Consider the following 54,843-nt stretch of genomic DNA (forward strand, 5'->3'; position numbering starts at 1 on the left):
CGGGCAGCCCGCCAATTCGTCCGCCGACTCGACGAAAACGGGTTGTTGACCCAGGTCGCCACGGTACGCGCCGAACTGTATGGCTCGCTTGGCGCAACCGGACGTGGCCACGGTTCGGACAAGGCGGTGATCCTCGGCCTGCTGGGCGAGCGGCCCGATCAGGTCGATACCAGCCAGATTCCCGCCATGCTGGCCAAGGTACGCGAAAGTGGCCGCCTGTCCCTGAGCGGGCGTCATGAAATCACTTTCATCGAGTCCGAACATCTGGTGCTGCACAAGCGTAAATCATTGCCGTTCCACCCCAACGGCATGATCTTCGCGGCTCTTGACGCGGCCGGAAACGAAATCGACCGCCGCGCCTACTTCTCGGTCGGTGGCGGCTTTGTGGTCGATGAGGCGGCGACCGATGCCGATCCGGTGCGGCCCGATGCCACCGAAGTCCGTTATCCCTTCTCCAACGCCGCCGAGCTGCTGGGCCAGTGCCAGCGCTACGACAAGTCGATCAGCCAGGTGATGCTGGAAAACGAGCTGTCCTGGCGGCCCGAGGCGGAAACCCGGGCCGGTCTGCTGGAAATCTGGCAGGTGATGCAAGATTGCGTGCAGGCCGGTTGCCGCAACGAAGGCATCCTGCCCGGCGGCATGAAGGTCAAGCGCCGGGCGGCGGATATGTACCGTCAACTGTCGAGCCGCCCCGAGGCCGCCTTGCGCGATCCGCTTACCGTGCTCGACTGGGTCAATCTGTATGCGCTGGCGGTCAATGAGGAAAATGCCGCCGGCGGCCGGGTGGTGACGGCGCCGACCAACGGGGCGGCCGGCATCGTGCCGGCGGTGCTGCACTACTACGCCCGTTTTATTCCGGGCGCGACCGAAGACGGGGTGGTGCGCTTTCTGTTGACGGCCGGGGCCATCGGCATCCTGTTCAAGATCAATGCCTCGATCTCGGGCGCCGAGGTCGGTTGTCAGGGCGAAGTCGGCTCGGCCTGTTCGATGGCGGCCGGGGCGCTGGCCGAGGTGATGGGCGGCACGCCGCTTCAGGTCGAGAACGCGGCTGAGATCGCCATGGAACACAATCTTGGCCTGACCTGCGATCCGGTGGGCGGCCTGGTCCAGGTGCCGTGCATCGAGCGCAATGCCATGGCGGCCATCAAGGCGATCAATGCGGCACGGATGGCCCTGCGCGGCGACGGTACCCATTTCGTCTCGCTCGACCGGGTCATCAAGACCATGCGCGACACCGGCCGCGATATGAGCACCAAATACAAGGAAACGGCACGCGGCGGTCTGGCCATCAATGTGGTCGAGGTACCGGTCAATATCGTGGAGTGCTGAGCGACGGCGGCAGGGGCAGGCTATACCGGTTGTAAATGTTTTACGCCGGAGATATGCCATGCGCCGCCGCACCCTTCTTGCCCTGTTGCCGGCCGTCTTTCTGGCGGCCCATGGCGCCGATCCGGTCAAACCGCTGCGGATCGCCGCCAATCCCAATCTTTCCCATATCGAACTGCTCAACAACTTCGGCCCGCTGGCCAGCGCGCTGGAGCGTCAGCTTGGCATGCCGGTCGAGCTGGTCAGCGGCCGCGATTACGACGATACGCTGCGTCTGCTCAAGACCGGCGCCGTCGATGTCGCGGGCAGTGGCGCCTTTGGCTATGTGTCGGCCAATGCCGAGTTCGGTGCCCGTCTGCTGGTGCGCTATGTCGAGGCAGGCGGCGAGTTCTACCACGCGGTCATCATCGTCCGCACCGAGTCGCCGCTGCGCAGCCTCAAGGATCTGCGCGGCAAACGGTTTGCCTTCACCGATGAGAAATCGACCTCGGGCTATCTGCTGCCGATGCTGGCGCTACAGCAGCAGGGCGTGGAATTGAGCGATCTGGGTGCCGTCGATTTCGTCAAGAAACAGCCCAATGCGGCGCTGGCGGTCTACAACCGTCAGGCCGACGCCGGGGCGCTGGCCGACAATCAGCTCACCGAGAAATACGGTATCCGTCTCGATCAGATTCGCATCCTGTGGCGCTCGGAACCGATCTACCACGGGGTCTGGATGGTGCGGCCCGATATGCCCGATCCGCTGTTCAAGCAACTGCAGGCAGCCATGCTCAAAGTGGCAGGTGAGCCGGCGGTCGCGGCTGGGCTGACGCGTGGGTCGGTCAAGGGCTTTGTGATCGGCAAGGACAGCGATTTTGACAATGTCCGAGCGGCCAAGAAGCTGCTCGACAAGTTGCAGAAGAGTAATTGAAGACTGGGAGAGAGGGGGATGGCGGAGTGGGGTGTTGAGTTGGTGTAGAGGCAATAATATTACTTTTTGTTTATATTGCTACCTCTGCCTTGCAACAGTTTTTCCTGAAAATTTCCTTTTGCCGACGCCGACGCCGACGCCGACGCCGACGCCGACGCCGACTGCCCGCCGCTCCTCAGCCGTTTTTCCCCAACGTAAAGTAGAAACACGCGCCCTGTTGCGGCTGGCTGCTGGCCCAGACGCGCCCGCCGTGGCGGTTGATGATGCGGGCGACGGTGGCCAGGCCCACGCCGTTGCCTTCGAATTCCTCGCTTGAATGCAGACGCTGGAACGGGGCGAATAGTTTGTCGGCGTAAGCGGGGTCAAAGCCTGCGCCATTGTCGCGGACGAAGTAGACGGTTTCGTCGTCCTGGCGGGTGGCGCCGAATTCGATATGGGCCTGTTCGCGCTTGGAAGTGTATTTCCAGGCATTGCCGAGCAGGTTTTGCAGCACGATGCCAAGCAAGGTCCAGTCGCCTTCGGCTTCGAGGTCGGGGGCAATATCGATCTGGACCTGCCGTTCGGGGTTGGCGGCACGCAGGGTATCGACCAGGCTGAGTGCCAGCAGCGACAGATTGAGCGGCCGACGGTCGATGCGGGCCTGATTGGCTTGCGATAGCTGGAGCAGGGCGCCGATCAGGGTGTTCATTCTGGCTACGGCATTGCGGATGCGGCTGATATAGCTATGGCCGACCGGGTCGAGTCGGTCGCCGAAATCCTCGCTCAGTACCGAGGCGAAGCCATCGATGGCGCGCAGCGGGGCGCGCAGATCGTGCGAGACGGTGTAGCTGAACGATTTGAGTTCGGCATTGGCCGCGGTCAGCGCCTGGGTGCGTTCAGCCACCCGGGCTTCGAGTTCGGCGCGGTAGCGGTTGAGTTCGGCTTCGGCGTGTTTGAGTGCGTCAAGGTCTTGCAGCACCACGGTGAGATAGGTGATCGGTCCTTCGCCGTCGTCGGCCCGATAAGGCGACAGCGTCACCAGACACCAGCGCCAATCGCCATTGCCGCGCCGGAAGCGACCTTCGGCCTGCCAGCGCTCAAGCCGGCCTTCCCAGATGTCTGCCAGCGTGTCGGCAAGCGGCAGATCGTCCGGATGGCTCAGTTGGATCAATGGCGCCACTTGGTTTTCACTGACATCAAGCAGCTGTTCGAGGCGACGGTTGACCCGCAGCCAGCTGCCGTCGCGGCTCAGATGGCCGATGCCGGCGCCGGCCTGCTCGAACTGGCTGCGGAAAGCATTTTCACTGGCGCGCAGCCGCCCGATCTGCGCACCCAGCTCGCGGCCCAGATGGTTGAGCGAACGGGCCAGCCGTGCCACTTCGTCGCCGCCCTGGTCGTCGAGCCGCAGATCGAACTGGCCCGCTGCCATCGCCTCGCTGGCATCGACGGTGCGTTCGAGCCGCCGGGTCAGCAGGATGCCGATGGCACCGAGCAGCAGGACGCTCAGTGCCACCTCGATTGCCGCAATCAGCAAGCTCTGGTTGAGCAGCTCGCGCCGGGTGGCGGCGATGATATCGGTGGCGATACCGAGCTTGAGTGTGCCCAGACGCTGGCTGGCGAATTCGATTGGGCGCTCCAGATGGAATACACCGCTTTGCAGGGCTTCTTCGGGGGTATTGGGAGGTGGGGGGGCGGTATCGAGGCCGACGATGGCGAGCTGTTGTCCGCTGCGGTCCAGCACTGCCACATAGCGCAGCTCGCCACGGCGGGCATCGACGGTGACAGCCAGGAAATCATGCAGGCCGGAATAGTCGCGCTGCATCAGATACGGCAGGGCGGCTGCACTGAGTGTCGGGACTGCCTGGACAACGGCCGCTTCGAGATTGGCGCGGGCAGCCGTATCTAGCAGCCGGATCGCATTGGCGATCAACACGGCCAGAAACGCGACTTCAACCAATACGCTGGCGGCGACCAGACGGAAACGCAGACTATTGAATCGGGACGGGGCCATGGTCGCAAATGCCTGAGCCAGCTTCTGTTACAGCAGAGCCGGACGCCAAGGTCAAGCGGGAAAGCATGGACGGTGAAAAGGGTTTACGCGTACCGGGTGGTGAGGCGGTTTAGCCAGAACGGCTAAACCGCCTCAATCCCCTGTCCTGTCGATGTCGCTTGGCGCATTGCCGGACAATTCGGCGTCAGCATGTCCGGACCTCAAAGCGCCGGCGTGTAGCGCTAGGCTTGGCGGCGACGCCGATTCAAGCGGACCTGCGCGAAAGGCAGTGAAGATTGTCGGCCCCGGCTTGCATTTCCGCTCCGCCAGCAAAAACGGGGCATGATGGTCAGGCCGCCGCGATGCTTCAGTGGCCGGGGGCGTAATGCGCCGGTCTGGCGGCGGTGGCGCTTGGCGGGTCGCGCCGGTCGAGTCGGCCGCTCCAGCTGGTCAGGGCCAGGGCGAGCAGGACCACCAGGCCACCGATCCAGGCCGTGTGGATCAGCCCAAGCTCACTGACGATCAGACCGCCACCCCAGGCACCGCCTGCGATACCGAGGTTGAAGGCGGCGATATTGAGCCCTGAGGCGACATCGATGGCTTGCGGCGCGTGGCGCTCCGCCTGTTGCACCACATAGACCTGAAGCCCCGGCACATTGCCAAACGCCACCGCGCCCCACAGCAGCACGGTAAGCAGTACCAGTGAGCTATTGGCGGCGGTGAAGGTCAGCGCGAACAGTACAAGGGCGAGCAGCAGAAAGATGCGCTGCAAGGCACGGATCGGCCCGAGCCGGTCGGCCAGCTTGCCGCCCCAGATATTGCCGACGGCGACCGAGACGCCGTAGGCCAGCAGTACCAGACTGACCGTACTGGCCTGGAAACCGGAAATCTGTTGCAGCAAGGGAGCGAGGAAGGTAAAGGCGATAAACGAGCCACCGTAGCCCACCGCAGTCATGGCATAGACCAGCAGCAGACGCGGTTGGCCCAGCACCTGGAGTTGCTGGAGCAGCGAGGCGGGCGGCCGGTGTTCGATCCGGCGCGGCACGAACAGCAGGCTGCCGGCCAGGGCAAGCAGTCCGAGCGCGGCAACTGCCAGGAAGGTGGCGCGCCAGCCGAAGTGCTGACCGATAAAGGTGCCAAGCGGCACGCCCGTCACCAGCGCCACAGTCAGGCCGGTAAACATGAGCGCAATCGCACTGGCGGCCTTTTCGCGCGGCACCAGACTCGTGGCGATGGTCGAGCCGATCGAGAAAAACACGCCGTGGGCGAGGCCGGTGACCAGGCGGGCGATAATCAGCGCCTCATAACCGGGCGCGCACCAGGCCAGCAGATTGCCGATGGTAAACAGCACCATCAAGGCCAGCAGCAAGGCTTTTCGGGGCATACGGCCGGTCAGGGCAGTCAGCAGCGGTGCGCCCAGGGCGACGCCAAGTGCGTAGAGGCTGACCAGCAGCCCGGCCGACGGCACATCGATGCCGAGGTCGGTGGCAATGGTAGGAATCAAACCAACGATCACGAACTCGGTCGTGCCGATGGCAAAGGCGCTCAGGGTCAACGCCAGTAGGGCGATAGGCATGGAAGACTTTCTCCGGTGGTGGCAAGCCGGCAGTCTCCCGTTTTCACTCATGCAGAAAAACTCCGCTTCCCTCAGAAGATTTTTGCTTAGAAGTCACGAATGAAGCTGTCCCTTGAAGAAATGCAGGCGTTTACCGCTGTGGTGGACACCGGCTCGATCAGTGCCGCCGCTCTCCAACTGGGCCAGACCGCCTCAGGCGTGAGCCGGGCACTGGGTCGGCTCGAACAGAAACTCGAAGTGACCCTGCTGCGCCGTACGACGCGCAGATTGGCGCTGACCGAAGAGGGTGAAGTGTTCCTGGCGCAGGCAAGGCGCATCCTGCTGAGTGTCGAAGAGGCCGAAGAGCAACTGGCACTGCGGCGCCAGACCCCGGCCGGACGCCTGCGCATCAATGCCGCCCCGCCTTTTCTGCTCCATGTGGTGGTGCCGCTGCTTGGCGGCTTCCGTGCCCGCTATCCGCAGATCGAACTCGAACTGCACAGCAGCGACCAGATTATCGATCTGCTGGAACAGCGGGCCGATCTGGCCATCCGCATCGGCCCGCTGCGCGATTCCACCTTGCATGCCAGACCGCTTGGCCGCAGCCGGTTGCGCGTGCTGGCCAGTCCTGACTACCTGCGCCGCCATGGCGAGCCGACCACGGTCGAGGCACTGGGCCGGCACAGCCTGCTCGGTTTCACCCGACCCGACAGCCTCAATCGCTGGCCACTGCGCCATGGGGTCGAGCAAGATTTCCCGGTCACGCCGGCGCTGAGCGCCTCCAGCGGCGAAACCCTGCGTCAGCTTGCGCTGGCGGGAGAAGGGGTGGTCTGTCTGGCCGACTTCATGACTCGGGAAGACCGGCTGGCAGGGCGGCTGGTGGAGATTCTGGCGGAACAGACAGTGGAAACCTCGCAGTCCATCCACGCGGTCTACTACCGCAATACGGCCCTGGCGGCGCGTATCACCTGCTTTCTCGATTATCTGGCCGAAGGGCTGGACGTGTCGCTACGGTAGACCCGCACGACAGTTCTTTGGCCGCCCATCGATTGGCCGGGCATGATCGGACGCAGAAAACAAAACGGCCCAGCTTGTAGCCTGGGCCGGATTGTCTGGCGGACGCCTTGAGGGGGCGTCCGCCAACTGGCGCAGCTCAGGCGCCGCAGCGCTGGGCCACCACTTGCCAGTCGACCAGCTTCCAGAACGCTTCCAGATAGTTGGGGCGGCTGTTGCGGTAGTCGATGTAGTAGGCGTGTTCCCACACGTCGCAGGTCAGCAGGGCGGTGTCGCTGCCCGTGAGCGGGGTGCCGGCGGCGGTGGTATTGACGATATCGAGCGAGCCATCGGCCTTTTTCACCAGCCAGGTCCAGCCCGAACCGAAGTTGCCGGCGGCGGAGGTGTTGAAAGCCTTCTTGAAGTCGTCGAAGGAGCCCCACTTGGCGTTGATGGCGTCAGCCAGGGAGCCTTCGGGTTGGCGGGCTTCGCCAGTGGGGTTGGGCTTGAAACCCAGCCAGAAGAAAGTGTGGTTCCAGACCTGGGCGGCGTTATTGAACAGACCACCGGGCGGTGCCTTGCGAACGATCTCCTCGAGGGACAGGTTTTCGTTCTCGGTACCCTTGATCAGGTTGTTCAGGTTGGTGATATAGGTCTGGTGGTGCTTGCCGTAGTGGTATTCGAGCGTTTCCTTGGACATATGCGGGGCCAGGGCGTCGAGGGCATACGGCAGTTCGGGAAGTTTATGTTCCATGGCGGTCTCCGGAAGGACGCGATCGGGCGCGTAGTTTTGATTGTGCAGAGCCTTGAGAGGATAGCCGATCAAGGGGGCTATGCCAATTCTCGACCCGGGCTGCCAGCCTTGGTTCCAGCTGTCGTCGCGGCGATTTCGGTTATCATCCAAGGGTCTGCCCACCCTCACTTAGCGACCATGACCTGGCTTTCGCTCGTGCTTGCCCTGCTGCTTGAGCAGTTCCGCCCGATCAGCGCCCAAAATCCCATCCTCGGCGCCTATACCCTGTTCACCGATCAGGTCGAACGCAATTTCAACGCCGGCAGCTACCGCCACGGCGTGATCGCCTGGACCATCGCGGTGGCCGTGCCGGCCCTGATCGTCGTGCTGCTGTGCGGCCTGCTCTATCTGATCCATCCGCTGCTGACCTGGGTCTTCTCGATCGGCGTGCTGTACCTGACCATGGGATTTCGTCAGTTCAGCCACGCCTTCTCCGGTATCGCCGAGGCACTCAAGGACGGCGACCTGCCGGTCGCCCGCCGGGCGCTGGCGGCCTGGACCCGTCAATCGACCAGCGAACTCGACCATAACGAGGTCTCGCGCGTGGCGACCGAGCAGGGGCTGATCGATTCCTACCGTTATGTATTCGGACCGGTGTTCTGGTTTGTCCTGCTTGGTCCGATCGGGGTGGTGGTCTACCGTGCCGCCACCATCCTGCAGCAGCGCTGGGGCAGCCGGCCCGAGGCCGAAGGCGAGCGTTTCGGCGAGTTCGCCCGTCAGGCGGCCGAGGCGATCGACTGGCTGCCGATCCGGGCGACCGCCGCGAGCTTTGCCATCGTCGGCGATTTCGAGGATGCGGTGTATTGCTGGCGCCAGCAGGCGCAGAGCTGGATCAACCATACCTACGGCATCCTGCTTGCCGCCGGGGCCGGTGCCATTGGTGTGCGGCTCGGCCTGCCGCTGCATCAGGACTACACCGTCAAGTTCCGCCCCGAACTCGGTACCGGTGAGGACGCCGACCCCAACACCTTGACCTGTGCCGTCGGCCTGGTCTGGCGCACGGTGCTGTTCTGGTTGGCCTTGCTGCTGCTGCTGACCCTGGCGTCGTGGTTCTGACCGACTTATGGCAATAGATTGATTCGCTTCTCCTATTTATTTATTCAACTAAGCCGCATCGGGTCTGGAGCGGCTTTTTCATTTTTCTTTCTAAAAAGCCAATTGCACAGTTTGTGTCGCTACCCTGTCAACCGATCGCGCCACGCTGGCGTTAATGCGGTGTGGCGACGACCGTCGCTGCATCGAATCGACTTACTTTTGACAGATAGGACTTCACCATGAACAAACTGATCGCTGCCCTGATCGCCGGCCTGTTCGCCTCCGTGGCTTTCGCTGCCGATGCCCCGGCTGCCGCCGCTACCGATGCCAAGGCTGAACAACCGAAGGCCGAAGAGCAAAAGGCCGAGAAGAAAGCCAAGAAGGCCAAGAAGGCCAAGAAGTCGGAAGAAAAGAAAGAAGAAGAGAAGAAGGAAGAAGCAGCACCCAAGCAGTAATCAGCGGGTTCGCTGTTGCAAAGCAAAAGGACGGGTTCTCCCGTCCTTTTTACTTTTGGGGCCGTTGGCCCCGATTTTTTTGTTGCGCCGCAATACAGGAAAAAATCATTGTTATTTTTTACGCCATCTGATTCCGTTCTTGGGCTAACTGATCTTGTACGAATGTTTTATATTGCTGCACGCCGCACTGAACTTGGTTTTCCAGAATATGACAAGTAAGGGAAAGTACTTACCTTGTTGCGGTTTTAAGACGTGTGTTTACACACTCTAGATGACGGTTGCGCCTGCCGTTTTGGGTACGCCAGTATGGGTGCTCGCTCACCGCTGATCCGGCGGGCGAATGTGCCGCCCGAGGGGAACCAGCCTGCGGGTTGGAGCCGAGCAATCGGCCGGGCGGCTTTGGAACCAGGAAACAGAGGAGAAACTCAATATGACGGTTAAAACCGTTCTCTTGCGTCGTAGCGTGACCGCGATGGCCGTGGCTACCGCTTTGGCCACCAGCGGTTACGCCATGGCTGGCGGTACCACCACCAGCGGCGCAACTGGCATGACCGATCGTTTGATCGTGAAGTACAAAAGCAATGGTTTCAGCGCCGATGCACAACAAATCCGGCCGGCGCAGGCTGTTGCAGAGGGACTGGGGATGTCCCTGCAAATGGTCCGCACCACCGCCATCGGTGCCAAGGTCGTCAAGCTCAACCGCCGCGTGACCGTGGCCGAAGCAGCCGCCCTGGCCGCCCAGATGCGTGCTGCTGACGACTCGATCGAGTTCGCCGAACCCGATCGCATCATGCGCGCGATGTTCATTCCCAACGACACCAACTTCAACCAGCAATGGGACTTCACCGACCCGGTCGGCGGCATGAATCTGCCGGCTGCCTGGGATATCTCGACCGGCAGCGGCGTCAAGGTGGCGGTGCTCGACACCGGCTATCGTCCGCATATCGACCTGGCTGGCAATATCGTCGGTGGCTACGACTTTATCGGCGACACCTTCGTCAGCAATGACGGCGACGGCCGCGACGCCGACGCCAGTGATCCGGGCGATGCGATCAAGGCCGGCGAGTGCGGCGATGGTTATCCGGAAGAAGATCAGACCAGCTCCTGGCACGGCACCCACGTTGCCGGCACCATCGGCGCGGTAAGCAATAACGGTCGTGGTGTGGCCGGTGTGGCTTTCAATGCCAAGGTGGTTCCGGTCCGCGTGCTCGGCAAGTGCGGCGGCTACACCTCCGATATCGCCGACGCCATTATCTGGGCGGCTGGTGGCAGCGTCGCCGGCGTGCCGGCCAATGCCAACCCGGCCCGGGTGATCAATATGTCGCTCGGCGGTGGTGGAGCGTGCGATACCACTACCCAGAACGCCATCAATTCGGCCCGCAGCCGTGGTGCCGTGGTGGTGGTGGCAGCCGGCAACGAAAGCCAGGACGCCAGCAATTCCAGCCCGGCCAACTGCCAGGGCGTGGTGACGGTGGCCGCTACCAGTCGTGCCGGCAGCCGTGCTTCCTACTCCAACTACGGCACCATCGTTGACGTCGCGGCGCCTGGCGGCGAAATGCGCAACGGCCAGGCCGAAGGCATCCTGTCCACCCTCAACTCGGGCAGCACCAGCCCTGGTTCCGATGTCTACGCCTACTATCAGGGCACCTCGATGGCCACGCCGCACGTGGCCGGCGTGGTGGCCCTGATGCTGGCCAAGGAACCGGGTCTGACGCCCGATCAGGTCGAAAGCAAGCTCAAGTCCACCGCGCGTGCCTTCCCGGCCAGCTGTTCGGGCTGTGGCACAGGTATCGTCGATGCGGCCCGTGCGCTGGGTTCCACCCCGCCGCCGCCGCCGCCGAGCGGTGATATCGAGCCGAACAACAGCCTGGGCACCGCCCAGAATGTGGCGGCCCCGAACACCATCAACGGCACCATCGGCAGCACCAGCGATGAGGACTACTTCAAGGTGACGCTGCCCGCCGGCGCCACCCTGACCGCCACGCTGACCCCGAACGCCAGCTCGGACTACGACCTGTACCTGTACAACAGCAGCGGCTCGCAGATCGGCGCCAGCGAAAACGGCACCGGTCGCACCGACAGCTTGAGCACCAGCAACCGTGGCACCAGCGCACTGGTCCGTTACGTTCGCGTGGTGCGCTACTCGGGCGGTACGGGTTCGACCAATGGCAAATACTCGCTCAAGCTGAGCTGGTAAGCGCACTGTTCCCCGTAGTTTTCTAGCTGTATCAAGGGCCACGTTCAGTGGCCCTTTTTTCATCTCCGCCGGAACAAGGGAAGCGCTACCATGGCGCTTTTCCTACTGCGCATTGCCCATGGCCCATATTCGTTTGCAGGACCGCAGCACCCGTCCCGTTGCCAATATCTACTGCATCGGCCGCAACTACGCCGCCCACGCCGCCGAACTCGGCAATCAGGTCGAGGAAGAACCGGTGGTGTTCCTCAAGCCGACGTCGGCCCTGCTGCCCGAAGGCGAGCCGATCCGACTGCCGGCTTTTTCCAACGATGTGCATTTCGAAACCGAACTGGTGCTGCTGATCGGCCAGGGCGGCAAATCGATTGCGCCGCACGCTGCCTGGTCGCATATCGAAGGGTATGGCTTAGGCCTTGATCTGACGGCACGCGATCTGCAAACCGTGGCCAAGCGAAAGGGCTTGCCGTGGACGCTCGCCAAAGGCTTCGATGGCGCCGCAGTGCTGTCGGAATTCATCCCGGCCGCAGCCGTGACCGACCCCACCACTCTGAGCTTCAGCCTTGATATCGACGGCGAGCGGCGCCAGCGCGGCGAGATTGCCCGGATGGTGTTCGATATCCCCACGCTGCTGGCCTATCTGTCGAGCCGCTTCACGCTGCAAGCGGGCGATCTGATCTTTACCGGCACCCCCGAAGGCGTCGGCCCGCTGCATTCGGGCAATCGCCTGTTGCTGCAACTCGACGGCCATCTCGAGGCCCGTTTCGACGTGGCGTAAACCATGGCCCGGCGGCGGATCAGCATCAAACCCAGCTGGGCCGAACCTGAAGCGCCGCCTGTTCGCTCGACCCGGCTGCCGCCCTCGCCACGCGCCAAGCTGCTGGCACTGGCCGGAATTGTCTGGTTCTGGCTGATGTTCTTCGGCTGGCTGCGCTTCCCGCCCGAGCAGGCGCTCGAGCTGGGCTTTGTCGGTTTCGTGCTGTGCCAGGTGCCTTTATGGCTCGCCTGGTTGGGCGCTTCGCGGCGTCGGGATGGGGAGGAAGAGTAGGGTGGGCCGGCCGCGAAGCCAGGCAGTCCGTATTATGGTTGCGCTCGGGGCAAGGCTGCACCGGCCATAAGCGGGTCGGGGTAATTTTTTATATTTCTTATGTTTTCTGCTCCATGTCTTGCGAGCAATTTGCAGAATTTGTTAATCCTGCATTCCTCTCCGTATTTTCCCTGCTTCGTCTATTTCTGTTTGGCCATACAGCCGAGGTAATCCTCGATCATCCGGTCGCGTTGTTGGCGGAACTGTTCCAGATTGCGAAACGCCTGCCCGCCCGAGCCGGGTTTCTGGTTCAGGAAGAAGATGGTGGTGATCCACTGACGCTGGTCGTCGAACAGGCTGTAGAGGGCGATCGGGCCGGCGGCGCTCAGGTCGGGCTGGTCGAGGCCGTGGATCTCGATGCCGGCGCGCGTTTCATTGCGCAGTTGCAGCGGATTGTGCGGATCGCCAAACGCCATCCGGCGCATCGACGAGAGGATGGCTTCCTTGTCGGCAGCGTAGCGCTCGGGCTGCGAGCGTTCGATCTTGAGGTTGGCGAAATAGGCCGCGCTCGGATAGGCCAGGACCGCCCGATAGCCGTCGAGCAGCGAGACATTCTTCGGCCCCAGTTCCGTGACCACCGAGCGTTCCCTGACCTTCTCCGGCAGACGGGCGCGGTCGACGGCGGCAAAGCCGTCGCGGTAGCGGCAATCGAGCAGTGGGCGCAGCGGGTCGCCGCTGCGTTCGGCGGCAGCTGCGGGCAGGGCAGTAAGCAGGGCAAGCGCAGGAACAAGATGACGCATGGGCAGGCTCCAGTAGACGGTCCTTGATGGACCCGGTAGTGATCAACGGCGCGATGGTGCCATCGGGCACAGCGTCCGGGCAGGCCGTGCGGGCGCGGGGCCGGAGGAAGGCAGTCTGTCCCGCTGGCGCGGCGAGATCGCTTCGTTTTTGTCGCGCACGATCATAGGGCCAACGGGGCTTGCTGAAAGTTGCGGACGAGTCGGAAATCGCGCTTTTTCAGGCGGGCCGCTACTGTCGGGTCCTTCAGCCGCACGGCGGCGTGATGCACTGCTGAGTTTCGACTTTTCAGGGCTTCATCGGACACCAGGAATCGGCCTCAGCCCGCTGCCGCGAGGCTGGCCAAGTCCCAACGCGGCTTGACCGCGAAGGCGCCGGCCGGACGGCCATGGGCCAGCCGCTGGGCGCCGGCAAAGGCGATCATGGCACCGTTGTCGGTACACAGCTCCAGCGGCGGGTAGAACACCTTGAAGCGCCGTCGCACGGCCTGATCGTCGAGTTCGGCCCGCAGTTGCCGGTTGGCCCCGACTCCACCTGCCACCACCAGTTGCTTCAGACCGGTCTGTTTGAGCGCTGCCCGGCATTTGGCGCTCAGCACCTCGACGATGGCGGCCTGGAAGGCGGCACAGATATCGGCCACGGTCTGCTGGTCGCGCTCGGGATGCTTCTGGGCCAGCGTCAGTACGGCGGTTTTGAGTCCGGCAAAGCTGAAATCGAGATCGCCCGAATGGAGCATCGGCCGGGGCAGGGTAAAGCGGGTCGGGTCGCCCTGGTCTGCGAGCCGCGACAGGGCCGGACCGCCCGGATAGCCGAGTCCGAGCAACTTGGCGGTCTTGTCGAAGGCTTCGCCGGCGGCGTCGTCGAGCGTCTCGCCCAGCAACTCGTAATCGCCCACGCCGCGCACGGCCATCAGCTGGGTATGACCACCCGACACCAGCAGCGCCACAAACGGAAACTGCGGGGCCGGATCGGCCAGCAAGGGCGACAGCAGATGGCCTTCGAGGTGGTGGATGCCGATCACCGGTTTGCCGAGCGCGACGCCCAGGCCATTGGCAACGGCGGCGGCGACCAGCAGGGCGCCGGCCAGCCCCGGACCTTCGGTATAGGCGATGGCGTCGAGATCGGCGAGCTCACGGCCGGCTGCCTTGAGGCAGTCGGCCGTGAGCGGCAGGATGCGCCGCACATGGTCGCGCGAGGCCAGTTCCGGCACCACCCCGCCGTACTCGGCATGCATGGCCATCTGGGTATGAAGCCGATGGGCCAGCAGGCCGGCTTTGCTGTCGTAGAGCGCGACACCGGTTTCGTCGCAGGAGGATTCGAGGCCGAGCACGAGCATGGAGCGGTTGCCTTGTAAAAGATGGATCAGCCGAGCTTACGCAGCAGCAGGCCCTTCAGATAATCGCCTTCGGGGAAACTCAGCGCCACCGGATGGTCGATATCGGCGCTGAAGCGCTCGATGATCTGGGCGTCGGCATGGGCATCCCAGGCCGCACCTGCCACGATCTTCTGGAACAGGTCGGCACTCATGCCGCCCGAACAGGTATAGGTGGCAAGCCAGCCGCCGGGCTTGAGCAGCTTGAGCGCCCACAGATTGATGTCCTTGTAGGCGCGGGCGGCCCGCTCCACATGCTGGGCGGTCGGGGCGAATTTGGGCGGGTCGAGCACGATCAGATCAAAACGGCGGTTCTGGTCGCGCAGCTTGCGCAGATGCTGGAACACATCGGCTTCGAGCCATTCGGCGCGGCTGGCATCGAGTCCATTGAGCGCCAGATTGGCCTGGGCTGCCGCCAGCGCTTCGCCCGAGCTGTCGATCGACAGCACCGAGCGGGCGCCGCCGGCGAGCGCCGCCAGCGAGAAGCCACCGGTGTAGCAGAAGCAGTTGAGCACCTCGGCATCGCGGGCCAGTTCGCCGATGCGCTGCCGGTTGCGGCGCTGGTCGAGATAGAAACCGGTTTTCTGGCCCGCTTCGACATCGACCCGGTAGCGCAGGCCGTTTTCCACGATATCGACATTGGCAGGCAGCTTGCCGGCCAGCAGACCCATCCGTGGCGTCAGCCCTTCGAGTTCGCGCACATCGGCGTCGGAACGTTCATAGATCGCCTGACAGTGGGTCGCCGCTTGCAGCACGTCGACCAGCGTCTCGCGCCAGCGCTCGGCGCCGGCCGACAGCAGTTGCAGCACCAGTACATTGTCGTAACGGTCGACGATGACCCCAGGCAAGCCATCCGATTCGCCATGGACCAGCCGAGCCGCATTGCCATGAGCGGCCAGAGCGGTACGGGCGGCGATGGCGCGGTCGATGCGGGCACGGAAGAACTGGCTGTCGATCCGTTCCGCTTCGTCAAAGCTCCAGAAGCGCAGGCGGATCTGCGATTGCGGGCTCCAGGCGGCCCAGCCGAGGAAGCGGCCGTCATGGCCGAGCACACGCACCGTGTCGCCGCTGGCCGGTTCGGCATCCTGTTTGGCGATGGCGCCGGAAAACAGCCAGGGATGGCGATGCAGGGCCGATTTCTCGCGGCCGGGTTTCAGATGGACGGTGATCATTGCAGGCTCACAGTAAGATCGCCGCGATCGGCGGCGGCGGTATGGATGACGTCGAGAATGCGCACGAACCAGTCGCCCAGATGAATCCGGGCCAGATCGGTGTTGTGCCACACCAGTTCGGCTGGGCCGTCGAGTTCGCTGGTCAATACATCGTAGACGGCGTCGAGATTGTGGCCGAGCTCATAGTCGAGTTCGAGCTGGCCTTCGAGCTGGGCAAAGAAATCGGCAATCGTCTCGACATTGGTGAATTCGAGCAGGGTCAGCGACATGGCGGGACTTCGGTGAACTGTTGGTAATGGTCGACGGTGACATAGCGGCGGCCGCTGGCTTGAGGTTCGAACACCAGCCGATCCGGGCCGCGTTTGCCGCCGTGGTAGTCGAGGTCGGCTTCACGCCAGTTGCCCTTGGGCAGGCGGCCTTCGAAATTGCCGAAGCGGTCGCCGCCGATCGATTTGCCGTCCATGCCGTCCACCGACCAGAGCGAGCGACCGGGCTTCCAGCCGGCTGCCGTGGCTTCGCGCTTGGTAACGAAACGGGCCGGCAGCCGGCCATCGCGATTGAGCGCGCTCAGGGTGTCGGCCAGCTCGGCGCTGTCGAGCCGGTGGCCGAGCGTCTTGTTGATCTGCTCGGCAACACGGCGGCAATCGTCGGCAGCTTGGGCCGTCACCCCCATCAGCAGGGCAGCGAGGACAGCACGGAACAGGGAAAGGGAGTGCATGGCGTGAAAAGCCGTTGGAAAACCGCGTATTATCCCGCCTCCCCGGACGGTAGGTCAAAGCCGCCGTCAGGCTGGCGCTGCGGCGCCGTGGTATGGCCCCGCGCCCGGCGAGGCCGTTTCATTCGTCTCAGGATGGCCTTTGCGATGAATCAGACTGTTCTGCCCCCTTCTTTCCTGGAGCGCCTGCCCGCCATCGTGCCGCCCGAGCGGCTGCCGGTGGTGCTGGCGAGCTTTGGCATCGACAAGCCGGTGGCGCTGCGCATCAATACGCTCAAAGCCTCTGCCGACTCGGTCTGCGCCGAACTCGCCGCGGCGGGTTTTCAGCTCAAGTCGCTGCCCTGGTCGGGATTGGCCTTCTCGGTCCCGTTCGAGCAAAAGCGCGCGCTGACCGAGACGGCAGCGTTCTACGACGGCCGCCTCTATCTGCAAAATCTGTCTTCCCAACTCGCGCCGCTGCTGCTCGATCCACAGCCGGGCGAAACGGTCCTCGACCTCGCCGCCGCTCCGGGCGGCAAGACCAGCCAGATTGCCGCCATGATGGCCAATCAGGGCCGGCTGTCGGCAGTCGAGCCGGTGCGCGACCGCTTTTTCCGCCTCAAGGCCAACCTCGACCAGCAAGGGGCCACGCTTGCCAAGTGCTATCTGATGGATGGCCGCGCCGTTGGCAGCAAATGCCCGGCAATGTTCGACCGCATCCTGCTCGATGCACCGTGCTCGTCCGAAGCGCGCTTCGATACGCGTGACCCCGAGTCGATGAGCCACTGGTCGCTGAAAAAAGTCGGCGAATGCGCCCACAAGCAAAAACGCCTGCTGCAATCGGCCTGGACCGCCCTGAAGCCCGGCGGCCGCTTGCTGTATTCGACCTGTTCGTTTGCCCCCGAGGAAAACGAAGGCGCCCTGGCGACGCTGCTCAAACACGCCGGCGACGAGGTCGAGGTGCTCGATCTGCCCTGGCGGCTCGACAACTTCCTCCCCGGCCTCACTGCCTGGGACGGTAAGCTTTTCCCTGCCAGCCTCAGCCGCGCGGCACGGGTGCTGCCCGATGAATCGATGGATGGGTTCTTCCTGTGTTTGTTAAAGAAGAAACGGTAGGTATTCATGTTAGGAATAGGTATCAGGAACAGTTTCGAGACCTATAGCCGCATCCAAGCAAAAAGCCATGCGTTTTAAGCATGGCTTTTATTTTTTGTGCTCATGGTGACTGGGTGGCTCGCTTGGACGGGTGGGCAGAGGCCACAGGTTCGTGCTGGGATTGGATGCGAATCCTCTGCGTCCTCTGTCACGGCAGGTATTCGTTTCAAGAATGTGGAGTAGCGCCAATGGCGAGGTCTGGCGTGGCATGGAGCGACAAATTCATGCGAAATCCGCATGGCTGCCATAGCCGTCTATGACTGAGCTATCAATCGAGCGTCAGCAAGGTCGTCGGCAAGGCTGTCTCCAGCACACCTTGCGGGGCAGTCGGATCGCGACTCACCTGCCAGGCCCGCGCCTTTTCCCGTGAGGTGACGGCGCGCTCGAAGCAGCCATCGACAAAATGGAGCGCTGCGCTATCATCGGCGGCCCAGCTGGTGGGCATCCGGCCGTCTGCCACCAGTTGACGCAGCGAGGGGCGCCGTTCTGCCTCACCGTCGTAATGCGGGCAGGCGCCGCCGGCCAGCAGGCCCAATCCGGCGAGTGGGCGCAGCGCACCCGGGACGGAATCGGTCAGGCCCTGCTCGAACCAGCAAATCATCCCGGCAGAGATACCGCCCAGCACGATGCCCGCCTCATAGGCTTGCCGCAGTGCCTGATCGATTCCCCACTCGCGCCACAGCGCCAGCATCGAGCGGGTATTGCCGCCACCGACAAAGATGGCGTCCTGTTCGAGCAGAAAACCGGTCAGATCGGCCGTATGAGGGCGAAACAGCGAGAGATGGCTGGGACGGCAGTCGTAGCGGGCGTGGGCGCTGTAAAAACGCAGCAGTTGTTCAGGCGCTTCGCCGCCGGCTTGGGCCAGAAAACAGACGCGTGGCCGTGGTTGGCCGGTCAGCGCTAGGAAATACTGGTCGAGCAGTGGTGACTTCTCCATCAGAAAGCCGCCACCGCCCAGCACGAACAATTGCCTTGCCGCCATCGCTCAGACCGTCGAGGTGCAATGCGGACAGCGGGTGGCGTCGATATGCATATCGACGCGGCAATACGGGCAGGGTTTGGTGGACGGGGCGGGCGGCGGGGCCGGTTCGTTGCGTTTGAGTCTTTCCAGCACTCTGAGCAGCATAAAGACCGCGAAGGCCACGATCAGAAAGCTGATCACCACATTCAGAAAGAGACCGATATTGATCGTGACGGCACCGGCATCCTGAGCGGCCTTGAGCGTTTCGTAGGGGGCTGCGTGCTTGCTGCCTTCCTTCAGGACCAGAAAGATATTGGAGAAATCGACATTGCCGAGCAGCAGGCCGATTGGCGGCATGATCACGTCTTTGACCAGCGAATCGACGATCTTGCCAAAGGCGGCACCGATGATCACACCGACCGCCAGATCGACCACATTGCCGCGCATGGCGAATTCTTTGAAGGCTTTTAACATCGATAGGTCCTTTCTATGCCGAAGGGCTTTCACGTTAGGAAAAGCCGCGTTGTACTGTCAAGTTCAGCGCCGCCGCCGCAGGTAGACGGTGACTTCCTCGCGGTCGTGGTAGAGCTGGCGGGCACTGATCGTATAGCGGATGCCGGCAGCGCTCAGTTTGTCGTCGATCAGTTCGAAAGCATCGGCCACGGCTTCGCTGCGTTTCTTCATGGGCAGCTTCAGATTGAAGAGGGCCTGGTTGGCATGACCCTCGGCCAGCCATTGCGCCATCAGGGCGGCGACCCGGTGTGGCTGTTCCACCATATCGCATACCACCCAATCGACCGGACGGCGGGGCTTGTAGCGGAAGCCATCCTGGCGCTGGTGCTCCACCTGCGGGTGGCCTGCCATGGAGCCTTTCATCGGCCCGTTGTCGACGGCAATGACCTTGAGGCCACGGGTGACGAGCTGGTAGGTCCAGCCACCCGGTGCAGCGCCCAGATCGACTGCGCGCATGCCGGGCTTGAGCCGCTGTGTCAGTTCCTGTTCGGGCACCAGCACCAGAAAGGCTTCGGCCAGCTTGAGGGTCGAGCGTGAAGGCGCCTCGACCGGCATCTTGACCCGGGCAATCCCAAGCGGCCAGGGGCTGGCGCTGGCTGGGTCGGCGATGGCCAGCAGGCAACGTTCCAGCGAGGGAAAGAACAGGTGCAGGCGCGGAGCGGTCGGGTCGGTATCGAGCAGATGGGCGGCGCGCTCGCGGAACAGCGGACCGAAGCGCTTGCAGAAGCTCGACAGGGCTTTGCCTTCGTTGGTATCGGGGTATTCGAACCAGATGTCGGAGAAACGCTGTCCCAGGGCTTCGACGGCGGTAAGTAGCGGGGAGATGCGGTCGCGGCTGGGCAATTCGGTGACGTCGGCCACCCACTGCAGCAACTGGCGCGGGAATACCAGGGTGGACAGCTCGATCGGGGGAATCTGACGGACGCTGCCCCAGCCTTCGGCCATTTCGATGGCTCGGGCGGCTGGATGGCGGGCGATCAATTCGGCCAGACAGTCGCGTTCGAAACCGGGACGGCAGTAGAACAGCCAGCGAGAAGAGGCTTGGGAGGACATGAGGGTGTGGAAAGATAGGAAAGGAAAAAGGCAGCCGAAGCTGCCTTTTGTGTCGCTAAGCGGTCGGAAAACCGATTAGAACGCGTGCATCACGCCGACGGTGAAGGTCGACTTGTCTTGAATCGGCTTCTTGAAGTCGATGCGGCCGTATTCCGACATCAGCTTGGTGCGCTTGGACAGAGCGTAGTTCACGCCCAGCAGGCTGTGCACGAACTGGCTGTCGGCGACCTTGGTGCCGTTGACGCGTTGCTTGTCACCAATGTCCAGACCAGCCTTCAGGGTCAGGTTGTCCATGGAGTAGCTGCCGGTGACCAGGAAGCTGTTACGCTTGACCTTGACGCCGGTGTCCTTGGCGCTGGCGTACTGGTAAGCACCAGCGACAGCGACCGGACCCGAACCCCAGCCCAGACCCAGCAGGGCGTCACGACGGTCACGGTTGGCGCGGTTGGCATCTTTCTCGACGTCACCGGCACCGATGAACCACAGGTCGCCCATGGTGTACTTCAGCGAGGCGCTGTTGTAGCGGCCGGCGCTCTTGCCGTTGCCCTTGTTCTCGCCCAGACCCCAGTCGAACGAGAAGGACACCGGACCGAAGTCGCCCATGTACTTGATGGTGTTGTTGAAGCGGCTGGCGTTCAGGCCGTCCACTTCGTTGATGCCCAGGGTCAGGGGACCATCGAACCAGTCGAATTCTTCAACGGCCAGCTGGTAGGCGCTCTTGCCACGACCCAGCGCGACGTTACCGAAATCACCCTTCAGGCCAACCCAGCCTTCGCGGGTAGCCCAGCCCGAAGCCGAAGCGTCGTCCGGGGCCAGGCCGTTTTCGATGCGGAACCAGGCGGTCAGGCCGTTGCCCAGTTTTTCGCTGCCCTTGAAGCCGATGCGGGAGCTGGTGCCGAGGTTTTCAACACGCAGTTGCTCGCCGGTGCCCAGGTAGTGGCTGTCAATCACCACGCCCAGGTTGACCTGGCCATACATCACGACTTCGCTATCGGCGGCAAAAGCAGCCGGAGCCACAGCGGCGGAGGCTACCGCCAGGGCGATCAGTTTCTTGTTCATTGCGTCTTCCTTTAAAAGGGGAGAAAAACGGTGCTGCTCAGCTGCCGCAGTCGGGCCACGGCGAGCCATCACGACGGTAATGATAGGTGGAGGTCCGAGGGGCAAGCAACGCGCCCTGTCTTTTTTACGGTGAGAAGAGAAGGGCTATGGATTCTCACCTTTTTTTGTAAAATGATGATTTTTATATATTTTTTGCTGGTTTTTGGGGGAATCCCTAAGTTGCGCCAGTACAACATCAAATTGCGCCCAAATAGAAGAATGGCGCAACGATCAGTAAGTAACGGAGCAACTTTCCAACAAATATATAAGCAGCGCAGTGAATGATTGGCAGCCTGGCCCAGCCGGCAGCCAGGCAGAATCCATCCCCGATCAGCGGCAGCCAAGACAGCAGCAGGACCGGGCTACCCCAGCGGCGCAACCAGACCGTGGCGCGGCCGTCGGGGTGGGCGGCAAGGCGTCCGCCCAGCCAGTAGCTGGTCAGGCTGCCCAGAGTATTGCCGAAGGTGGCCACCGCGACGCCGGGCCATAGTTGAGCCGGCACCCAATGGACCAGTGTCGCCAGCGCCAGCTCGGAATTGCCGGGCAGGATGGTGGCAGAAAGAAATGCAGAGCCAAACAGCGCCAGCAGCGCCCACGGCCCCTGCAACAGCGGGAGTAGCCAGCTATCCAAATCGAAGACGGCTCAGAAGCTGAAACCGGCGTCGGTGTGTACGCGCACCAGCTCGGTCAGTTGGGCAAAGAATTCACCGTCGTCGCGGGTGTTGCGCCAGAGTCCCTGATCGAAGCGATAGTGAAAGCCGCCTGAGCGGGCAGCGATCCATAATTCCTGTAGCGGGGCATGGCGGTTGATGATGATCTTGGCGCCATCGTCGAATTCGATCTCCAGCACGCCGCCATTGAGGCTGAGGTCGGCGTCGCAATCGGCGAGATCGAAAGCGTGTTCTATGCGTGCAAATACGCGAGCGGTCTGGTTTTCGAATTCACTGTCCGTCATTGGCTTACCCCAGTGGCGTTGTTAGTATCGGCATTTTGCCACATACCCGGTTTTCGCCATGCGCCTGATCGCTCTGTGCCTTGCTGCCGCTTTCCTGTTGGCCGGCTGCGGCTATAAGGGACCGTTGACCCTGCCTGCCAAGCCTGCCGCCCAGGAGTCCGCTTCGTGATGAATCTTGTTTCCGACGGCGCTGGCCGCCTGCTGTACGACGGTGTGGCGCTTGCCGAGATTGCCGAGCGCTTCGATACCCCCTGCTATGTCTATTCGGCCGAGCATCTGCGCACCACCTTCGCGGCTTTCCGCGATGCGTTTGCCGGGCATGACACCCTGATCTGCTATGCCCTGAAAGCCAATTCCAATCTGAGCATCCTGCGTCTGCTGGCCGAACTGGGCGCCGGGGTCGATATTGTGTCGGGCGGGGAATTGCAGCGGGCGCTGGCGGCTGGCGTGCCTGCCGAGCGCATCGTGTTCTCGGGCGTGGCCAAGTCGGAAGCCGAAATGCGGCTGGCGCTCGAAGTGGGCATCCACTGCTTCAATATCGAGTCCGAGCCCGAGCTGATCCGGCTCAACCGTGTCGCCGCCGCCATGGGGCGGACGGCGGCAATCAGTCTGCGGATCAACCCGGACGTTGACGCCCATACCCATCCTTATATTTCCACTGGTCTCAAGGACAATAAATTCGGTATTGCTCACGGCGATGCGCTGGCGGTCTATCGGCGGGCGGCTGCGATGGCCAATATCCAGGTGGTCGGTATCGACTGCCATATCGGTTCGCAACTGACCGATACCGCGCCTTTCCTCGATGCGCTCGATCGGTTGCTCGCGCTGGTCGATCAGTTGGCCGCTGAAGGCATCGTGCTGCGTCATCTGGACCTGGGCGGCGGTCTGGGTATCCGCTATGCCGACGAGACACCCCCTGCCGTGGCCGATTATGCCCAGGCCGTGCTGGCGCGGCTTGCTGGCCGGTCGCTGCAATTGGTGTTGGAACCGGGCCGGGCGCTGGTCGGCAATGCCGGGCTGCTGCTGACCCGGGTCGAATATATCAAGCAGGGTGAAACCCGCCGTTTTGCAATTGTCGATGCCGGTATGAACGATCTGATGCGCCCGGCGCTTTATCAGGCTTGGCATGAGATCGTCCCGGTACGGCACCGCGACACGCCGCCGCAGACGGTCGATGTGGTGGGGCCGGTGTGCGAGAGCAGCGACTTTCTCGGCCGGGAGCGCGAGTTGGCGATTGAAGAGGGCGATCTGCTCGCCGTGCTGTCGTCGGGCGCTTATGGCATGACCATGAGTTCGAACTACAACACCCGGCCTCGCGCTGCTGAGGTGCTGATCGACGGCGGGCAAGTCCGCGTGATCCGGCGCCGGGAGACAGTGGCGCAGCTGATTGCCGATGAGCAGGAACTGTTGGGCTGATTGAAATACCGAGAAGGTATTTTTTACTTCTACCTGAGCCGGATCAGTCGGAACCATGAAAAACGCCTCACTATTGCTGCGAGGCGTTTTTCATTTTCGCTTACATTTGGCTGTCTGACTTGCAGGCATTTTGCTCAATAGTTTTATGGCGATCACGAGGCAGCCGGCATCTCGCTATCTTGTATCCGCCCGAGCTACCGCCTCCCTTCTCTTAACCCCGGGCTATTGCTGATCAATGGCAGCGGGAAAATTGAAGCAGAAGATATCCATAGGCCGGATCGGACGGATCCATGAAAAACGCTTCCCTATTAACTGGGAGGTGTTTTTTTATTTTCGTTTATATCCGGCCATTTGCCTTGCAGACATTTTGCTTAATATTTTATTTTTCTGCTGAAAAGCCTTTCATCGACTGCCAGTCAAGGCGTCGTGTGATCGTGCAGCCCCAACTCATTGAGTGCCTCGTTCACTTTTTCCTCAACCAGCTTTTGCAGTGCCGGCTGCAAGTGCGCAAGGCTGCGGCGGACTGCTTCGGTATGCAAGGTGGCCACCTGACGGCTCAGTTCGCTGCGTACCATGCGTTCCAGTTCCGGTCGCAAGGCGGCGGCCAGCTGGGCGCACAGTGCGGCGCTATCGATCAGCGGGGCGGCCGGGACCGCTGGTTCCAGCAAGGGAGCCGGTGCGACCGTTTTGAGGGCTGGTGGTGGGGCGGCCGGCGTCAAGGCCGGCGGCGGTACGACAGCAGGACGCGGCGGCGGTGCCAGGGCTTCCCGGGTCGGGGCGGCAACGGCCGGAGCGGCGGTAGGCAGAACCACGGTCGGAGCTGGCGCCGGTGGCGGCGGTGCCGTCACGGCTGGCGGCGTTACCAGGGCCGGATTGGCGGCGCGCAACGGCGGCGGAGTCAGAGAAACCGGCGGCAGTTCCGCATCCGGGGCGGTATCGAGCGGCACAGCCGGCCGACGCTCCACAAACGGCCTGACCCCGCGCGGTGCTTCGGGCAGGCTGATGGTCAGATCGGCATGGGTGGCGTAGTGAGTCTTATGGGCCAGATCGATGACCTGCGGCGCAGGTGGCTCGCCAGCGTCGAGACTGAGCGTCAGCTCGACTTCCGGCGAGCTGTCGACGTAATCGCTGTCGCTGATCACCGGTGCCGCTTCGGCTGCCAGGCGCAGATCGACTTCGGGCAGCTCGATGGTCAGTTCACCCAGGGTGGCCTTGTTCTCGCTGAACTCGGGTTCGGTGGCGAGATGGGTCGCCACCTGCGGCGCAAGCGGTGCAGCCTGGGGCGTTGGCACGGCTTGGGGAATGGGCGCCGGAGCCGGGGCGGGTTGCGGGGCCGGCGCGGCCTGCGGAATCGGGGCCGGTGCTACCCGGGGCGCGGGCGCGGCTTGTGGCGCCGGTACGGGCGGGGCCTCCTCGACGGGTTCCGCCTCGAAATCGAACATCAGCTCGGGCATCGACAGATTCGACAGATTGTCGAGTACCGGTTCGTTCAGTTGCGGCGGAGGGGCCGGGGGCGGCGGTACGGCGAATTCAAAGGTCGGCAGATCGAAATCGGCCAAGGTGGTCGGCGCGGGGCTCGGGCGCGGGGCAGGGGCCTGGGCCGGTTGAGCCGAACCGGTCGCGGCGGGAGCTGGTGCTGGCGCAGGAGGAGTCGGCGTGCTATCGAAGCTGTCGGGCCGGATCTCTTCAGGCGTGAACATCAGATCATCGCCATGGGTGGGTGCCACATCGGTCAGGATGGGGATATCACCGGTACGGGTGATCGGCGCGATCTCGGTCAGGGTCGGGATGGTCTGGTTCGGACCACTGCCGCGATGGCGGGCGATCAAGGCATCCATTTTGCCCAACAGCGGCGGCAGGCCGCTGTCGAGATCAGCGGGATCGAGCGGTTTGGGTTGGTCAGCCATGGTGGGATCTCAGCGCGTTGCCATATCGGTGAAGTCGACCGTAAAGCCAGCCCGCTTATAGGCAGCTACGCGCTGCCGGGCAGCCTCGCGGCCGATTTCGTCGTCACGGGCGACAATCTCGATCACCCGGCCAAAGCGCTGGGGATCGGCGGCGATATCGTGCCGCCAGTTGAACAGGACGTCGCGCTGCGGCAACCGGTCCAGCCTATGGTCGAGCAGAACCGGCGTGACATCGGCCAGCGCATGCCCGACCTTGCAGTGCGGCAGAAAGCCCGTCGGCGGGACTTCCCACAACAGCAGGTCGAGCGCGTGCACGTCGGCTTCGGAATCGGCGGCGACGCCGATAGCGAGCCCCTGTCGCAACGCCTTGTCGATCAACTGACACAGCGCGTGATCACGCCGTCTGACGTTGAAATAGAAGCTGGCGCGCGGCGTGGCCATTCCGGTTTACTTCTTCTTGCCGGTCTTGGGCGTTTTGGCATCCGCTTTGGGCGCGGCGGCCTTGGCCTTGGCCTTGGACGTGGTCTTGGTTTTGGGCACGGCCTTGGTTTCCACGGCTTCAGCCTTGGGCGCAGCCGGTTTGGCCTTGGGCGCGGCTTCGGGCTTGGTTTTGGCTGCGGGTTTGCTGGCCTTCTTGAGCGGAGCCTCCGCCGTGGCGGCCACGGGCTTGGAAGCGGCTTGATTGGCGGCTTCGGCGGCCCGCTGACGCAGATATCGGGTCAGCAGCGGCACCGGACGGCCGCTCGCGCCTTTGGCCGCGCCCGATTTCCAGGCAGTACCGGCGATATCGAGGTGGGCCCAGTCGTATTTCTTGGCAAAACGCGACAGGAAGCAGGCTGCGGTGATCGAGCCACCAGGCCGGCCGCCCACGTTGGCGAGATCGGCGAAATTGGACTTGAGGCTCTCTTGATACTCGTCCCACAGCGGCATCTGCCAGGCGCGGTCGCCCGATTCGACGCTGGCGGCGAGCAGCTGGTCGGCCAGGGCCTGCTGGTTGGCGTAGAGGCCGGTGGCGTGATGGCCCAGCGCGATCACGCAGGCGCCGGTCAGGGTGGCCACGTCGATCACGGCGGCCGGCTCGAAGCGCTCGGCGTAGGTGAGGGCATCACACAGGATCAGCCGGCCTTCGGCATCGGTATTGAGCACTTCGACCGTGATACCGGCCATGGTGGTCAGGACATCGCCCGGCTTGTAGGCGTGGCCGGCCGGCATGTTCTCGCAGGTGGCGACCACGGCGATCACATTGAGCGGCAGCTTGAGGCGGCTGATGGCATACATGGTGGCGAGCACCGAGCCGGCACCCATCATGTCGAATTTCATCTCGTCCATGCCTTCGCCGGGCTTGAGCGAGATGCCGCCCGAATCGAAGGTGATGCCTTTACCGACCAGCACCACGGGTTTGGCGCCGGCAGCACCGCCTTCGTGGCGCAGCACGATCAGTTTCATCGGCTCGGCCGAGCCTTTGCCGACCGAGACGAACGAGCCCATGCCGAGCTTCTCGATCTCGGCACGGTCGAGCACCTCGGCCTTCATGCCGTTTTCTTTGGCCCAGCGTTGGGCAGTTTCGGCCAGGTAGGTCGGGGTGCAGATATTGGGGGGAAGATTGCCAAGATCCTTGGCGTGGCTGATGGCCTGGCCGATGGCGGCGCCTTGGGCAACGGCGACATCGAGGGCCTTTTCGGAACCCTTGGCGGCCACCAGGGTCAACTTGGCCAGTTTGGGCTTGTCTTCGGTCTTGCTCTTCAGCCGGTCGAAGCGGTAAGCGGCGTCGAAGGCGGCGATGGCGATTTCTTCGGCGGCCCAGGCGGCGTCGCGGCCAGCGGGCAGGATGTCGGTCAGGGCGACGCTGGCTTCGGTGACGCCGACGGCGGCGACGGCCTTCAAGGCGGCCAGCACGGCTTCACGGTATTTGCGCTCGTCGAGTTCAGCGGCTCGGCCGAGGTTGACCAGCAGAATCCGGTCGGCGGCGAAACCTGCCACCTTATGCAGCAGCAGCGTGGCACCAGTTTTTTCCGCAGGCAGATCGCCGAGTTGCAGCACGGCGTCGAGCGCGGCGCTGTTGGGAACGGTCTGGGCCAGCGTCTTGCCTTCGAGCACGGCGAGCGCCAGCACCGGCGATTTGAGTTTTTCTAAGGCACCTGCTTTGATGCTGAATTCCACGTGGGACTCCTGTAAGATCGCGGCTCGGCCGCGTGGGGCCGACTCCGCCCGAATGCTCGGGGGTGGCGCGCGACGTTGGCCTTCTGGGCGGTCGCGCCGGAAAACCGGGTAAATTCAGACGATTTTCCGGATTCACCTGCTAAAAGTCAAAATACCGCCGTGTCCTCCATTTCTTCCCGTTCCAAATCCGCGCTTTTCGGCGGCGAACGCGTCTTCGAGCGGGCTCTACTGCGTGAGTTCACCAGTCTGACCGCCGGCGTGTTCTTCGTTCTGCTAGCCATCGTGCTGGTGACGCGTGGTGTCAAATTCCTGGGTCTGGCTGCCAGCGGCGCCGTGGCCAGCGATGCGGTGGCTGCCATGCTGGGCTTCACGGCGCTGGCCTATGTGCCAATGATTCTGGCCCTGACCGTCTTTATCACCATCCTGATGGCCATGACCCGGGCCTATCGCGATCATGAGATGGCGATCTGGTTCTCAGCCGGTCAGCCGCTGACCGCCTGGATCAAACCCGTTCTGACCTTTGCCATACCGATGGCCATTCTGGCCGGCATCCTGAGTCTGGGGCTCACTCCCTGGGCCAGCAAGAAGGGCCGCGATTATCGCGACCAGATGGCCAGCCGCGAGGATCTGGCCGCCGTGGCGCCCGGCATCTTCAAGGAATCTTCCCGCAACGACCGCGTCACCTTTGTCGAGAACTTCTCGGGCGAGGGCGGCGCGGCGCGCAATGTATTTGTGCAGCAGCTCAAGGAAGGCATACAGACCGTGACGGTCGCCAATCAGGGGACGCTGCTGACCAAGCCCGACGGCGAACGCGAGGTGCTGCTGCGCAATGGCCGCATCTACGAAGGCGCACCCGGCAGTGCCAACTATCGGGTGGCCGAGTTCGACGACCTGCAGCAGCGCATCGAGGTCGGGCCACGCCGGGCCACCAGCCAGGCCGTCGAGGCCAGCGATAGCCTGACCCTGTCGCAGAGCCCCGATCCCGAACATCAGGCCGAGTTCGCCTCGCGGCTGGCAGCGCCGATCTCCACGGTGCTGCTGGCTTTGATCGCCTTGCCCCTGGCCTTCTTCAATCCACGGGTCGGCCGCGCCTTCAATCTGATTCTGGGCGTGCTGATCTATACCAATTACCTCTACCTGCTGAAGATCATGACCAGTTGGCTGGCCTCGGGGCGCGTGCCGGCCTGGATCGGCCTGTGGCCGGTACATGGCTTGCTGTTGCTGCTGACCGTCATCCTGTTCTGGTGGCGGCTGCGCCCCCATCGCTGAGAGTTTGATGAAAACGCTAGCCCGCTATCTGATCACCGAGGTGGTGCGCACCAGTCTGCTGGTGCTTGCCGCGCTGCTCGGCCTGTTTATGCTGTTCGACCTGATGAACGAGGTGCGCGACCTCGGCAAAGGGGCCTATTCGCTCGGCAAGCTGTTTACCTATGTGGTGCTGCTGGCGCCCGGCAATGCCTATGAGCTATTGCCGATTTCGGTGCTGATCGGCGGCATGTTCTCGCTCAATCTGCTCAATCAGTATTCGGAATACACCGTGATGCGGACGGGCGGCCTGTCGCTTGCCCGGGTGCTGGGCTATCTGTCGATCGCCGGGGTGTTCTTTGCCTTGCTGACCTTGCTGGCTGGCGAGTTCCTGGCGCCCGTGGCCGAGCGTACCGCCACCCAGCTACGTCTGGCGGCCAAGGGGCAGGTGGTGGCACAGGACTTCCGCTCCGGCTTCTGGCTGCGCGACAAATCGAGTTTTATCAATGTGCGCGAAGTGCTGCCCGATCAGAGTCTGCACTATGTCAATGTCTATCTGTTCGATGAGCAGCGCCGGCTGCGCTTCTACGGCTATGCCGACCGTGGCGTGTGGCAGGAGCAGACGCGGGCCTGGCGGCTGAGCGATGTCTATCTGACGGCGCTCGACGGCGAGCGGGTCAATGTGACGCGGCTGCCTGAATATATGTGGCATTCGGTGCTGACGCCCGACACGCTGTCCGTGCTGCTGGTGGCGCCCGAGCAGATGTCGGCCACCACCCTGGCGGGTTATATCGACCATCTGCGCAAGAACAAGCAGAAGACCAGCCGCTATGAGATCGCGCTGTGGTCCAAGCTGTTCTATCCGCTCGCCTGTCTGGCCATGCTGCTGATTGCCCTGCCGTTTGCCCAGACCCAGAAACGGGCAGGTGGGGTCGGGGTCAAGCTGTTTATTGGCATTATGCTGGGGCTGACTTTCTACTTCGTCAGCAAGCTGGTCGGCCACCTTGGGCTGTTGTATGACTGGCCGCCGCTGTTGGCGGCGACCTTGCCATCGCTGCTGTTCCTGACACTCGCCCTGTTCCTGTTGTGGCGACAGGAACGCCGATGAAGCGGCCGGCACCGCTGCGGCCGCTGCGCTGGGCCGGTCGCTTGTTGGGGCTGGTGCTGGCTGTGGTGGTGATCTTTGGCTGGGGCGGAATGTATCTGCTACAGGACCGGCTGCTGTTCCTGCCGCCGCCTTACCAGTCGCTCAGCGAAGCCGAGCTGACGACGCGAGGCTGGCAGCCGCTGCTGGTCGAGACCGATGGGGTCAAGCTGCGCGGTTGGCTCAAACTGCCGGTCGGGGCCACAGGGCGGGTGCCTCTGCTGCTGTATTTCGGTGGCAATGGCGAAGATGCCAGATCAGGGCTCGAACACGATTTGCCTGGCTGGGCGATTGCTGCATTTCATTACCGGGGCTATGGCGATAGTGAGGGGCAGCCGGGGGAAGTGGTACTCAAACAAGATGCGGTCCGGATCTACGATCTGTTGGCGCACCGGGCCGAGATCGACCCGAGGCGGATCGTCGCGATCGGCCGCAGCCTGGGCAGCGGTGTTGCCGTGGCGCTGGCGGCCACCCGGCCGGTCGCCGGGTTGGTGCTGGTGACGCCTTACGACAGTCTCTCTGCGGTGGCGAGCGGCCATTATCCGTGGGTGCCGGTCCACTGGCTGCTGCGTCACCGTTTCGATTCCCTGGCGCTGGCGCCCAAACTCAAGACGCCTGCACTGTTTGTGCTGGCCGGCCGCGACTTTATCGTGCCCAATCCGCATAGTCTGCGGCTCTATCAGGCATGGGGCGGCCCCAAACGGCAGATTCTGCTGACTGAGGCCGACCATAACAGCGTGGTGTCAGAGCCGGGTTACCGGTTGGCCAGTATGGCCTTTCTCAATGAGCTGAGCCGGACTCAGGCGATAAAGTAGGCGAAGGCGAACATCGCGATCATCATCAGGCTGATGCCGACCTTGAGTACGGCGCCGATGACCATGCCAAGCCAGGTCGCCAGGCCCACACCGCCTGCCCGGGTCATATCGGGTTTGACCATCAGCTCGCCCAGAAAGGCGCCGACGAACGGTCCAAGAATCAGGCCCGGCAGACCAAGGAAGATGCCGACGATCGAGCCGATGGTCGCACCCACCACCGCATGTTTGCTGGCGCCGACCTTTTTGGCACCCCAGGCACCTGAGACAAAGTCGATCACGGCCAGCAGTACCGCCAGGATCACCAGGGCCGTCAGCCAGCCAAAGCCGACCTTCTGGAAATCATCGAGCCAGGCGCCGAGCAGAAAGCCGGCTATCAAAAGCGGTGCGCCGGGCAGCAGGGGCAGCAGGTTGCCGAGGAATCCAAGAACGATCAGGGCGATGGCGCCGATCCAGCCGAGCAGATAATAGTCCATGTCTTAGGCGGGCTATGCCGCAGTGATGAAGATAGGCTGAAGACCGTCGCGCAGGCGGCTTCGTTCCCCCGTATGGGCGATCGGTTGGCAGCAGTCACTAAGATAAAATATTCTGAAATTTCTGTGCAAGACAGATGACGGCCTACAGGCAAAAATAAAATATTTTTGGTGGAAAAGCCCAAAAGGACGGAGGCGGTCTGGCCGCCTCCGTGCTGCCGGTGAAACCGGCTGGCGGCAGATGGAACCGCCGCCTGTGGGCGGGCCTGTCGCTACAGGCCCGTCAGTAGAGCGTAATCATCGGCTCGTCTGCCCAGCGTATCGCGCTGATCCGAGCCGATCAGGGCAAGATTAGCAAAACGCCATTCACGATCTTCGGGGTGAATCTGTGAACGTCGATCACACGAACGGCGCTCAGGCCCTTGATAACCAGGTACATCAATCCAGGACACTTGCTGTGGGGGTTCCGACATCCGTCCTCCTTCCGCTGCGTCAAGCTGATACTCGATTACAGTGACTCTAGTCGATTGCGGAAAAATTGCGACCTCAAGTGCGATGGAGATTTTCTACCGGTCAGCCGAACACGATCATATCGGCCGCACCACGCCGCACCGGCAGGTTGTAGAGCGCACTCAGCAGCGGGGGCACCAGTACCTCGTCAGGCGGGCCGGCGGCAAGCAGCCGGCCCTGGCGCAGCAGCCAGCATTGCTGGGCATAGCGTAGCGCCAGATTGACATCGTGCAGGGTAATGACGACTGCCAGCGGCAGCGCGGCGCACAGCTTGACCAGGGCCGCCAGCAGCAGATGCTGATGTCGCGGGTCAAGATTGGCGACGGGTTCGTCGAGCAGCAGCAGACACGGCCCATGCACCACCGCCGCCATGGCCTGGACCAGGACCCGGGCAAGCTGGGCTCGCTGACGTTCGCCACCGGAGAGCGCGGGATAGCGACGTTCGGCCAGCTGGGCTGCGTCGACCAGGCCCAGCACGCTGTCGAGCAGTGCACGGATTTCGGCCTCGCGCAGTTCAGGGAAGGGGGAGAGTCCGAGCAGGGCAACTTCGGCCACGCTGAAGTCGAAATCGAAGGCCGCCTGCTGCGGCAGGATGGCGCGATGGCGCGCCAGCAGCTCGGGGCGGACCGTGTGGGGGGCAATGCCGTCGATATGGACGGCTCCACGGTCGGGTCGCAATTCTCCGGCTGCCAAGGCCAGCAGGGTCGACTTGCCGGCACCGTTGGGGCCAAGCAGGGCGGTGAGGCAACCGACCTCGGCTCCAGCGCTGATCTGGTCGAGCACCTCACGGCCGTCACGGTTGAGTGATACGTCGGCAAATCTCAACATGACGGACGGGCTCCGCGCCAGAGCAGAAACAGAAAGAACGGGGCGCCGACACAACTCAGCACAACCCCGAGCGGCAGTTCGGCCGGTGCCATCACCAGCCGGGCCAGCCAGTCGGCGGCCAGCAGCAGTGCCGCACCCAGTAAGGCGGCCGTGGGCAGCAGCCGGCCATGTTGGGCGCCGAGCAGCCGCCGGGCCAGATGGGGTGCCACGAGACCGATAAAGGCGAGGGCGCCGCAGGCGGCAACGGTCAGTGCAACGGTCAGCGCACTCAGCACCAGCAGTCGTCGACGCAGTGCGGAGACGTCAAAGCCCAGATGAAAGGCTTCGCGCTCGCCCAGCAACAAGGCATCGAGCGCACTGCGCTGGCGCCACAGCAGCCAGCCGACCAGCGCCAGGGCCGGACTGAGCCAGGCGAGCCGGTGCCAGCTGGCGGCGGCCAGACTGCCCATGGCCCAGAAGGTGGCACCGCGCAGGGCAATATCGTTGGCAAGATAGGCCAGTAGCGCCAAGCCCGCGCCGGCGAGCGAATTGATGGCCACACCAGCCAGCAGCAGTCCGGCATTGTCGCGGCCGCGACCGATACGCCAGGCAAGCCAGGTGGCTGCAAGGGCACCGACAAAGGCAGCGGGCGCCTGGGCCAGCACGCTGCCGCCGAGCGCCAGGGTGGCGGCGGCGGCCAGGGCCGCACCGCTGGAGGAGCCGATCAGACCGGGTTCGGCCAGAGGATTGCGAAACAGCGCCTGAAGTGCTCCACCGGCCATCGCTAGCGCGGCACCGCACCAGAGGGCCAGGATGATCCGGGGCAGGCGGACTTCAAGCAGCAGGGTCCGCCACAGACTGTCGTCACTATTGCCACCGTCGCCCAGCAGCAGGGCCGGGATGCGCCACGGCGGGATGGAGACGGCGCCACTTGCGGCACTCAATAGCGCCAGGATCAGCAGCAATAGCAAGCCCCCACGCCACAACGGTGGCGCAGCGCTGGCAGGAAGTGGCAGACGGGGTCGCCGCAGCACGGCAGGGAAAAAAGTCATACATTCATTTAATGCGGGCCTGCTTGGGCGAAGCAAGCCTTGCCGGTCGAACGGCGGCGCCGTCGGATCGAGGTTGAAGAGGGGGTTTATGGAACTTTTTTTCGCGATCTTACGGAAATCCGGTATACTGCGCGATCGGCTTGTCCTTGAATACAAGTGATAAGACCTAGATCAAGACAATTTTAGTGTTCGCATCTCTTTGGCGAATCGCGCTCCGTACCGGAGAAGCCGATTGCGGCCTGCCTGCCACGTTCGCGGCACTATTTGACTGATAGCCCCAGCCCATCGACGCCGCGCGCGTCGTCCGCCTACGCGGACTTCCGTCGTTCCGCCTTCTTATTCATTCGCTGGTGCGACGCCGATGCAGGCTTAACCCTGAGGAAGTAGCAACAGCATGTCGAAAGAAGACACCATCGAGCTGGAAGGCGTCGTCACCGAAGTCCTTCCCGAATCACGCTTTCGCGTTACCCTGAGCAATGGCGCCAAGATTCTGGCCTATGGCTCGGGCAAGATGAAGATGCATCGTATCCGGGTGCTGATGGGTGATCGGGTGACGGTGGAGATGTCCCCTTACGATCTGACCAAGGGTCGCATCACCTTCCGCCATCGCACCTAAACGCCAGCAGAGCGCGAATTTGCGAATATAACAAAAACCTGTATTTTCAATGCAAGCTCCCATCTTGCATTTCTTAAAAATAAAAATAATACTGCCATACGGCGAATAACGCCGTATTCGGCCCGGGCCTTCGGCCTCTCCCCGCAGTAGTCGAGCGTTTATCTTACCGGCGCGTGAGTCGCGCCGGTTCCCTCGTTACCGGAACGACCGCCTGGCGGGCCTCTGGCGTGGATCGATCATGGTCCGCGCCGTTAATCCATGGTTTTTCAGAAAAGGAAACAGACGTGAAAGTGAAAGAATTATTGCCGGGCGACCAGGTGGTCGATCGCCGGCGCGGTGAGGAGATCCGCTTCGAGGTGGTCGCCGTCGACAAGATCGGTGGCCTGTTTCAAGTGACCTTCCGTTCGATGCTGGGCCTGGCGAGTGCCTGTTATAACGGCAATGCCTATATCGCTGCCGTGCGTTGAGCCGGGGCGAATCGCAACTTCCTTATCGCGGCTCCTTGCCGCAGGGAAAACTCGCCGCGCGGCGCCTTGCCCGCTGGTGCCCATGCCGTCCTGGCGTCACCCGAGACGCAACGGTATCGCCGAGCACCGTCGGGGTCTTGCCTAACCGGTCGCACGAAGCCGCCGGTCACAGCAAAACGGCCTACTCAGGATGATCCGTTACGGGAACATTCCCTAACCTTCACCCGCCCGCCGGCAGCAAGTTTTCATCCCCTCCCCCAAGGCTCTATCGACTGTCCGGTCACTGGTCCCAGACAGACGAGTGGAGCCTCTACGTTTTTTTCCCCCTTTTCCCTGACTATCGCCGTGCTCTGCGCTCCGTCCATGCCGGGCCGGACCGGGCAGACGGCGTGGCTGCCTGGGTTTGCCCTTATAATCGAGCGTTTCGCAACTGCCCAAGCATCCCTGTCATGGAACTCGCCAAGAGCTTTGAACCGGGCGACATCGAACGTCGCTGGTACGACCAGTGGGAACAGGCCGGCTATTTCAAGCCGAGCATGGACACCACCCGCCCCGCCTTCTCGATCCAACTGCCGCCGCCCAATATCACCGGCACGCTGCATATGGGTCACGCCTTCAACCAGACCATCATGGATGGTCTGACCCGCTACTACCGCATGAAGGGCCACAACACGCTGTGGGTGCCCGGCACCGACCATGCCGGTATCGCCACCCAGATCGTGGTGGAGCGCCAACTGGGCGAGCAGAAGATCAGCCGCCACGACCTCGGCCGCGATGCCTTCATCGACAAGGTCTGGCAGTGGAAGGAGCAATCGGGCGGCACCATCACCCGGCAGATGCGCCGGATGGGCTGTTCGGTTGACTGGTCGCGCGAATACTTCACCATGGACGAACAGCGCTCGCAGATCGTCAACGAAGTGTTCGTGCGTCTGTTCGAGCAGGGGCTGATCTATCGGGGCAAGCGGCTGGTCAACTGGGATCCGGTGCTCGGCACCTCGGTGTCCGACCTTGAGGTCGAAGACGTCGAGGAAGACGGCCATCTGTGGCATATCAACTATCCGCTGTCCGACGGCTCGGGCCATGTAACCGTGGCGACCACCCGTCCCGAGACCATGCTCGGCGACGTGGCGGTGATGGTCCACCCCGAAGACGAGCGCTACCAGGCACTGATCGGCAAGAAGGTGCGTCTGCCCCTGTGCGAGCGCGAAATCCCGGTGATTGCCGACAGCTATGTCGACCGCGAATTCGGCACCGGCGTGGTCAAGGTGACGCCGGCGCACGATCCCAACGACTACAAGGTCGGGCGCGAACACGGTCTGCCGCTGGTCAATGTGATGTCGCTTCAGGCGGCCATCCTGCCCGAGGCCCAGGTATTCGGTTACGACGGCAGCGTCGAAGGCGCGATTGCCCTGCCGGCCGCCTATGCCGGGCTCGATCGCTATGTTGCCCGCAAGGCGCTGGTGGCCGATCTGGAGGCGCAAGGCTTCCTCGACAGCGTCAAGCCGCACAAGCTCAAGGTGCCGCGCGGTGACCGTACCGGCGTGGTGCTCGAACCGATGCTGACCGACCAGTGGTTTATGGCGATGAGCCGGGTCGGCGAAGGCGACCCGACCGGCAAGACGATTGCCGAGAAGTCGATCGAAGCAGTGGCTTCTGGCCAGGTGCGCTTTATTCCCGAGAACTGGGTCAATACCTACAACCAATGGATGAACAATATCCAGGACTGGTGCATCTCGCGTCAGCTCTGGTGGGGGCACCGGATTCCGGCCTGGTACGACCGCCACGGCAATGTGTTTGTCGGCCGCGACGAAGCGGAAGCGCGCGCCAAGGCCATGGCCTTCCATGGCGGCGAGGCTGCCGTCGAGCTGACCCGTGACGACGATGTGCTCGATACCTGGTTCAGCTCGGCCCTGGTGCCGTTCTCGACCCTGGGCTGGACCGGCGACGCCGAGCGCGACGCGGCCAATCCGCAGTTGAACGCCTTCCTGCCGTCGAGCGTGCTGGTGACGGGCTACGAGATCATCTTCTTCTGGGTGGCCCGGATGATCATGATGAGCACCCACTTCATGGGCCGGGTGCCGTTCCGCGATGTCTACATCCACGGCATCGTGCGCGATCACGAAGGCAAGAAGATGTCGAAGTCGGAAGGCAATGTGCTCGATCCGGTCGATCTGATCGACGGCATCGGCCTCACCGAGCTGGTCGCCAAGCGCACCACCGGTCTGCGGCGGCCCGAGACGGCACCCAAGATCGCCAAGGTGACCGAGAAGCTGTTCCCTGACGGGATGCCCGCCTACGGCACCGACGCACTGCGCTTTACCATGGCGAGCTACGCCACGCTGGGTCGCAATGTGAACTTCGACTTCAAGCGTGCCGAGGGCTACCGCAATTTCTGCAACAAGCTGTGGAACGCCACCCGCTTTGTGCTGATGAATGTGGAGGGCAAGGATTGCGGTCAGGACGAAAGCCTGCCGCTTGAATACAGCTTCGTCGACCGCTGGATGATCAGCACCTTGCAGCAGGTCGAGGCGAGCGTGGCCGAAGCCTTCAATACCTACCGCTTCGATCTGGCCGCCCAGGCGATCTACGAGTTTGTCTGGAACGAGTACTGCGACTGGTATGTGGAGATGGCCAAGGTCCAGCTCCAGCAGGGTAATGAGGCACAGCAGCGCGCGGCCCGCCGTACCCTGGTGCGGGTGCTGGAAGTGGCGCTGCGGCTGGCGCATCCGATCATGCCGTTTATCACCGAAGAGCTGTGGCAGAGCGTGGCCCCGCTGGCCAATGCCAAGAAGACGCCGTCGATCTCGCTGGCCAGCTGGCCGGAGCCGGCTCCTGAGCGGATCGATGCGGCCGCTTCGGCCCGGATGGAGCAGTTCAAGGCGCTGGCGCTGGCGGTGCGCACGCTGCGCGGCGAGATGAACCTCGGTCCGGCGCAGAAGGTGCCGCTCTATCTCGAAGGTGGCGCCGAGCTGGCCGAATTCGGGCCGTATCTGACGCTGCTGTGCCGTCTGAGCGAGATCAAGGTGGTCGATCAACTGCCCGAGAACGACGCGCCGGTGCAGGTGGTCGGTGCCACCCGACTGCAACTGCATGTCGAGGTCGACCGCGAGGCCGAACGTGCCCGGCTCGGCAAGGAAGTGGCCCGGCTCGAAGGCGAAATCTCCCGTGCCAATGCCAAGCTGTCCAACCCGGCTTTCGTCGATAAGGCGCCCGCTGCGGTGGTCGAGCAGGAACGCGGCCGGATCGCCGGCTTTACCGAGACGCTGGAGAAGCTGCGCGCGCAACTGGTCAAGCTCGGCTGAGCCTGTTTGCCACGGAAAAAGGCGCTTCGGCGCCTTTTTTCTTTTCTGCGGGCCGGTGGCCGCACGAAACTGGCCTACAACGATCTTGTAATGGGAGAGAAACCCACCCGTGGAGGAGCCACGATGCAGCGCATCCTGTCTGCCTTGCTGTGCTATCTGGTGGCCGGGGCCGTCTATGCGGCCTCGCCGCTCAAGGTGTGTTTCGATGATTGGCCGCCCTATGCCGGCTATGACGCCAGAACCGGTTTCTCCGGCATTACCGTTGCCTTGATGCGCGATCTGTTTGGCTCGCTGGGTATCCGCATCCACTTCAAATCTGCCACCCAGGCCCGTTGTCTGGCCGAAGCCCGGCAGGGACTGACCGATGTGGTGCTGTTTTCACGGCGCGAGAATCTGCCCGGCTGGCGTCTGACCGAGGTGCCGACCGAGTTCTGGCTGATCGGCGCCTGGGTGCCGCTCAATGCGCCGCAACGGCGCTTCGAGTCGATCAGCCAGTTCCGCGATATGCGGGTCGGGACCGTGCGTGACTATATCTACCCGGCGCCGATCGCCGGCTTTCGCGACTGGCGCGTGACCCAGGTCGGCGACGCCATCGACGCCCTGCGCCAGCTGTCGGCGCGGCGGATCGATGTGGTATTCGACGATGTGTTCTGGGGACAGCGGATGGCCGCCGAGAAAAAGCTGCGTATCCGGATGCTCGAACCGCTGGTCGCCGCCGAACCCGAGGCCCATCTCTACCATCCGCGCCATGCCTTGCTATTCAGTCAGTTTGAAAGCCTGCTGAACGAGGCGATCCGGAGCGGGGAAGTGGACCGACGCTACCGGGAGTCGCTTGGCCTGAGCTACGACGCGGTCAGGAAAGGGCACTACCATCAGGCATTTCTGCCGACTGAGGCCAATAGCCTGTGGAGTAAAAAAGTAAAATAATATGCAAAATAATTGCAAGAAACTAATTGAATTTAAAGAAAAAATAAATATATTGCGTATTCGCCTTACGGCTTCCCGTCCAGCCTCCACTTCTTCCATCCGCATTCCCATTCGCTTTCCATAAGGCATCCAGGCAACCCAAGCCGCCAGGTGGTGCCAAGCAAGGCGCGTGACTCGCCATGGCGTCCACTGCCTGTGCGGGCAAGCGCAATAGAGCATTTCCATTTAGATCGGCGTCGCAGCTAAGCCTGGTGGGGCGCTGCATGCCTGCGCTTGAGGTGCGGACACGCTGACGCCGAATTGGCTGGAAATGCTCTGGGGCGTGACGCTGTGCGGTGGATGCGCTCGATGGCTTGGCGGGCTTTGCTGCCCATCCTGCTGAGAACGGGTGAGGAGAGGCGGAGGTGGGGCTTGGAGGATGGGGGAGCGGCCGAGGCGGTGCTGGGTTGGTCTCGGCCGTTGATGGCTTAGTCGGGAATCTGGTCATCGGCTCGCCAGCCGAAGCGGTCGAAATCGATCCGGCCTTTGTCGTCGAAGCTGACGCCTTCGTGTTCCAGCAGCAGCTTTTGCAGATCGTCCGAGCCATCGAGGCCGCGTGGGGAGATGCGGCCGTCGCCGTTGACCACTCGCCACCACGGCAGCTCCGGGTCTTCGGCGACCTTGATGGCGATGCCGACATGGCGGGCATGGCGTGGCAGCCCGGCGGCGCGGGCGATGGCGCCGTAGCTGGCCACCCGGCCGAACGGGATGGTCCGGACGATGGCCAGCAACTGCTGGTGCAAAGGCTTGACGGCCATCAGCGCCGTTCGATCTGGCTGACGTCGCGCACGGCGCCCGTGTCGGCGCTGGTGGTCATGGCTGCGTAGGCGCGCAGCGCCGGGCTGACCACGCGGTCGCGGCCAAGCGGCTTCCAGGCATCGGCGCCGCGTGCTGCCATGGCGGCGCGACGACGGGCCAGTTCTTCTGCGTCAACGAGCAGTTCGATCCGACGCGCTGGAATATCGATGGCGATACGGTCGCCTTCGGCGACGAGGCCGATGGTGCCGCCCTCGGCTGCCTCGGGCGAGACATGGCCGATCGACAGGCCCGACGTGCCGCCCGAGAAACGGCCATCGGTCAGCAAGGCGCAGGCTTTGCCCAGGCCCTTGGACTTGAGGTAGGAAGTCGGGTAGAGCATCTCCTGCATGCCTGGCCCGCCTTTGGGGCCTTCGTAGCGGATCAGCACCACGTCGCCCGCGACGATCTGATCGGCCAGGATCGCCTCGACGGCGGCATCCTGGCTTTCAAAGATCCGGGCGCGGCCTTCGAACACCAGGATTGAATCGTCCACCCCGGCCGTTTTCACGATACAGCCCCGCTCGGCGATATTGCCGTACAGCACGGCCAGGCCCCCGTCCTGGCTGTAGGCGTGCTCGCGGTCGCGGATGCAGCCTTCGGCGCGGTCGAGGTCCAGCTCGGGGTAGCGCATCGATTGGCTGAATGCCACGGTGGTGGCGATGCCGCCAGGGGCGGCGCGGTAGAAGCGGTGAGCGTCCGAGTCGGCTGCCTGGCGTCGGATATCCCACTGTTCAAGCGCATCGGCCAGCGTCGCGGTGTGGACGGTAAAGGCATCGCGGCGGATCAGCCCGGCCCGGTCGAGTTCGCCCAGGATGGCGATCACGCCACCGGCACGATGCACGTCTTCCATATGGTATTTCTGGGTTGCCGGCGCCACCTTGGCGAGGCAGGGGACGCGGCGGCTGATGCGGTCGATGTCGGCCATCGTGAACGCCACCCCGGCTTCACGCGCGGCGGCCAGCAGATGGAGCACGGTATTGGTCGAGCCGCCCATCGCCACATCGAGGCTCATGGCGTTTTCAAAGGCGGCAAAGCTGGCGATCGAACGCGGCAGGGCGGAAGCGTCGTCCTGCTCGTAATAGCGGCGGGTCAGCTCGACGATGGTGCGACCGGCCCGCAGGAACAGTTCCTTGCGGTCGGCATGGGTCGCGAGCATCGAGCCATTGCCCGGCAGGGCCAGCCCCAGTGCTTCGGTCAGGCAGTTCATCGAATTGGCGGTAAACATGCCGGAACACGAACCGCAGGTCGGACAGGCCGAGCGCTCGATCCGCTCGACTTCGCTGTCGGAGACTTCGGGGTTGGCCGCTTCGACCATCGCATCGACCAGATCGAGGCCGCGCTGCTGGCCGCGCCAGTCAACCTTGCCGGCCTCCATCGGGCCGCCCGAGACGAAGATGGTCGGGATATTGAGCCGCAGGGCGGCCATCAGCATGCCGGGGGTGATCTTGTCGCAGTTGGAGATGCACACCAGCGCGTCGGCGCAGTGGGCATTGACCATATATTCGACCGAGTCGGCGATCAGGTCGCGGCTGGGCAGGCTGTACAGCATGCCGCCATGGCCCATGGCGATGCCGTCGTCCACGGCGATGGTATTGAATTCTTTGGCAACGCCGCCACTGCGTTCGATTTCGCGTGCCACCAGCTGACCGAGGTTTTGCAGGTGGACATGGCCCGGCACGAACTGGGTGAAGGAGTTGGCGACGGCGATGATGGGTTTCTGGAAATCCTCGTCCTTCATGCCGGTGGCGCGCCACAGGGCGCGCGCGCCGGCCATGTTGCGGCCGTGGGTGGTGGTGCGGGAACGATAGGCGGGCATGGCGGTTCGACCTCGGGAAAGCTCTACGGGATTCGGGCGGACGGCGGGCTGGATGGGGCATGGCCGGGGGCCGGCAGCGCGGGTAGCGCCAGGGGATACGGGGGTAGGCATCCTGGCCCGGTTCGGGATGGGTCGATTGTAACGAAAACCGCCCGACCCGGACATTGCCGGCGCGGTTGGCCCTAATGGCACGTCCCGTTCCTCAAGCAGCCAGCGAGGAGTCGGACAGAGCCTGCCCTCTCCACACACGGAAATATATTCGCGCATCTTGGCAGCAATGCCGCAGAACCGGGCCGTCCTCACATACGAAGCAGCCGGCAAGCGGCGTCGGCTCGTTATAATGCCGGATTTCGACAAGCCGGATTGCTCCCTCATGCCGCTGACCCACCCGCAATTCGACCCGGTCGCCATCACTCTCGGGCCGTTCCCGGTCCGCTGGTATGGCCTGATGTATCTGGTCGGTTTCGTGCTGTTCCTCTATCTCGGCCACCGCCGCGCCCGCGCCAATGCCGATCAGGGCTGGACGACCCGTCAGCTCGACGATCTGTTTTTCTACGGCGTGCTCGGGGTGATTCTGGGCGGGCGGCTCGGCTATGTGCTGTTCTACAAGCCGGGCGAATATCTGCTGCATCCGCTCGATATCTTCAAGCTGTGGGAAGGGGGAATGGCCTTCCACGGCGGTTTCTTGGGCGTGGTGCTGGCGATGTGGTATTTCGCCCGCCGCACCGGCCGCAGCTTCCTGCAAGTCGGCGATTTCGTGGCGCCCCTGGTGCCGCTGGGCCTGGCGGCCGGCCGGCTCGGCAACTTCATCAATGGTGAATTGTGGGGCCGCGCCACCGATCTGCCTTGGGGCATGATCTTCCCCTTGGTCGATCAGACCCCGCGCCATCCGTCTCAGCTCTACCAGTTCGTGCTCGAAGGGGTGCTGCTGTTTGTGCTGCTATGGTGGTTCTCGTCGCGCCGCCGGCCGGTTGGCCAGGTATCGGCGCTGTTCCTGATGGGCTATGGCCTGTTCCGCTTTATCGCCGAGTTTGCCCGTGAACCCGACAATTTCCTCGGCTTCCTGGCCTTGGGTTTCACGATGGGACAGTGGTTGAGCCTGCCGATGATCCTGATCGGCGCCTGGCTGTTCTGGGCCTGCGGACAGCGGGGCAGACAGCAGTTCTAGCAGGAATAAAGAAAATATTCTGCAAAACATCTGCAAGATGTGTCGCTGGGAATAATAAATTAATCAATCAAACTGCCAAAACCGCCTCCTGTCTGTCCTGGACAGGAGGCAACCTTTCCGCCTCCGCCTTCCTGCACTTCAGACGGCTCCGCATCCCGAGCCAGTTTCCCCTCACAGGCGGCGTCCGCCACCAATCAACATAAGCCTTTGGGCCTTCTGCGCGCGTTGGCGCTGGCGCATTGCCGGCCAATGCGGAGTCGGCGTGTCCGCACCTCCAGGCGCTGGCTTCCAGCACTCAACGAGGCTTTATGGCGACGCCGATTTAGACGGAGATGCTCCAGCGGGAAGCGCGCTGAGGGAAGGCGGCGTCCGATCATGGAGGGGGACGCCCTGGTGAAGGCGGGCTTTCAGGCCGGACGATGGGCTATTCGGGCAGCCATTGCACCGCCACCAGTGCCAGGCCTGCCAGCCAGGCCAACGGGGTGTCGGTAAAGCGGTCGAGCCGCGAATCTTCGCCGTCGAGGATGCCGACGACCCGGCCGGCCTGGTCGAGCAGCGGCAGACAGGCTTCGCTTTGCACCGCCGGGTCGCAGTTGTAGTAGCTGCCGCCCTGACGTTGATGGGCACCGACATCGGCGATCAGGCGGGCCTGGCCGGTCAGGCCGACCGTACTGTTATTGGAGTAGGCCGCGAATTCCTCGGTCAGCGGGAATTCGGCCCGCGACGGCTTGCCGCGGTAGGCGAGCTTGATCAGGGCGCGGCCGCTGCGGCTAGTGCGGGCCTGATAGACGCCCAGCCAGCCGATGGCGGCCCGTTGCTGCGTGACTTCGACCAGGGCGTTGAGCACGGCCAGGCGGTATTCGGTGGCCGGACCGGCCTTGAGCACCTGACGCAGATCGTAGGGCTCGGGCGCCAGCTGATTGACCAGCGAACAGGCGCCGCCCTCGCCCAGCAGCGGCACGGGGTAGTGGTAGAGCGCTTCGAGCTCGACCGGAACTGCCGTGGCGGCGGCCACTTCCTGCAAGGTGTCACGGCAGGCGGCGACCAGGTCGGGCGGAACGAGGCCGCTTAGGCCGGCACGTTCCAGATACTCGGTAACAGCATTCATGGCTTTTGCGTCTCCTAGAGCGGGTAGGCGGCCAATGTAAAGTAAGGCGCCAAATGGCTGCCAGATACATAGCGATATATAAATAGAAATAAATATTTACGCTTTGTAGGGGCTGGATCCGGCCAGTAATTCGGACAGCGCCGTGGCGGTGGTCGGGCGGCCGAGCAGGAAGCCTTGCAAGGTGTCGCAGCCCGAAACGGCGAGGAAATCGCGTTGCTCAACCGTCTCCACACCCTCGGCCACGATGGTGCGACCGAGCGTATGGCCCAGGGCGATGATGGCCTGGACGATGGCCGCATCTTCCGACCCGGGCGTCAGCTCGCCCACGAAAGCCCGGTCGATCTTGAGTTCGCCGGCCGGCAATCGCTTCAGATAAGCCAGGCTCGAATAGCCCGTGCCAAAGTCGTCGATCGACAGCCCGACTCCCATCTCAGCCAATGTGCGCAGGATCCCCATGGCCGTTTCCGCCTCTTCCATCGCGGTGGTCTCGGTGATTTCGAGCACCAGTTGAGCGGGCGGCAGCTCGTGGCGGGCCAGGGTGGCGCGTACCGTCTCGATTAGACGGGCATGACGGAACTGCTGCGCCGACAGATTGACCGCCATCTTGAAGCGATGGCCCTGGTCGTACCAGGCGCGCATCTGGCGGCAGGCTTCATCGAGCGCCCAGTCGCCGATGGCCAGGATCAGGCCCGAGCGCTCGGCCGCCGGGATGAACTGGGCTGGCGACACCATGCCGCTGCCGGGCCGCAGCCAGCGGATCAGCGCCTCGACCCCGACGATCTGGCCGCTCAGTGCATCGAATTTGGGTTGGTAATGGAGCAGGAATTCCCGTTCGGCCAAAGCTTGGCGCAGCGCATTCTGCAATTCCAGATGGCCGTGCACGCTCGAATCCATCGTGGCTTCGAAAAAACGGTAGCCGTTGCGGCCGGCGTGCTTGACCCGGTCCATCGCCGCCTCGGCGCGGCTGAGCAGGGTGTGCGGGTCCTGGCCGTCCTGCGGGTAGACGGCAATGCCCATGCTCAGCGACAGCCGCAGCTGATGCCGGCCCAGATCGAACGGCCGCTCGTGGGTGTCAGCGAGCCGCTCGCATAGCTGGGCCACATCCTCGGCCTGCTCCAGTCCTTCCACCACCACGGCAAACTGGTCGCCGCCCAGACGGGCCAGCGTGTCCTGCGCCCGCACCTCGGCGGCCAGCCGCTGGGCGCTTTCGATCAGCACCAGATCGCCGAACTGGCGTCCCAGCGAGTCATTGACCGTCTTAAAGCCATCGAGATCGAGAAACAGCACGGCAAACAGCGAGCTGTCCCGATCGGCCTTGCGTTGTGCCTGGCTGATGCGGTCTTCGAGCAACAGGCTGTTGGGCAGCCGGGTCAGCGGGTCTTGCAAGGCCAGTTGGGTCAGCTCGTGGTTGGCCCGCTCCAGTGAAGCGATCAGCTGCTGGGCGCGCGACTCATGGCGGGCGTCGAGCAGCGAACTCAGCAGCACGGCCACGATCAGGCAGAGGCTGCCCACGCCGATGATCAGCGCCAGCGTTTCGGGGTCTAGGTGCGAAGCGGTGCTCGCGCCCGTGAGGGGGAAATCCACCGCCATCATCCGGGTGTAGTGGGTACCCGCGATCGCCAGCCCCATGGCAGCTGCGGCGATCAAGCGGGAGCGCCTGACGCCGGGCCGGTTGGTCCGCAACTGGAAGGCCAGCCATAGCGCCACGGCCGACACGGTCACACCGAGTGCCAGCGAAGCCAGCACCGCGACCGGTTGCCAGGCTACCGCGGGGTAGCGCAGCAATGCGGCCATCCCCACATATTGCATCGCGGCGATCCCAAGCCCGAGCAGCAGTCCGCCTGCGGCAAGCCGGTGCAGCGGCAGCGTGGCGCGGGTGATGCGGGCAAGTCCGAAGCCGGAGGCGGCGATGGCGATCAATAGGGAAGCGAAGGTGAGGGCCGGGTCGTAGCCGAACGGGCCCGGCAGTTGCAGCGCCAGCATGCCGAGAAAATGCATCGACCAGATGCCGACGCCCATGGCAATGGCACCGGTCCAGAGCCAGATGCGGGCGGCAATGCCGCGTGTGCTCACTACCCGGCTGGTCAGATCGAAAGCGGTATAGCTGGCAAGCACTGCGACCAGCAGAGACAGGGCGACAAGAAGGGGATCGTAGCGACCAACAGGCATGACAAAAAACCCGGTGAGCAGCTTCCATCGTAGTCGAAGCCGACCAGGGCGCCATGACCGCCGCCGCAAAAGAAAAAGCGGCCAGAGGAGACTGGCCGCCGAATGGGGATTGAGGATGGAGTCAGACGCGCCCGGTCAAAGATCAAGACCTTGGCAGCACGCCACTACCGTCCCGTCACCGCGTTGGACGGGATGAACGGCATTATACACAAGTCATATGCGTCATGCATAAAAAATTTAACTTTAGATATGACTTATGCACAAAGTGCCCATGGAGTCCTAGGTGGACTGCGGCGTGGGCAGCAGGATTTATGACCAGTGGTTGAAGGAGCCTTGGCGCCTGATTTGACGCTATTTTTTCTTTTTGCTGGTGGTCTGGCTTCTGGTGAGCAAGGGGGACAAGGTAGGCCATAAATTATCGAGCAGACGACCTTGCGCCTGGGCAATCGGATGCAGTTGATCGGCCTGGAACCACTGCGGCTGGTCGGCGATACCGTCGAGCAGGAAGGGCGGGGGCGGCAATTTATGCTCCTGAGCCAGTTCCCGATACATGGCGCTGAACTTTGCGGTAAAGGCACGACCAAAGTTGGGCGGCATTTGCATGCCCACCAGCACCACCTCCGCCCGGTTGGCGCGCGCCTGTTCGATCATGGCTGCGAGGTTGCGCCGGGTGGCGCCGATGGGCAGGCCGCGCAGCCCGTCATTGGCGCCCAGTTCGACCACCACGATTTGTGGTTTATGGCGGTCCAGCGCGGCCGGCAGACGGGTCAGTCCGCCTGCCGTGGTTTCGCCCGACTGACTGGCGTTGACCACTTGCCAGCCAGGGCCGATCCGCTGTTGTAACAGACTCGGCCAGGCCTGTTCCGGACGGATGCCATAGCCGGCCGACAGGCTATCGCCGAAAATAAGAATGGTCCTGGGCTCGGCTGCCAGGACGTTGCTTATCCAACCCCCCGCCAGCAGGATCAAGAGTCCAAAAATGCGTGCCACGCCCGATTTCCTTTCTGATCGAGAACTCTCCAAAACAGCCCCAATTCTGGTGGCCGAACAGCTGGTGAAGCAAATCGGCTTCGACCATGAAACCTTGACCATCCTCGACGATGTCAGTTTCACCCTGGGTAGCGGTCGCTCGCTGGCCATCGTCGGCGCTTCGGGCTCGGGCAAATCGACCCTGCTTGGCCTGCTGGCCGGCCTCGATCTGCCGACCTCGGGCGCCGTCACCCTGGCTGGCCGCCGACTCGACGCACTCGACGAGGATGGCCGGGCTCGCCTGCGCGGCGAGACGGTGGGGTTTGTGTTCCAGTCATTCCAGCTGCTGTCGGCGCTCACGGCGCTCGACAATGTGGCGCTGCCGCTTGAATTGCTCGGCCATGCCAATCCGCGCCGCGAAGCCGAGGCACTCCTTGGCCGGGTCGGACTGGCCGCCCGGCTCAGTCACCGGCCCAAGGAGCTGTCGGGCGGCGAGCAGCAGCGGGTCGCGCTGGCCCGTGCCTTTGCCACCCGGCCACGGCTGCTGTTTGCCGACGAGCCTACCGGCAACCTCGATACCCAGACCGGCGAGCGCATCATCGACCTGTTGTTCGAACTCAATGCCGAGGCCAGCACCACGCTGGTGCTGGTGACGCACGACGACCGGCTGGCCGCCCGCTGCGGTGCCCGACTGCGTCTGGCGGCCGGTCGGGTCAGCGAACGTGACGGTATCTGAGGGAAGCGCTATGCAGAACAATCGTTCCCGTCGCGGCTGGGGGCTGGCCTGGCGCTGGCTGCGCCGTGACCTTGCCGCCGGTGAATTGACCGTGATGGCCATCGCCCTGCTGGTGGCGGTGGCCGCAATGACCAGCGTCGGTTTCTTCACCGACCGGGTACGTCAGGCCCTGGCCCGAGAAAGCGATCAGTTGCTGGCGGCCGATCTGGTGGTCAATGCCGACCAGCCCTTGCCGGCCGAATGGGTGGCCGAGGCGCGGCGACGCGGTCTGGCGGTGGCGCATACCGCGACCTTTCCCAGCATGGCCCAGGCAGGCGACCAGGCCCAGCTGGTGACGGCCAAGGCCGTATCGGCGGCCTATCCCTTGCGCGGTCAGGTCAAACTCAAGGCGCCGCTGGGCGATCTGCTGGTCCATAGCGCCCCGGCGCCCGGTACTGCCTGGGCCGATCAGCGGCTGTTCGATGTGCTCGGTCTGCAACCGGGCGCCAAGTTGCAGCTCGGCGACCTCGAATTCGAGATGGTGGCCATCATCGCCCGCGAGCCCGACGGCGCGATGGATCTATACAACTTCATCCCGCGCATGCTGTTCAACGACGTCGATCTGGCACGCACCGGCCTGATCCAGCCTGGCAGCCGGGTCCGTTACCGGCTGCTGCTGGCCGGCGAGCGCGACGATGTGACGGCCATGCGCGCCTGGCTCACTCCCAAGCTCGGCCGTGGTCAGCGCGTCGAAGATGTGCGCGAGGCTCGGCCCGAGGTCAAGGTTTCGCTTGAGCGGGCCGAACGATTCCTGCGGCTGTCGGCACTGGTCAGTGTTTTCCTGGCCGCGGCGGCACTCGGGCTGGCCGCCCGCCGCCATACCGAACGCCATCTCGATGCCGTAGCGCTGCTGCGCACGCTGGGGCTGACCCAGCGCGATATCGTCACGCTGTTTGTGCGCCAGTATGTGCTGCTGGCCGTGGTGTCGGTCGGACTTGGCGTGGGAATAGGCTGGGGCGCCCAGTTCCTGATCGCTTCGGCACTGACGGGCCTGTTCACGACCGCGCTGCCCGAGGCCAGCGCCTTGCCGGCGCTGGCGGGTGCCGGCATCGGTTTGACGCTGCTGTTCGGCTTCTGCCTGCCGCCGCTACTGCGACTCAAGGGCGTGGCGCCGATCCGGGTATTGCGGCGCGATGCCACCCCGCCTGGCAATGCGCCCCTGGCGATGCTGCTGGGCCTTGCTGCCCTGTCTGGCCTGATCGCCTGGCAAGCGGGCGACGCCCGGCTGGCCGGACTTGCCTTGATCGGCCTGGCCGCCACCGTGGCCCTGGCGGTCGCGGCCGCCTGGGGACTGGTCTGGCTGGTGCCACGCCTGCCGCTGCCGCGCCATGCGGGCTGGCGCTTCGGTCTGCGCAATGTGGCGCGGCGGCGAGGTCTCAGCGTGGCCCAGGTGGTGGCGCTCAGCCTTGGCATGATGGCCCTGATGCTGCTGACCGTGGTGCGCGGCGATCTGTTCGCCGCCTGGGACCGCTCGGTGCCGCGCGATGCGCCCAACCGCTTCGTGATCAATATCCAGCCCGACCAGCGTGAGGCGATCGCCGCCGAATTCGGCCAGGCCGGCCTGCCGGCGCCGGTGTTCGCGCCGATGGTGCGTGGTCGGCTGAGCGCGATCAACGGCCGGCCGATCAATGTGCAGGCCTATACCGATCAGCGCACCCGCCGGCTGGCCGAGCGCGAATTCAACCTGTCCTGGGGCGAGTCGCAGCGCGGCGACAACCGTATCGTGGCCGGCCGTCCGCTCGATGAAACGGCGCCTGGTTTCTCCGTCGAGCAGGGTATCGCCGAATCGCTCGGCATCAAGCTCGGCGACACCCTGAGCTACGATATCGCCGGCACGGTCTACACCGCGCCGGTACGCAATCTGCGCAAGGTCGACTGGGATTCCTTCCGGGTCAATTTCTTCGTGGTCGGCAACCGTGCCCTGCTGGAAAAGCAGCCGGCCAGCTATATCACCAGCTTCCATCTGCCTGCCGACAAGCTCGATTTCGGTAATCGATTGCCGCGCCAGTTCTCCAATCTGACCGTGATCGATGTCTCGGCCATCCTGTCCGAAGTCCGTTCGATGCTCGACAAAGCGTTTGCGGCTGTCGAGGTGGTATTTGTCTTCAGTCTGCTGGCCGGACTGGCGGTGCTATATGCCGCCACGCTCGCCACCCACGACGACCGCCGCCGCGAGGCAGCCATTCTGCGCACGCTCGGTGCCGATTCGGCCATGGTGGAGAAGGCCGCCAGCGCCGAACTGCTGCTGATCGGCGGCCTGGCCGGGCTGCTCGCCTCGTTTGCAGCGCTGGGAATAGGCTGGGCGGCCGCCCGTTGGCTGTTCGAGCTGCCGACGGCATCGCTGTCGTGGTGGTTGATCCCGGTGGGCGGCCTGATCGGCGCGGCGGCGGCGCGCTTTGCTGCCGCGCCCTTGCTGCTGCGGGTGCTGAAAACCCCGCCGTTGACGGTGCTGCGCTGACCATGTGGCGTCTTGCGGTCGCGCTCTGCCTGCCGCTGTTCACCCAGGCGGCCGAAAGCTGGCTGCCGCAGCGGATCGAGGGCCTCGATCGGGCACTCGCCCCCAGGCCCGAACTGGCCTTGAGCGAGGTCCGGATCGCCGCAGTCGCCTCGGCCGTCGCGGCCGAGGAGCAACCCGCTGCCGGGGCTGCTTCGACCCGCACCGACCACGGTGGCGCCTGGTTGCGGGTCGATACGGTGGAAGTCGGCCAGGGGCGCGAGCCCATGGCCAGCTTCAACGGCCGCCCGCTGCGCTATAGCTCGCGTGAACCGGTCAATCTCAATGGCCGCAGCGGCTGGCGCACCCGCTGGATGATCGAGGCCGCCGAGGCCGGCCTGTTCCGCTTCCAGGCCACTTCACCGGTCAAGCCTTGGCCGGTGCTGACTACCCAGATCTATATCCGCTGAGCGGGCGTCCCCCTCACGGCGCAAGTCCGAGGCAAAGCCGGCACGACGGCCTGTCCGTTCAGATCGGCGTCACCGCCAAGTCTGGCTGAGTGTGATGGGCCTGTGCGCTGAGGGCCGGACCCGCTGACACCGAGTTTTGTGGCCATGGGCGAGCACGGCGGCTTGGGCTTGGCCGCGGCATCCTCAAGGAGGGGACAAGCGTCATTGGCGGACATAAGGAGCGCGCGCGACGCCTGTGATGGCATAGCGTGGCAAAAGGTATTTATTTCTTTAGCTTTCCCGCTTTGTATCTTGCGACTGTTTTGCGGATATTTTTCTTTTTCGCCTGGGCGATAAAGCGCCCCGCGTCAGTGATCCGCTCAGGCCCGGCGGCAGAGCTGGCTGACCCCGGCGGCGCCCTGGCGGAACAGGTCTTCGAGCATGGCGACGATCGGGGTGCTGTCTTCCAGCAGCGGAGTGAAGTTCGCCCACCAGTGCAGCGTGCTGCCACCTGGCCGCCGCTCGACCGCCATGGTGGCCAGATAGTCGCGGAACGGCAGATTGCTGCCATCGATAATCGCGTAGCACAGGCGGAAAGCCTGTTCATCGCGCGATTCGAGCCGCTCGACCACCGTGTCGCCTTCCCCGAGGGTCAGATGGCGGATGGCGCCGATCTCATCGCCATTGGCCTCGCAACGGCTGACCGGAGGAAGATAGTCGGCAATCCGGTCGAAACGGCGGATCTGTGCCCAGACCTGTTCGGGCGGGTACGGCAGTTCGCTGCTGTGACGGGCTTCGGTCATGGTGGTCTTCCTGAGGAAATCGATAGGGCTGTTATAGCAGCAGGTTTTCCAGGGTACGCCGGTAGATGCCGGCGAGCTTTGCCACATCCTCCACTGCGACGCATTCATTGAGCTGGTGGATGGTGGCGTTGATCGGGCCGAATTCGACCACCTGCGGGCAGATATCGGCAATAAAGCGGCCATCCGAGGTGCCGCCGGTGGTCGAGAGTTCGGGGCTGACGCCGGTCTCGGCGCTGATGGCGGCGCTGAGCGCTTGCGACAGCGTGCCCGGTTCGGTCAGGAAGGGCTTGCCCGACAGGGTCCAGTGGAGCGTGTAATCGAGGCCATGGCGGTTCAGGATCGCTTCGACCCGCTGTCGCAGCGACTCGGCCGTGCTGGCGGTACCGAAGCGGAAATTGAACTGGAGCGTCAGCTCGCCCGGGATCACATTGGTCGCGCCCGTGCCGGCATGAATATTCGAGACCTGCCAGGTGGTCGGCGGGAAGTAGGCATTGCCCTGGTCCCACTCGGTGGCCGCCAGCTCGGTCAGCGCCGGGGCGGTCAGATGGATCGGGTTGCGTGCCAGATGCGGATAGGCGATATGGCCCTGCTTGCCATGGATGGTCAGGGCACCCGACAGCGAACCACGGCGGCCGTTCTTGATGGTGTCGCCAAAGCGGGCTGACGAGGTCGGCTCGCCCACGATGCAGTAATCGATACGCTCAGCGCGCGCCGCCAGGGTTTCCACCACCCGTACCGTGCCATCGATGGCCGGGCCTTCCTCGTCCGAGGTAATCAGCAGTGCGATCGAACCGGGATGGTTCGGATGGGCCGCCACGAAATCCTCGATCGCCACCACGAAACCGGCCAGCGAGGCTTTCATATCGGCAGCGCCACGACCGTACAGCATGCCGTCGCGCAGGGTCGGGGCGAACGGCGCGCTGTGCCAGCGCTCGCGCGGGCCGGTCGGCACCACATCGGTATGGCCGGCAAAGCACACCAGCGGCCCGCTGTTGCCACGCCGCGCCCAGAAATTATCGACGTCGCCATGACGCATCCGCTCGATGCGAAAGCCCAGTTTTTCCAGGCGGGCAATCATCAGCCCCTGGCAGCCGCCGTCGGCGGGGGTGGTGGAATCGATGGCGATCAGTTGCTGAGTCAGCGCAAGGGCACGGTCGGTCATGGCAGGTAGCAGTAGCAAAAGGAAAATCAGCGCCCGAACAGGGCAGCATAGTGATCGGGTGTGAAGCCCAGGGTGACCTGGCCGTCACGCACCAGCACCGGCCGCTTGATCAGCGAAGGTTGCTCGATCATCAATTCGATGGCCGAAGCGGCATCGACCACTTGGGCCTGCCGGGCCGGTTCGAGCCGGCGCCAGGTGGTACCGGCCTTGTTGACCAGTTTCTCCCAGCCGAGCTGATCGACCCAGCCGGCCAGCAGGGCAGCCTCTACCCCCTGTTTCTTGAAATCGTGGAAGGTATAGTCAAAGCCCTGTTCACCTAGCCAGGCGCGGGCTTTTTTGACCGTGTCGCAGTTGGGAATGCCGTACAGGATCATGGGCGGAAAAAATTTTTTGAAAAATTTTGCTTGGGGTGAATCCGAAACCCGCCCGCCGTGCATCGAAGTCAACAAGCGTCGGCCAATCTCGGTCGGCGCGTCGATCACGCCAACCCTGGAGTATGCCATGCCCCCCTTCGAGTTGTTGATCCCGCTGACTGGAATGGTCGTCCCGATGGTCATCGTTGGATTGGTGTCCTACTTCCGCTATCAAAGCCATCAACTCAGGCACGAAACCCTGCGCCGGCTGGCCGAGCAGGGCATTGCCCTGACGCCTGAGCTGCTGGAGAGCCTCAACCGCTCGTCCAGGCCAAAGCGCGAAGAATGCCCCGAGTCACGCCTCGACCGTGAACTGCGCCAGGGCATGGTGCTGCTGTGGACCGGGCTTGGCGTGATGGGTGGGCTCTATCTGGTGTCGCCCCGGATGCCCTGGGGCATGGGTCTGGTGCCGCTTTGCATCGGACTGGGCTATCTGATGACCTGGAAGCTCAGCAGCCGGAATCGGCAATGAGCCAGCACCATCCGGAGGAGACGCGCTGGCTTGAGCTGGCGCGCCGTGGCGATCGCGCCGCCTTCGCGTCCCTGGTGCGGCTGCATCAACGGGCGGTCCGCGCCCAACTGCGCCGGCTGTGCAGCGGCGACGACGGCTGGGCCGACGAACTGGCCCAGGAAGTCTTTGTCAGCGCCTGGCTGGCGCTGCCGAGTTTTCGCGGCGAGGCGAGACTGGGCACCTGGCTCTATCGGATCAGCTACCACGCCTATCTCCAGGCCCGCCGCGCCCGTCCCCTGACGGTCGAACTCGACGAGCAGACGCTCGCCGACCATGCCGGCCATAGCGACCCGCGTCAGGGCAGTGCACTGCGGCTCGATATGGACCGGGCGCTGGCACAGCTGTCCGAAGGCGAGCGGGCAGCATTGATCCACTGCTACCACCTCGATCTGAGCCATGAGGAAGCGGCCCAGGTGCTGGGTCTGGCGGTCGGTACCGTCAAAACCCATATTGCCCGGGGCAAGTTGCGGCTGCGACAATTGCTGGCCAGTTGGGAAAGTGAGTGCTGCATATGAAGCAGGATCGATGGCTCGAAGAGCCCGATGAGGAAATCGAACAGTGGCTGCGCCAGGGAGCCGCACAGCAGAATGCCTATCTGCCGCTCGATGATGAACTGTTCGTCGCCCGGGTCCAGGCTGCCCTGCCGTCACCGCTGCAAAGACCATGGTGGCCGATAGCCGCGGGCGCCGTGATCGGCATCACGCTGGGCGGCCTGGTGACTGCGCCCGAACTTGCCCTGGCCTGGCAGGCCGTGCAACGGTTCCATGAGGCGATGCCCAATCTGGCGCTGATGGTGCTGCCTTTGAGCCTGGCCTTGGTGGTGCTTCTGTCGGGCGCCGAGCGTGAAGAAGGTTGAGCGCCCGATGGGGCCCCGGATGACCTGAGTACTAAATGAAAGAATTCAGCAAAACCTCTGCAAGACGTGGTGCTGGATATAAAAGAAAATAAACAAAAAGCCCAGTTGAATGACTGGGCTTTTTGTTTGGCTCGACTGGCTGGCCTTTCGACTGCCAGCAATGGACCGGTCAGTGGCAAAGCGGGTTGTGTCCGCGTCCAGGCCGGCCTGGCGGGACGGCGTGATCGGTCTAGTGCAGGTCGATATCGAAGCTGACGTCGGCTTCAGCCTGGCGCTTGGTTTCCATCTCCTGGCGTTTCTTGATCCGGTCGGCTTCGATCTCCTCGAGCGACTGGGCGTTATTGACCAGCCAGGCCAGGTTGGTCGGCGAATCGGCGTTTTGCAGTGCTTCCTCGTAGGTGATCTCGCCATCCTTGAACAGCTTGTACAGCGCCTGTTCAAAGGTCTGCGAGCCCTGATAGAGGCTTTGCTCCATCGCTTCCTTGAGCTGGTCGATATCGCCGGTGCGGA

The 54,843-nt window shown here is 63.6% G+C and carries 54 protein-coding genes (2 of these 54 cut by a window edge); 25 read left to right on the forward strand and 29 right to left on the reverse strand.

What is annotated here, in order from left to right:
* Both ACFOW7_RS17380 and ACFOW7_RS17385 read left to right on the forward strand, forming a co-directional pair.
* On the forward strand, positions 1–1,329 hold the 3' portion of the coding sequence (locus ACFOW7_RS17380; protein WP_378166680.1) for an L-serine ammonia-lyase. The gene continues 72 nt to the left of window position 1, outside the view; only the last 1,329 of its 1,401 coding nucleotides appear in the window; its start codon lies off the left edge, out of view; it ends in the stop codon at positions 1,327–1,329.
* A 58-nt stretch (positions 1,330–1,387) separates the two neighbouring features.
* Positions 1,388–2,236 carry a phosphate/phosphite/phosphonate ABC transporter substrate-binding protein gene (locus tag ACFOW7_RS17385; protein ID WP_378166683.1) on the forward strand — a complete coding sequence of 283 codons (849 nt, stop codon included), beginning with the start codon at positions 1,388–1,390 and terminating at the stop codon, positions 2,234–2,236.
* A 175-nt stretch (positions 2,237–2,411) separates the two neighbouring features.
* Here the strand turns inward: ACFOW7_RS17385 and ACFOW7_RS17390 are convergent, their stop codons facing one another.
* Complete coding sequence (locus ACFOW7_RS17390) at positions 2,412–4,226, reverse strand: sensor histidine kinase (protein ID WP_378166685.1); 1,815 nt, start codon at positions 4,224–4,226, stop codon at positions 2,412–2,414.
* Between the two features lie 346 nt (positions 4,227–4,572).
* On the reverse strand, positions 4,573–5,781 hold the full coding sequence (locus ACFOW7_RS17395) for an MFS transporter (RefSeq protein WP_378166687.1): 1,209 nt from the start codon (positions 5,779–5,781) through the stop codon (positions 4,573–4,575).
* 99 nt (positions 5,782–5,880) lie between these two features.
* On the opposite strand from ACFOW7_RS17395, the gene ACFOW7_RS17400 reads away from it, so the two are divergent.
* Entirely contained in the window at positions 5,881–6,777 is an 897-nt protein-coding gene (locus ACFOW7_RS17400) for a LysR substrate-binding domain-containing protein (protein ID WP_378166689.1), read from the forward strand.
* A 136-nt stretch (positions 6,778–6,913) separates the two neighbouring features.
* Here the strand turns inward: ACFOW7_RS17400 and ACFOW7_RS17405 are convergent, their stop codons facing one another.
* Positions 6,914–7,507 (reverse strand): superoxide dismutase, encoded by a 594-nt coding sequence (locus ACFOW7_RS17405; protein WP_378166691.1) that lies wholly within the window; start codon positions 7,505–7,507, stop codon positions 6,914–6,916.
* Positions 7,508–7,684: 177 nt separating this feature from the next.
* On the opposite strand from ACFOW7_RS17405, the gene ACFOW7_RS17410 reads away from it, so the two are divergent.
* The 5 genes from ACFOW7_RS17410 to ACFOW7_RS17430 all read left to right on the forward strand — a co-directional run bounded on the left by ACFOW7_RS17410 (position 7,685) and on the right by ACFOW7_RS17430 (position 12,275).
* Complete coding sequence (locus ACFOW7_RS17410) at positions 7,685–8,602, forward strand: CobD/CbiB family protein (RefSeq protein ID WP_378166693.1); 918 nt, start codon at positions 7,685–7,687, stop codon at positions 8,600–8,602.
* Positions 8,603–8,820: 218 nt separating this feature from the next.
* The gene (locus ACFOW7_RS17415) at positions 8,821–9,036 is read left to right on the forward strand and encodes a hypothetical protein (protein WP_378166695.1); all 216 of its coding nucleotides are present in this window, start codon (positions 8,821–8,823) and stop codon (positions 9,034–9,036) included.
* Positions 9,037–9,466: 430 nt separating this feature from the next.
* Complete coding sequence (locus ACFOW7_RS17420) at positions 9,467–11,233, forward strand: S8 family peptidase (protein ID WP_378166698.1); 1,767 nt, start codon at positions 9,467–9,469, stop codon at positions 11,231–11,233.
* A 118-nt stretch (positions 11,234–11,351) separates the two neighbouring features.
* Positions 11,352–12,005 (forward strand): fumarylacetoacetate hydrolase family protein, encoded by a 654-nt coding sequence (locus tag ACFOW7_RS17425; protein WP_378166700.1) that lies wholly within the window; start codon positions 11,352–11,354, stop codon positions 12,003–12,005.
* 3 nt (positions 12,006–12,008) lie between these two features.
* Positions 12,009–12,275, forward strand: a complete 267-nt coding sequence (locus ACFOW7_RS17430) for a hypothetical protein (protein WP_378166702.1) — start codon at positions 12,009–12,011, stop codon at positions 12,273–12,275.
* A gap of 179 nt (positions 12,276–12,454) precedes the next feature.
* Here the strand turns inward: ACFOW7_RS17430 and ACFOW7_RS17435 are convergent, their stop codons facing one another.
* The 5 genes from ACFOW7_RS17435 to ACFOW7_RS17455 all read right to left on the reverse strand — a co-directional run bounded on the left by ACFOW7_RS17435 (position 12,455) and on the right by ACFOW7_RS17455 (position 16,314).
* Positions 12,455–13,054: a hypothetical protein gene (locus ACFOW7_RS17435; RefSeq protein ID WP_378166704.1), complete on the reverse strand. Its 600-nt coding sequence runs from the start codon at positions 13,052–13,054 to the stop codon at positions 12,455–12,457.
* A 317-nt stretch (positions 13,055–13,371) separates the two neighbouring features.
* Positions 13,372–14,388, reverse strand: a complete 1,017-nt coding sequence (gene tsaD, locus ACFOW7_RS17440) for a tRNA (adenosine(37)-N6)-threonylcarbamoyltransferase complex transferase subunit TsaD (protein ID WP_378166706.1) — start codon at positions 14,386–14,388, stop codon at positions 13,372–13,374.
* Positions 14,389–14,414: 26 nt separating this feature from the next.
* The gene (locus tag ACFOW7_RS17445) at positions 14,415–15,596 is read right to left on the reverse strand and encodes a class I SAM-dependent rRNA methyltransferase (protein WP_378166708.1); all 1,182 of its coding nucleotides are present in this window, start codon (positions 15,594–15,596) and stop codon (positions 14,415–14,417) included.
* Positions 15,593–15,865 carry a barstar family protein gene (locus ACFOW7_RS17450; protein ID WP_378166710.1) on the reverse strand — a complete coding sequence of 91 codons (273 nt, stop codon included), beginning with the start codon at positions 15,863–15,865 and terminating at the stop codon, positions 15,593–15,595. The genes ACFOW7_RS17445 and ACFOW7_RS17450 overlap by 4 nt, the downstream gene beginning before the upstream one ends.
* Positions 15,856–16,314 (reverse strand): ribonuclease domain-containing protein, encoded by a 459-nt coding sequence (locus ACFOW7_RS17455; RefSeq protein WP_378166712.1) that lies wholly within the window; start codon positions 16,312–16,314, stop codon positions 15,856–15,858. Before ACFOW7_RS17455 ends, ACFOW7_RS17450 begins: the two co-directional genes overlap by 10 nt.
* A gap of 144 nt (positions 16,315–16,458) precedes the next feature.
* Between ACFOW7_RS17455 and ACFOW7_RS17460 the strand changes: the two genes are divergently transcribed.
* Positions 16,459–17,406, forward strand: coding sequence for an RsmB/NOP family class I SAM-dependent RNA methyltransferase (locus ACFOW7_RS17460; RefSeq protein ID WP_378166714.1), 948 nt, complete (start codon positions 16,459–16,461; stop codon positions 17,404–17,406).
* A gap of 307 nt (positions 17,407–17,713) precedes the next feature.
* On the opposite strand, the gene ACFOW7_RS17465 is transcribed toward ACFOW7_RS17460, so the two are convergent.
* The 6 genes from ACFOW7_RS17465 to cyaY all read right to left on the reverse strand — a co-directional run bounded on the left by ACFOW7_RS17465 (position 17,714) and on the right by cyaY (position 22,025).
* Positions 17,714–18,427, reverse strand: a complete 714-nt coding sequence (locus tag ACFOW7_RS17465; protein ID WP_378166717.1) for a Type 1 glutamine amidotransferase-like domain-containing protein — start codon at positions 18,425–18,427, stop codon at positions 17,714–17,716.
* Positions 18,428–18,430: 3 nt separating this feature from the next.
* The gene (mscL, locus tag ACFOW7_RS17470) at positions 18,431–18,880 is read right to left on the reverse strand and encodes a large conductance mechanosensitive channel protein MscL (RefSeq protein WP_378166719.1); all 450 of its coding nucleotides are present in this window, start codon (positions 18,878–18,880) and stop codon (positions 18,431–18,433) included.
* Between the two features lie 63 nt (positions 18,881–18,943).
* Positions 18,944–19,972 carry a 23S rRNA (cytidine(2498)-2'-O)-methyltransferase RlmM gene (gene rlmM, locus ACFOW7_RS17475; RefSeq protein ID WP_378166721.1) on the reverse strand — a complete coding sequence of 343 codons (1,029 nt, stop codon included), beginning with the start codon at positions 19,970–19,972 and terminating at the stop codon, positions 18,944–18,946.
* A 75-nt stretch (positions 19,973–20,047) separates the two neighbouring features.
* Positions 20,048–21,031: a porin gene (locus tag ACFOW7_RS17480; RefSeq protein ID WP_378166723.1), complete on the reverse strand. Its 984-nt coding sequence runs from the start codon at positions 21,029–21,031 to the stop codon at positions 20,048–20,050.
* Positions 21,032–21,266: 235 nt separating this feature from the next.
* Positions 21,267–21,701, reverse strand: coding sequence for a YqaA family protein (locus ACFOW7_RS17485; protein ID WP_378166725.1), 435 nt, complete (start codon positions 21,699–21,701; stop codon positions 21,267–21,269).
* Positions 21,702–21,713: 12 nt separating this feature from the next.
* Complete coding sequence (gene cyaY, locus ACFOW7_RS17490; protein WP_378166727.1) at positions 21,714–22,025, reverse strand: iron donor protein CyaY; 312 nt, start codon at positions 22,023–22,025, stop codon at positions 21,714–21,716.
* Between the two features lie 58 nt (positions 22,026–22,083).
* Between cyaY and lptM the strand changes: the two genes are divergently transcribed.
* Positions 22,084–22,194 carry an LPS translocon maturation chaperone LptM gene (lptM, locus tag ACFOW7_RS17495; RefSeq protein ID WP_378166730.1) on the forward strand — a complete coding sequence of 37 codons (111 nt, stop codon included), beginning with the start codon at positions 22,084–22,086 and terminating at the stop codon, positions 22,192–22,194.
* Positions 22,194–23,441: a diaminopimelate decarboxylase gene (gene lysA, locus ACFOW7_RS17500; protein ID WP_378166732.1), complete on the forward strand. Its 1,248-nt coding sequence runs from the start codon at positions 22,194–22,196 to the stop codon at positions 23,439–23,441. The genes lptM and lysA overlap by 1 nt, the downstream gene beginning before the upstream one ends.
* A 416-nt stretch (positions 23,442–23,857) precedes the next feature.
* On the opposite strand, the gene ACFOW7_RS17505 is transcribed toward lysA, so the two are convergent.
* The 3 genes from ACFOW7_RS17505 to ACFOW7_RS17515 are packed head-to-tail and all read right to left on the reverse strand — an operon-like array spanning position 23,858 to position 27,508.
* Positions 23,858–25,348 (reverse strand): hypothetical protein, encoded by a 1,491-nt coding sequence (locus ACFOW7_RS17505; RefSeq protein WP_378166734.1) that lies wholly within the window; start codon positions 25,346–25,348, stop codon positions 23,858–23,860.
* A gap of 9 nt (positions 25,349–25,357) precedes the next feature.
* Positions 25,358–25,789 (reverse strand): DNA polymerase III subunit chi, encoded by a 432-nt coding sequence (locus ACFOW7_RS17510; RefSeq protein WP_378166736.1) that lies wholly within the window; start codon positions 25,787–25,789, stop codon positions 25,358–25,360.
* Between the two features lie 6 nt (positions 25,790–25,795).
* Positions 25,796–27,508 carry a leucyl aminopeptidase gene (locus ACFOW7_RS17515; protein ID WP_378166738.1) on the reverse strand — a complete coding sequence of 571 codons (1,713 nt, stop codon included), beginning with the start codon at positions 27,506–27,508 and terminating at the stop codon, positions 25,796–25,798.
* A gap of 159 nt (positions 27,509–27,667) precedes the next feature.
* Here ACFOW7_RS17515 and lptF point away from each other — a divergent pair, with 159 nt between their 5' ends.
* Genes lptF through ACFOW7_RS17530 form a run of 3 tightly spaced genes read left to right on the forward strand, consistent with a single transcriptional unit; the run spans position 27,668 to position 30,712 of the window.
* Entirely contained in the window at positions 27,668–28,777 is a 1,110-nt protein-coding gene (lptF, locus tag ACFOW7_RS17520; protein WP_378166740.1) for an LPS export ABC transporter permease LptF, read from the forward strand.
* A gap of 7 nt (positions 28,778–28,784) precedes the next feature.
* Positions 28,785–29,861 (forward strand): LPS export ABC transporter permease LptG, encoded by a 1,077-nt coding sequence (gene lptG / locus ACFOW7_RS17525; RefSeq protein ID WP_378166742.1) that lies wholly within the window; start codon positions 28,785–28,787, stop codon positions 29,859–29,861.
* Positions 29,858–30,712 (forward strand): alpha/beta hydrolase, encoded by an 855-nt coding sequence (locus tag ACFOW7_RS17530; RefSeq protein ID WP_378166744.1) that lies wholly within the window; start codon positions 29,858–29,860, stop codon positions 30,710–30,712. Before lptG ends, ACFOW7_RS17530 begins: the two co-directional genes overlap by 4 nt.
* On the opposite strand, the gene ACFOW7_RS17535 is transcribed toward ACFOW7_RS17530, so the two are convergent.
* From ACFOW7_RS17535 to ACFOW7_RS17545, 3 genes are all read right to left on the reverse strand, one after another.
* The gene (locus tag ACFOW7_RS17535; RefSeq protein ID WP_378166746.1) at positions 30,697–31,185 is read right to left on the reverse strand and encodes a DUF456 domain-containing protein; all 489 of its coding nucleotides are present in this window, start codon (positions 31,183–31,185) and stop codon (positions 30,697–30,699) included. The genes ACFOW7_RS17530 and ACFOW7_RS17535 overlap by 16 nt on opposite strands.
* A gap of 570 nt (positions 31,186–31,755) precedes the next feature.
* A complete protein-coding gene (locus ACFOW7_RS17540; RefSeq protein WP_378166749.1) occupies positions 31,756–32,520 on the reverse strand; it encodes an ATP-binding cassette domain-containing protein in 765 nt (254 codons plus the stop codon).
* Complete coding sequence (locus tag ACFOW7_RS17545) at positions 32,514–33,551, reverse strand: FecCD family ABC transporter permease (RefSeq protein ID WP_378166752.1); 1,038 nt, start codon at positions 33,549–33,551, stop codon at positions 32,514–32,516. The genes ACFOW7_RS17540 and ACFOW7_RS17545 overlap by 7 nt, the downstream gene beginning before the upstream one ends.
* A 394-nt stretch (positions 33,552–33,945) precedes the next feature.
* Between ACFOW7_RS17545 and infA the strand changes: the two genes are divergently transcribed.
* The 4 genes from infA to ACFOW7_RS17565 all read left to right on the forward strand — a co-directional run bounded on the left by infA (position 33,946) and on the right by ACFOW7_RS17565 (position 38,863).
* Positions 33,946–34,167 carry a translation initiation factor IF-1 gene (gene infA, locus ACFOW7_RS17550; protein ID WP_378166755.1) on the forward strand — a complete coding sequence of 74 codons (222 nt, stop codon included), beginning with the start codon at positions 33,946–33,948 and terminating at the stop codon, positions 34,165–34,167.
* 284 nt (positions 34,168–34,451) lie between these two features.
* Entirely contained in the window at positions 34,452–34,634 is a 183-nt protein-coding gene (locus ACFOW7_RS17555) for a hypothetical protein (RefSeq protein WP_378166759.1), read from the forward strand.
* A gap of 449 nt (positions 34,635–35,083) precedes the next feature.
* Entirely contained in the window at positions 35,084–37,936 is a 2,853-nt protein-coding gene (locus tag ACFOW7_RS17560; protein ID WP_378166762.1) for a valine--tRNA ligase, read from the forward strand.
* A gap of 123 nt (positions 37,937–38,059) precedes the next feature.
* Positions 38,060–38,863, forward strand: coding sequence for a substrate-binding periplasmic protein (locus ACFOW7_RS17565; RefSeq protein ID WP_378166764.1), 804 nt, complete (start codon positions 38,060–38,062; stop codon positions 38,861–38,863).
* Between the two features lie 467 nt (positions 38,864–39,330).
* On the opposite strand, the gene ACFOW7_RS17570 is transcribed toward ACFOW7_RS17565, so the two are convergent.
* Positions 39,331–39,660, reverse strand: coding sequence for an MGMT family protein (locus ACFOW7_RS17570; protein ID WP_378166766.1), 330 nt, complete (start codon positions 39,658–39,660; stop codon positions 39,331–39,333).
* Entirely contained in the window at positions 39,660–41,516 is a 1,857-nt protein-coding gene (gene ilvD, locus ACFOW7_RS17575) for a dihydroxy-acid dehydratase (RefSeq protein WP_378166768.1), read from the reverse strand. The genes ACFOW7_RS17570 and ilvD overlap by 1 nt, the downstream gene beginning before the upstream one ends.
* Positions 41,517–41,889: 373 nt before the next feature.
* Between ilvD and lgt the strand changes: the two genes are divergently transcribed.
* Complete coding sequence (gene lgt, locus ACFOW7_RS17580) at positions 41,890–42,684, forward strand: prolipoprotein diacylglyceryl transferase (RefSeq protein ID WP_378166770.1); 795 nt, start codon at positions 41,890–41,892, stop codon at positions 42,682–42,684.
* 424 nt (positions 42,685–43,108) lie between these two features.
* On the opposite strand, the gene ACFOW7_RS17585 is transcribed toward lgt, so the two are convergent.
* The 3 genes from ACFOW7_RS17585 to ACFOW7_RS17595 form a co-directional block, all read right to left on the reverse strand.
* The gene (locus ACFOW7_RS17585) at positions 43,109–43,792 is read right to left on the reverse strand and encodes a GAF domain-containing protein (RefSeq protein WP_378166772.1); all 684 of its coding nucleotides are present in this window, start codon (positions 43,790–43,792) and stop codon (positions 43,109–43,111) included.
* A gap of 96 nt (positions 43,793–43,888) precedes the next feature.
* Complete coding sequence (locus ACFOW7_RS17590) at positions 43,889–45,961, reverse strand: putative bifunctional diguanylate cyclase/phosphodiesterase (RefSeq protein ID WP_378166774.1); 2,073 nt, start codon at positions 45,959–45,961, stop codon at positions 43,889–43,891.
* Positions 45,962–46,312: 351 nt separating this feature from the next.
* Complete coding sequence (locus ACFOW7_RS17595; protein ID WP_378166776.1) at positions 46,313–46,951, reverse strand: arylesterase; 639 nt, start codon at positions 46,949–46,951, stop codon at positions 46,313–46,315.
* On the opposite strand from ACFOW7_RS17595, the gene ACFOW7_RS17600 reads away from it, so the two are divergent.
* Genes ACFOW7_RS17600 through ACFOW7_RS17610 form a run of 3 tightly spaced genes read left to right on the forward strand, consistent with a single transcriptional unit; the run spans position 46,941 to position 50,609 of the window.
* Positions 46,941–47,666, forward strand: coding sequence for an ABC transporter ATP-binding protein (locus ACFOW7_RS17600; protein ID WP_378166778.1), 726 nt, complete (start codon positions 46,941–46,943; stop codon positions 47,664–47,666). The two genes, ACFOW7_RS17595 and ACFOW7_RS17600, sit on opposite strands and share 11 nt — an antisense overlap.
* Before the next feature lie 10 nt (positions 47,667–47,676).
* On the forward strand, positions 47,677–50,163 hold the full coding sequence (locus ACFOW7_RS17605) for an ABC transporter permease (RefSeq protein WP_378166780.1): 2,487 nt from the start codon (positions 47,677–47,679) through the stop codon (positions 50,161–50,163).
* A gap of 2 nt (positions 50,164–50,165) precedes the next feature.
* A complete protein-coding gene (locus tag ACFOW7_RS17610) occupies positions 50,166–50,609 on the forward strand; it encodes a DUF4879 domain-containing protein (RefSeq protein ID WP_378166782.1) in 444 nt (147 codons plus the stop codon).
* Positions 50,610–50,968: 359 nt separating this feature from the next.
* Here the strand turns inward: ACFOW7_RS17610 and ACFOW7_RS17615 are convergent, their stop codons facing one another.
* From ACFOW7_RS17615 to ACFOW7_RS17625, 3 genes are read right to left on the reverse strand one after another with little or no spacing between them, the layout of a single operon-like run.
* Positions 50,969–51,391 carry an SRPBCC family protein gene (locus ACFOW7_RS17615; protein WP_378166784.1) on the reverse strand — a complete coding sequence of 141 codons (423 nt, stop codon included), beginning with the start codon at positions 51,389–51,391 and terminating at the stop codon, positions 50,969–50,971.
* A gap of 31 nt (positions 51,392–51,422) precedes the next feature.
* Positions 51,423–52,553 (reverse strand): succinyl-diaminopimelate desuccinylase, encoded by a 1,131-nt coding sequence (gene dapE, locus ACFOW7_RS17620; protein WP_378166786.1) that lies wholly within the window; start codon positions 52,551–52,553, stop codon positions 51,423–51,425.
* Between the two features lie 26 nt (positions 52,554–52,579).
* Positions 52,580–52,927 (reverse strand): ArsC family reductase, encoded by a 348-nt coding sequence (locus ACFOW7_RS17625; protein ID WP_378166788.1) that lies wholly within the window; start codon positions 52,925–52,927, stop codon positions 52,580–52,582.
* Between the two features lie 16 nt (positions 52,928–52,943).
* On the opposite strand from ACFOW7_RS17625, the gene ACFOW7_RS17630 reads away from it, so the two are divergent.
* Genes ACFOW7_RS17630 through ACFOW7_RS17640 form a run of 3 tightly spaced genes read left to right on the forward strand, consistent with a single transcriptional unit; the run spans position 52,944 to position 54,333 of the window.
* Positions 52,944–53,438, forward strand: a complete 495-nt coding sequence (locus ACFOW7_RS17630) for a DUF6249 domain-containing protein (RefSeq protein WP_378166790.1) — start codon at positions 52,944–52,946, stop codon at positions 53,436–53,438.
* Complete coding sequence (locus ACFOW7_RS17635; protein WP_378166799.1) at positions 53,435–53,992, forward strand: RNA polymerase sigma factor; 558 nt, start codon at positions 53,435–53,437, stop codon at positions 53,990–53,992. Before ACFOW7_RS17630 ends, ACFOW7_RS17635 begins: the two co-directional genes overlap by 4 nt.
* Positions 53,989–54,333, forward strand: a complete 345-nt coding sequence (locus ACFOW7_RS17640; RefSeq protein ID WP_378166801.1) for a hypothetical protein — start codon at positions 53,989–53,991, stop codon at positions 54,331–54,333. Before ACFOW7_RS17635 ends, ACFOW7_RS17640 begins: the two co-directional genes overlap by 4 nt.
* A gap of 229 nt (positions 54,334–54,562) precedes the next feature.
* On the opposite strand, the gene ACFOW7_RS17645 is transcribed toward ACFOW7_RS17640, so the two are convergent.
* On the reverse strand, positions 54,563–54,843 hold the end of the coding sequence (locus tag ACFOW7_RS17645) for a PilT/PilU family type 4a pilus ATPase (RefSeq protein WP_378166803.1). It continues 877 nt past the right edge of the window; 281 of the gene's 1,158 nt are visible here — the last part of the coding sequence; its start codon lies beyond the right edge, outside the window; its stop codon occupies positions 54,563–54,565.

This window comes from Chitinimonas lacunae (genome assembly GCF_042650885.1).
GTDB lineage: Bacteria > Pseudomonadota > Gammaproteobacteria > Burkholderiales > Chitinimonadaceae > Chitinimonas_A > Chitinimonas_A lacunae.

What these genes read in the sequence shown, in the direction of transcription:
- ACFOW7_RS17385 (WP_378166683.1), top strand. Translation starts at nt 1,388, where the DNA reads ATGCGCCGCCGCACCCTTCTTGCCCTGTTGCCGGCCGTCTTTCTGGCG.
- ACFOW7_RS17390 (WP_378166685.1), bottom strand. Translation starts at nt 4,226, where the DNA reads ATGGCCCCGTCCCGATTCAATAGTCTGCGTTTCCGTCTGGTCGCCGCC.
- ACFOW7_RS17395 (WP_378166687.1), bottom strand. Translation starts at nt 5,781, where the DNA reads ATGCCTATCGCCCTACTGGCGTTGACCCTGAGCGCCTTTGCCATCGGC.
- ACFOW7_RS17400 (WP_378166689.1), top strand. Translation starts at nt 5,881, where the DNA reads ATGAAGCTGTCCCTTGAAGAAATGCAGGCGTTTACCGCTGTGGTGGAC.
- ACFOW7_RS17405 (WP_378166691.1), bottom strand. Translation starts at nt 7,507, where the DNA reads ATGGAACATAAACTTCCCGAACTGCCGTATGCCCTCGACGCCCTGGCC.
- ACFOW7_RS17410 (WP_378166693.1), top strand. Translation starts at nt 7,685, where the DNA reads ATGACCTGGCTTTCGCTCGTGCTTGCCCTGCTGCTTGAGCAGTTCCGC.
- ACFOW7_RS17415 (WP_378166695.1), top strand. Translation starts at nt 8,821, where the DNA reads ATGAACAAACTGATCGCTGCCCTGATCGCCGGCCTGTTCGCCTCCGTG.
- ACFOW7_RS17420 (WP_378166698.1), top strand. Translation starts at nt 9,467, where the DNA reads ATGACGGTTAAAACCGTTCTCTTGCGTCGTAGCGTGACCGCGATGGCC.
- ACFOW7_RS17425 (WP_378166700.1), top strand. Translation starts at nt 11,352, where the DNA reads ATGGCCCATATTCGTTTGCAGGACCGCAGCACCCGTCCCGTTGCCAAT.
- ACFOW7_RS17430 (WP_378166702.1), top strand. Translation starts at nt 12,009, where the DNA reads ATGGCCCGGCGGCGGATCAGCATCAAACCCAGCTGGGCCGAACCTGAA.
- ACFOW7_RS17435 (WP_378166704.1), bottom strand. Translation starts at nt 13,054, where the DNA reads ATGCGTCATCTTGTTCCTGCGCTTGCCCTGCTTACTGCCCTGCCCGCA.
- tsaD (WP_378166706.1), bottom strand. Translation starts at nt 14,388, where the DNA reads ATGCTCGTGCTCGGCCTCGAATCCTCCTGCGACGAAACCGGTGTCGCG.
- ACFOW7_RS17445 (WP_378166708.1), bottom strand. Translation starts at nt 15,596, where the DNA reads ATGATCACCGTCCATCTGAAACCCGGCCGCGAGAAATCGGCCCTGCAT.
- ACFOW7_RS17450 (WP_378166710.1), bottom strand. Translation starts at nt 15,865, where the DNA reads ATGTCGCTGACCCTGCTCGAATTCACCAATGTCGAGACGATTGCCGAT.
- ACFOW7_RS17455 (WP_378166712.1), bottom strand. Translation starts at nt 16,314, where the DNA reads ATGCACTCCCTTTCCCTGTTCCGTGCTGTCCTCGCTGCCCTGCTGATG.
- ACFOW7_RS17460 (WP_378166714.1), top strand. Translation starts at nt 16,459, where the DNA reads ATGAATCAGACTGTTCTGCCCCCTTCTTTCCTGGAGCGCCTGCCCGCC.
- ACFOW7_RS17465 (WP_378166717.1), bottom strand. Translation starts at nt 18,427, where the DNA reads ATGGCGGCAAGGCAATTGTTCGTGCTGGGCGGTGGCGGCTTTCTGATG.
- mscL (WP_378166719.1), bottom strand. Translation starts at nt 18,880, where the DNA reads ATGTTAAAAGCCTTCAAAGAATTCGCCATGCGCGGCAATGTGGTCGAT.
- rlmM (WP_378166721.1), bottom strand. Translation starts at nt 19,972, where the DNA reads ATGTCCTCCCAAGCCTCTTCTCGCTGGCTGTTCTACTGCCGTCCCGGT.
- ACFOW7_RS17480 (WP_378166723.1), bottom strand. Translation starts at nt 21,031, where the DNA reads ATGAACAAGAAACTGATCGCCCTGGCGGTAGCCTCCGCCGCTGTGGCT.
- cyaY (WP_378166727.1), bottom strand. Translation starts at nt 22,025, where the DNA reads ATGACGGACAGTGAATTCGAAAACCAGACCGCTCGCGTATTTGCACGC.
- lptM (WP_378166730.1), top strand. Translation starts at nt 22,084, where the DNA reads ATGCGCCTGATCGCTCTGTGCCTTGCTGCCGCTTTCCTGTTGGCCGGC.
- lysA (WP_378166732.1), top strand. Translation starts at nt 22,194, where the DNA reads ATGAATCTTGTTTCCGACGGCGCTGGCCGCCTGCTGTACGACGGTGTG.
- ACFOW7_RS17505 (WP_378166734.1), bottom strand. Translation starts at nt 25,348, where the DNA reads ATGGCTGACCAACCCAAACCGCTCGATCCCGCTGATCTCGACAGCGGC.
- ACFOW7_RS17510 (WP_378166736.1), bottom strand. Translation starts at nt 25,789, where the DNA reads ATGGCCACGCCGCGCGCCAGCTTCTATTTCAACGTCAGACGGCGTGAT.
- lptG (WP_378166742.1), top strand. Translation starts at nt 28,785, where the DNA reads ATGAAAACGCTAGCCCGCTATCTGATCACCGAGGTGGTGCGCACCAGT.
- ACFOW7_RS17530 (WP_378166744.1), top strand. Translation starts at nt 29,858, where the DNA reads ATGAAGCGGCCGGCACCGCTGCGGCCGCTGCGCTGGGCCGGTCGCTTG.
- ACFOW7_RS17535 (WP_378166746.1), bottom strand. Translation starts at nt 31,185, where the DNA reads ATGGACTATTATCTGCTCGGCTGGATCGGCGCCATCGCCCTGATCGTT.
- ACFOW7_RS17540 (WP_378166749.1), bottom strand. Translation starts at nt 32,520, where the DNA reads ATGTTGAGATTTGCCGACGTATCACTCAACCGTGACGGCCGTGAGGTG.
- ACFOW7_RS17545 (WP_378166752.1), bottom strand. Translation starts at nt 33,551, where the DNA reads ATGACTTTTTTCCCTGCCGTGCTGCGGCGACCCCGTCTGCCACTTCCT.
- infA (WP_378166755.1), top strand. Translation starts at nt 33,946, where the DNA reads ATGTCGAAAGAAGACACCATCGAGCTGGAAGGCGTCGTCACCGAAGTC.
- ACFOW7_RS17560 (WP_378166762.1), top strand. Translation starts at nt 35,084, where the DNA reads ATGGAACTCGCCAAGAGCTTTGAACCGGGCGACATCGAACGTCGCTGG.
- ACFOW7_RS17565 (WP_378166764.1), top strand. Translation starts at nt 38,060, where the DNA reads ATGCAGCGCATCCTGTCTGCCTTGCTGTGCTATCTGGTGGCCGGGGCC.
- ACFOW7_RS17570 (WP_378166766.1), bottom strand. Translation starts at nt 39,660, where the DNA reads ATGGCCGTCAAGCCTTTGCACCAGCAGTTGCTGGCCATCGTCCGGACC.
- ilvD (WP_378166768.1), bottom strand. Translation starts at nt 41,516, where the DNA reads ATGCCCGCCTATCGTTCCCGCACCACCACCCACGGCCGCAACATGGCC.
- lgt (WP_378166770.1), top strand. Translation starts at nt 41,890, where the DNA reads ATGCCGCTGACCCACCCGCAATTCGACCCGGTCGCCATCACTCTCGGG.
- ACFOW7_RS17585 (WP_378166772.1), bottom strand. Translation starts at nt 43,792, where the DNA reads ATGAATGCTGTTACCGAGTATCTGGAACGTGCCGGCCTAAGCGGCCTC.
- ACFOW7_RS17590 (WP_378166774.1), bottom strand. Translation starts at nt 45,961, where the DNA reads ATGCCTGTTGGTCGCTACGATCCCCTTCTTGTCGCCCTGTCTCTGCTG.
- ACFOW7_RS17600 (WP_378166778.1), top strand. Translation starts at nt 46,941, where the DNA reads ATGCGTGCCACGCCCGATTTCCTTTCTGATCGAGAACTCTCCAAAACA.
- ACFOW7_RS17605 (WP_378166780.1), top strand. Translation starts at nt 47,677, where the DNA reads ATGCAGAACAATCGTTCCCGTCGCGGCTGGGGGCTGGCCTGGCGCTGG.
- ACFOW7_RS17610 (WP_378166782.1), top strand. Translation starts at nt 50,166, where the DNA reads ATGTGGCGTCTTGCGGTCGCGCTCTGCCTGCCGCTGTTCACCCAGGCG.
- ACFOW7_RS17615 (WP_378166784.1), bottom strand. Translation starts at nt 51,391, where the DNA reads ATGACCGAAGCCCGTCACAGCAGCGAACTGCCGTACCCGCCCGAACAG.
- dapE (WP_378166786.1), bottom strand. Translation starts at nt 52,553, where the DNA reads ATGACCGACCGTGCCCTTGCGCTGACTCAGCAACTGATCGCCATCGAT.
- ACFOW7_RS17625 (WP_378166788.1), bottom strand. Translation starts at nt 52,927, where the DNA reads ATGATCCTGTACGGCATTCCCAACTGCGACACGGTCAAAAAAGCCCGC.
- ACFOW7_RS17635 (WP_378166799.1), top strand. Translation starts at nt 53,435, where the DNA reads ATGAGCCAGCACCATCCGGAGGAGACGCGCTGGCTTGAGCTGGCGCGC.
- ACFOW7_RS17640 (WP_378166801.1), top strand. Translation starts at nt 53,989, where the DNA reads ATGAAGCAGGATCGATGGCTCGAAGAGCCCGATGAGGAAATCGAACAG.